This is a genomic window from Mesorhizobium sp. L-8-3, assembly GCF_016756615.1.
Lineage (GTDB): Bacteria > Pseudomonadota > Alphaproteobacteria > Rhizobiales > Rhizobiaceae.
Map to the genome: position 1 here is coordinate 4,105,324 of NZ_AP023262.1, position 56,997 is coordinate 4,162,320.

Genomic DNA, 56,997 nt, shown 5'->3' on the forward strand with positions numbered 1-56,997 from the left:
GCAAGCCCGTGGTTGACCTGGATCGCCGCGCGCGGTGGTTCCTCGGCGTAGCGGGCGTATAGGTTGAGCGACGCGCCGGTCGGCGACGCGAGCAGGCGCTTTCCGCTGAAGCCCATGAATGTCTCCCCCCGCGGGCGGCCTGTTCCGCCCCGGACGGACTGTTCCGCGTCCGGCCGTCGGCGTCAAGATGCGCTCAAAGCATGTCTCCCGAAAGCAGGAACCGGTTTCGGGACAAGGACATGCATAAGATCGCGACGCGCTTTAGCGTCCTGTCTTCGCCGGTCGCGAACCCATCCGCTCGACGACATGAAGGGCTCCATCGCCGACCATGCGGTCGCGGCCGCCTGATTTCGCCGCATAGAGCCGCCGGTCTGCGAGTTCGAAGAGATCGGACAGGCTACGCGTCGAACCGTCGACCGTGGCGACGCCGCCGCTGACGGAAAGCAGGACACCGTCGGCGGTGGGAAGATCCTTCATCGCCTGTCGGATGTTCTCGCCAAGCAGCCGCGCGAGACTGTGCGGGCCGCGGCACAATATGGCGAATTCCTCGCCGCCGATCCGGAAGACCCGGTCGCCTGCGTCTGCCAGCCCGACCAGCAGCATGGCCATCGACCGCAGCACCCGGTCGCCCTCGGCATGGCCGAACCGGTCGTTGATCGACTTGAAGTGGTCGACGTCGATGAGCACCAGGCTCAGGGGCCTGCCGGTCCGCAGGCTGGCGGCCACCGCCTGCTCGCCGTCGCTCTCGAACCGGCCGCGATGCAGGAGCCCGGTCAGGCCGTCGCGGCCGACATGCTCGACCAGCGCCTCGTAGCGTTCGCGATAGGTGAGCGCCTGGAAAATGTCGGCGAGGCCGCGCGGCGCCGACGCTTCGTCTTTCTCGAACCATCTGAGATAGGCGAAAAGCATGACGCTGAAGATCAGGCTGGCGGCCATCTTGGCGATCCATCCGCCGACCAGGACCTCGAGCGGAGCGCCCGTCACGAAATGCAGCGCGGTGAAGAAACCGAGCTGGTCGAAGGTCAGCACGCAGCAGAGCGCGATCGCGACGCGCGCCAGGGGCGATCCGCGCAGCTTGCGGCCGAGCCTCTCGTAGAGCAGGATCATCAAAATGGCGTCGACGAAGAGCAGCGTCGTGCCCCAGACCATCAGCCAGCCCATCTGGTCGACGAAGCCTATGTCGGGAACCCGCCCGTCCGGCAGCGGCGCCAGTTCGTGCAGGCGCAGCAGCAGCACCAGCCCGATCATCAGCGCATTGCCCAGCAGCAGGCCGTAGATCGGCTGGCGTACCGTGGTCGCGTCTTCCTTGATGTAGAGCAGGAGCAGCATCGCCAGCTTGCCGGAGAACATCACCGTCGACCCCGGTGACAGCATGCCGAAGGGCAGCGCGACGTAGAATACGCTGGCCAGATAGGTCTCCAGGAAGTGCATCACGCCGAGCGCGCACATGAAGACGCCGATGCCGATCCGGCCCCTGAGGCGGAACAGCATGACCATCAGGCTGAAATAGAGGATCGCTTCCGCAATCAGCAGGAGACTGTTCGTCAAGCCCCGTGTCCCCCGACATGTTTCCGATCCATCAGGTTTGACGTGAAAGGGTTAATCGTCGGTTTCGCCTGCACCCGGCCTCGGCGATCGGGTCGGGGTCGCCCGTTGTCGACCTATGCTGATAGGATCGGCAAGCGCCAAAGAAGGAAACACGCTCATGGGCGGCGACCGTTTTTCAGCATTTCCGGCGGAGACGCTGAGATTTCTTGCCGGCATCGACCGCAACAACGACAAGCAATGGTTCGAGACGAACCGCGATCTCTATGAAGCCTCCTATGTCGCGGCAGGGCGCGACTTCGTCGAGGCGGTGGGGCCGAGGCTGAGGGCGATCTCGCCGGGCGTGCAGTATGAAGCCAGGGTCAACGGCTCGCTTTCGCGCATCAACCGCGACATACGTTTTTCCAGGGACAAGCGGCCCTACAAGAACCACCTCGACATCTGGTTCTGGCATGGCGGGAAGAAGGGCTGGGATTGTCCAGGCTTCTATCTCAGGCTGACGCCGCAAACGGTCTTTCTCGGCAGCGGCATGCATATGTTCGAGGGGGCGATGCTGGAGCGCTTCCGCCAGGCGGTGCTTGCCGAGTCGTCAGGGCGAGCGCTCGTGGCGGCGATCGGGAAAGTCACGGCGGCCGGGCCTTACGACATCGGCGAGGCGAGCAGGAAGAGCGTGCCGCGCGGTTACGACGCCACGCATGAACGGGCGCGGTTCTTTCTCCATGAGGGCCTGCACGCCGGACTGGAATTGCCCGCCGCAGAAGCGACGACGGCGGGGTTTACGGAGCTTGCTTTGAAGCATTTTTCCGCGACCTGGCCGATCGGGCAATGGCTGCTGGACGAGGTGGTGGAGTGAGCTTGCGAACATTGAGGGCAACCGATGCTGCCGGCCCCGTTCAACAATCCGGATTGCCGTTCGCGGCCGCATCGCCTACATAGCGGCCAACTTCCGACAGCAACCGACAGGAAAAGCGCGCGTGGCACGCCAGTTCATTTATCACATGTCGGGCCTCAGCAAGGCCTATGGCACCAAGAAGGTGCTGGAGAATGTCCATCTTTCCTTTTATCCCGACGCCAAGATCGGCATCCTCGGCCCGAACGGCGCCGGCAAGTCGACCGTGCTCAAGATCATGGCCGGGCTCGACAGGGAATTCACGGGCGAAGCCTGGCTCGCCGAAGGGGCGACCGTTGGCTATCTGCCCCAGGAGCCGATCCTCGATCAGACGCTCGACGTGTTCGGCAACGTCATGCAGGGCGTGGCAAGGAAGACGGCCATCATCGAGCGCTACAACGAGCTGATGATGAACTATTCCGACGAGACGGCGGAAGAGGCGGCCCATCTCCAGGACGACATGGACCGGCTGAACCTTTGGGATCTCGAGCAGCAGGTCGAGATGGCGATGGAAGCGCTCGGCTGCCCGCCCAGGGATGCCGGCGTCGCCAACCTCTCGGGCGGCGAGCGGCGGCGCGTTGCGCTTTGCCGGCTGCTGCTCGAGGAGCCGAACCTCCTGCTCCTCGACGAGCCCACCAACCATCTCGACGCCGAGACGACGGCCTGGCTGGAAAAGCACCTGCGCCAGTATCCCGGCGCCGTGCTGATCATCACCCACGACCGCTACTTCCTCGACAACGTCACCGGCTGGATCCTGGAGCTCGACCGCGGCCGCGGCATTCCCTATGAGGGCAATTACACCGCCTATCTCGACGCCAAGGCCAAGCGCCTGCGCCAGGAAGGCCGCGAGGACGATGCGCGCCAGAAGGCGATTTCCCGCGAGCGCGAGTGGATCGCGTCCAGCCCCAAGGCGCGCCAGTCCAAGTCCAAGGCCCGCATCAAGGCGTTCGAGGATCTGCTGGAGGCGGCCGATCGTCGCCGGCCGACGGATACCCAGATCGTCATCCCGCATGGCGAGCGGCTGGGCAATGTCGTCATCGAGGTCGAGGGCCTCACCAAGGGCTTCGGCGACCGCCTGCTGATCGAGGATCTGAGCTTCAAGCTGCCGCCCGGCGGCATCGTCGGCGTGATCGGCCCGAACGGCGCCGGCAAGACGACGCTGTTCAAGATGATCACCGGGCAGGAGAAGCCGGAGAACGGCTCCATCCGGGTAGGCGAGACCGTGAAGCTCGGTTATGTCGACCAGAGCCGCGACGCGCTCGACCCCAACAAGACCGTCTGGGAGGAAATCTCGGGCGGCGCGGAAGTCGTCAAGCTCGGCAAGCACGACGCCAACACCCGCGCCTATTGCTCGTCCTTCAACTTCCGCGGCGGCGACCAGCAGCAGAAGGTCGGCAACCTCTCGGGCGGCCAGCGCAACCGCGTGCACCTCGCCAAGATGCTGCGCACGGGCGGCAACGTCCTCCTGCTCGACGAGCCGACCAACGATCTCGACACCGAGACGCTGAGCGCGCTGGAGGATGCGCTGGAGAATTTCGCCGGCTGCGCGGTCATCATCTCGCACGACCGCATGTTCCTCGATCGCCTGGCGACCCACATCCTCGCCTTCGAGGGCGACAGCCATGTCGAGTGGTTCGAGGGCAATTTCGAGGACTACGAGCAGGACAAGATCCGGCGCCTCGGGCCCGAAAGCGTCAACCCGCACCGGATGACGTACAAGAGACTGACGCGCTGATGTCGCCGAGGGCCGGGAAGGTAGTGAGATGACGGACCCGGCCCCGAATCGACCCGACTGGTCGGCCGCGCTCTACCTGAAGTTCGAGGACGAGCGCACGCGCCCGGCGCGGGACCTGCTCGCGCAGGTGCCGCTCGAGAATCCGGTCCGCGTCGTCGACATAGGCTGCGGCCCCGGCAATTCGACCGAACTCCTCGCCGCGCGCTGGCCCTATGCCGAACTGTCGGGGATCGACACCTCGCCCGACATGATCGGGAAGGCGCGCCAGCGGCTGCCCGGCGTGTCGTTCGAACTGGCGGATGCGGCCTCATGGCGGCCGGCCGGGCCGCTCGACGTCATCTTCGCCAATGCGGTGTTCCAGTGGCTGCCGGAGCATCCGGCGCTGCTCGCCCGGTTGACGGATTTCCTGGCGCCTGGTGGCGCGCTGGCGGTGCAGATGCCGGACAATCTGACCGAACCCACGCATCGGCTGATGCGCGAGACGGCCGCTTCGATGCCCTTCGCCGCCAAGATGGCAGGCGCGGCACGCGATCCGCTGCCGCCGGTCGGCCGCTACTACGACCTTCTTTCAGGATTGTCGGGGCGGCTCGATATCTGGCACACGATCTACAACCATCCGCTGGCCGACGCCGCGGCCATCGTCGAATGGGTGAAGTCGACGGGCCTGAAGCCGTTCCTCGACCCGCTCGATCCAGACGAGCAGGCAACCTTTCTCGCCGCCTATCAGGCCCGCATCGCGGAAGCCTATCCGCCGGCGGCGGACGGAAAAGTGCTCCTGCGCTTCCCCCGCCTGTTCATCGTCGCGACGAAAGCGTAGACAGGAACGCCCGGTGCGGGCGAGGGGAAGGGCTGGCATATGTATCCTTGGACCGGGGCGTGCCGGGCAGCGGCGATGGCTGTGGCGGTGATTCTGATGGGAGCCTCGGCGGCGTCGGCCAAGCCCGCCCGCTGCTTCACCACCGACGACGGCTATTTCAATTGCGATTTCCGCAGCCTGGATCGCGTCGGAAGCTTCCGCATCCGTGCGCCGGGCCATCCCACCTATACGCTCGAGATGGATCAGCCCGGATTCGCCTTCGGCTATGCGGATTTCGGCGGCGGCAGCGTCGCATTGCCGGGCAAATATGTGCGCAGCCGCGACGACGGCGCCTGCTGGAACAATCCCGGGACTGGCACAAGAATCTGCGCATGGTGACCTCGCGCCTTGACTTGGGGCGTCTTTGCAGCGGCGAAAAATTGGCATAAACCCGCTGCAGTGCAAAAAGCCCGACAGGGCATGATGTTGCGCTTCGCCGTCAGCGATGCGCGGACTGGACGGATGTATGAAGCGTGTCATCATCAGCGGCATCGGCGTGGTCATTCCCGAGGCCTCGATCACCAACGAGCAATTGGTTGAGAGCTTCAACGCCTGGGTGGACAAGGAGAATCCCGGGCGAGAGGCCGCGGGCGAGCCTTTGCTGCAAAAGTCCGACACGGCCTTCATCGAGTATGCGTCCGGCGTGAAGAAACGCCACGTCCTGGTGGCCGACGGCATTCTCGATCCCGACCGGATGGCGCCGCGCATCCCGTCGCGGGACGACGACCAGCTCTCGGTCATGGCGGAGTTCGGCGTCGCCTCGGCGCGCCGCGCGCTCGATGATGCCGGGCTGGAACCCGGCGACATCGACATGGTGATCTGCGCGGCCTCGCACCATCAGCGGCCCTATCCGGCGATATCAATCGAGATCCAGAACGCGCTCGGCATTCCCGGAGCCGCTTTCGACATGGGGCTCGGCTGCTCGTCCGCGGCGGCCGGCCTGCATGTCGCCTACAACCTGGTGCGCACCGGCGCGCAGAAGCGGGTGATGGTGGTGACGCCCGAGATCATCACCGGCCATCTCAACTTCCGCGACCGCCAGACCCATTTCATCTTCGGCGACGCTTCGACTGCCGTCATCCTGGAGCCGATCGGCGACGACGAGACCAGGCCCGGGCGCTTCGAGGTGCTCGACACGCGCGGCTGGACGCAGTTCTCCAACAACATCCGCACCAATTTCGGCTTTCTGCTGCGCGATGGCCAGGACGACACGTCCGCCGTCCAGATGGAAGGCAATATGATCAAGCAGGTCGGCAACAAGGTGTTCAAGGAAGTCACCGTGGCTGGCCACCGCTTTATCGTGGGCTTCCTGGCCGATCATGGCCTCACGCCGCACGACGTGCGCCGCTTCTGGCTGCATCAGGCCAATGCCCGCATGAACGCCATGATCCTCAAGCTGGCTTTCGGCCACGAGGTCGGCCACGACCGCGCGCCAATGGTGCTGGAGCGCCTGGGCAACACCGCCGCGGCCGGGGCGGTGATTGCGCTCGAGGAAAACCACAGGGATATGAAGCCGGGCGACTACGGGCTGCTCTGCGCCTTTGGCGCGGGCTATTCGATCGGCAGCGCGCTGCTCAGGATGATGTGACGCAGGCGAAGGCGCTCTTATCCATCAGCGGTGCGCATGGGTGGTTCAGGCGTTTTGGATGGACCGGCTCGCCGTTCCTCGCCATCTTGCGGCGAGTTGAAAGGAACCATCATGCTCGATCTGCCCATCCGCCAGGACGACCCGGAAATACTGCCGGCCCGCAAGCTCTCCGCCAGGGTCGCCGGCGTCTTCATCGCGCCCGAAGATCATTTCGAGACGCGCGCGGTCGATCAGCTTGACCTCGGCTTCGAAGGCATCGAGGGCGATTTCCATGCCGGCCATACCAGGCGCTCGGGCGGGCGCGAACCCTGGTATCCGCGCGGCACGGAGATGCGCAACGAAAGGCAGCTCTCGATCGTGGCCGCCGACGAACTGGCGCTTGTCGCCGAACGCATGGGTATCGCCGGCATTCGTCCCGAATGGATCGGCGCCAATCTCGTCGTCGATGGGATCCCCCGCCTGTCGATGCTGCCTTCGGGCACGATGATGTTCTTCAAGGGCGGCGTGACGCTGAAGGTCGATGCGCAGAACGGGCCGTGCCGCGTCGCCGGACGTTCGGTCGCCGAGCACGCCGGCATGGCCGACATCGAAGCCGGCGCGCTGCTTTTCCCGAAAGTGGCGAAACGCCTGCGCGGCCTCGTCGCCTGGGTCGAGAAGCCCGGCCGCATCGCCGACGGCGAGGAAATGTCGGTGCGTATTCCGGAGCAGTGGACCTATCGGGGGTAGCCCTTCGAGGCTCGCTGCATCAGCGCCTCGAGATGAGACACCGCCCAGCGCGAGCGCCATCGGGATTGAAAGTGTGCGTCTGATCGCAGCGAACGGATTTCGTCGACCTCTGTGAAACGCCCCTGCCATGAAAGTAGGGCGGAAAGCTTTTTGATTTCAGTCGGATACGGCTTGGCCAGATACCCCTCTCTGTCCTGCCGGACATCTCCCCCACAAGGGGGAGACTGGCTGTCATCGATGATGGCACTCGTCTTGCGACGTTGACGATTGGCGAAATCCAAGCGGCCGGCCGGTCTCCCCCCCCCTTGTGGGCTACGAGATTCACACATCTCGGAGGGTCCAGCCATGCTTGATTGCGTGGAATTTGGTGAGGCCTCTGAGCATGACGATGGGGCCGGGCTTTCCGTAATATCCGGTCCATCCACCGAGCCGTGCGAAGACCCAGGCAGCGAAGGCCAATGTGCCTTTGGGATGGGGGTTTTTCTGCTTCTGGGTCTTTCCCTCAAGGCTGTGGCTGACGCGTTCGAGCACCGGTTGGTCGTCGGGATCGAAGGCGTCGCTGAGCGGCCGCTCGAGCTTGCCGTCGCGCTCGGCAACGAGTTGCATCACCGTGACGGCGGCGATGAGGGTTGCTGTTACGAGCTTTTCCAGCGGCCCGCCCTCCTGCTGGCGAAGCGCCTCGATGTCAAAGCCCTTTGTCTTGGTGGTCCGAAACAGCTGCTCGATGGTCCAGCGCAGACGATAAAAGCCGATGATGCGCCGTGCATCGGCCAGATCGGTGACCTGATGTGTTGTGAGCAGCCGCCAATGCGCCGGCTCCTGGCCGTGCGGCGGATCGATTTCGCGGGCATCGACCATGCTGAGCGTGACGGTCTTCGGCAGCACCCGGGTTCCCGCCTGGGCTTTGCGGTTCCTGGGCCTTGCGATCTCGACACGGCCGAAGCGCACGCCGAGAGTGGCCGTGCGGGCCTTGCGGCCCGGAATGGCCGGCAACGCGACCGTCATCTGCCCGGCTTCGGGCCAGCTCTCTGCGGCGGCAAACAGATGGGTCTCGTCGGCCAGAAGCCGGTCCTGCGCGGCCCGTACCAGCTTCTCGACATGGTCCGGCTTGAAGGCGAAGCACTCGTAAATGTCCCCCTCGCGGTCCTCGACGACCGTCACGCAGGTCGCGCCGGCGTCCCACAGCCGGCGCGCGCTTTCGGCGCCGTCGAGCCAGCGCCGGCTGTCCTTGTCCGCGAAGTCCCGTTTGGTGCGCGTCGCCTTCACACCACCGCGGCGATCCAGAAAGAACGCATCGACAAGGCCCAACACAAAGCCGCTGGTCGCATCTGCGGCAATCAGCGGGTGCACGGACAGGCCGATGCCTTTTTCGTCCACCCGAACAGACGTCGTGTCCTGGATCGCCAGCACATGACGGCCACCAACTTGCAAGCACGTGCGGGCCGAGGCCGTCTCCAGCATCGCGCCGACCGTCACCTTCGGGTTGTGCAGAAAGCGCGTGATCCGCATCTCGCCGGAGCGGCCGCCGCCCAGCGCGCGCACGCTGCTCCCCCAGCCACCCGCCGACACCAGCCGCTCATGCAAAAAACCCCGCATCTTTCAGGCGAGCGTCTCCGAACTCCCCAAAACCAAGGTCCATCTGCCTCTCCATCAGCCGAATCACAGCAACAGGGAGTCAGACTTTCGCCGACACCGCAACTCGCCCCCCACGATGTGTGAATGTCGTAGCCTTGTGGGGGAGATGTCCGGCAGGACAGAGAGGGGTACGAAGACACGCGGTACTTTCATCCAGAATGGCGTCCGGCGGCAGCCGGATGAGGGGCCTTTCGCGGCGTCGCCGAATCCCTTACCCGACTGAAGCAAAACGGCTTTCGGCGCTACTTTCGCAATAGGGACGCAGTGCCCAACCTTCCTATCCCCAAGAGTGCGGCCGAAGCGAGCCTCGCGACAAGCATCGTCTTCCCTCGAACGAGCCTGAGTCCGGTTGGTAGCGCCGACCTCCCTCATCCTGAGGTTCGAGCAAGCGGGCCTCGAAGGACCCTCAGATATCCTCGTCGTCGGGATCGAGCAGCCGTGTCGCGCGCCATCGGGTCAGCCAGTCGTTGATCTGGTCGACGACGAAAAAACGCGCGGAATCGCGATCGTAGCCTTCGGCCAGCAGCTTCTCGTAGTCGGTATGGGCGTGGCGGATATGGGCGACGGTCGCCAGCCAGACCGCGATCGACGCCGGCAGCGTCTTCATGTGCTTGGCGCCCGCCTCGCCGCGGATCTTCTCGGTATCGGCATAGGGCGCCATCGGAAGCAGCGCTGTCAGCGCCTTGTCGATGGCGCGGCGGCGGTTGGTCGGAGCGGTCATTCGCCGGCGCTTCTCCGTGTCGCCTCGGCGCGAGTCGCCCCGGGAAAAGCGTCGATCGAGGGCAGATAGGGCTTCAGGTCGATCACCGGCGTTGCGTCGAGCACGTCGATCGCGTCGATCTCGATAACGCCGGTGGCCACGTCGATCGACAGCAGGCGGGCGATGTGCAGGCCGACCGGGTTCGGTCGCGCCGGCGAGCGCAGCGCGAAGACGCCGCTGGCCGCAGCGGCGTGGCGCGGCTTCTGCACGATCAGGTTTCGCGGGCCGTGGTGCAGCCAGGAGAGGATGACCACATGGCTGGCCCGGTCGAGACCTTCCAGCCCGGGCCGGAAGGGGGCGTCGATCTCGACCCTGGCCGCCTGTCCGGTGCTGCGCGCCGCGGCCATGTTCTTGGGACATTCCTCCCGCGTCCGCCAGGGCGAGCGGATCTTCCCGATGAAGACGACATGGCCGTCCCCCGCCATCGCCGCCGGATCCTCGGCCAGCGGCACCTCGCCCTCGCGGGGGCCGAAGGTCTGCTCGTGATAAGGTAGCGCCATTTTCTTGTCCGCCAGCGACATCTTCATATTGCCAAACGCCCGGATTGCACATAAAGATATGTTTATATCTTTCTTGGAGCTTAGCATGGCCCCAGTCCAGCAAGTCGCGCTCGACACCATGGTTGATATATTGAAGGCGGCGGCCGAATCCAGCCGCCTGCGGATTCTCGTGCTCCTGTCGCGCGGCGACCTCACCGTGTCGGACCTCACCGACATCCTCAGCCAGTCGCAGCCGCGTGTGTCGCGCCACCTGAAGCTCCTGCTCGAAGCCGGCCTGATCGGCCGCTACCAGGAGGGCTCGTGGGCGTTCTTCCGCCTCTCCGATACGGAACTGGCACGTGACTTCGTAAACGGCGTCGTGTCGCGCGTCGATAACGGCGACCCGCAGGTCGCGCGCGATCTGGAGCGCCTGTCGGCGGTGAAGCGCCGGCGCCAGGAGCGCGCCGCGGAATATTTCAGCGCCAATGCGGCGAGCTGGGACGAGATACGCTCGCTCCATGCGCCCGATGGCGCGGTGGAGGCGGCGCTGAAGAAGCTCGTCGGCAAGCAGCCCTTCCAGGCGATGCTCGATCTCGGCACCGGCACTGGGCGCCTGCTGGAGCTGTTCGCGCCGCTCTACCGGCGCGGCGTCGGCATCGACCTGTCGCGCGAGATGCTGGCCGTCGCCCGCGCCAATCTCGACAAGGGCGGCGTCGCCAATGCCCAGGTGCGCCATGGCGACATCTACGCGCCCCCGGTGGAGCGTGACGCCTATGACCTCGTCACCATGCATCAGGTGCTGCATTATCTGGACGACCCCCAACAGGCCATCCGCGAGGCGGCGAAGCTGCTCAGGCCCGCCGGCCGTCTCGTCATCGTCGATTTCGCGCCGCATGCGCTGGAATTCCTGCGCGACGAGCACGCCCATCAGCGGCTGGGCTTCTCCGACAGGCAGATCGCGGAATGGTTCGCCGAAGCCGGGCTCGAGCTCGAGGAGACCCAGGACTTCGTGCCGCATGACGGCACCGACGCCAAGCTGACCGTCAAGCTGTGGCTCGGTCGCGACCGCCGCATGCTGATCGCCGATCCCGCCGCCAAAACCCAGCCGGAAAAGGAAACCGCCTGATGAACCAGTTCCGTTTCTCCCGCCGTCCTGATATCGGCGGCAAGATCCGGGTGTCGTTCGAGTTCTTCCCGCCGAAGAGCGACGAGATGGAGGCCCGGCTCTGGGATACCGTGACCAGGCTGGCGCCGCTGAACCCGCATTTCGTGTCGGTGACCTATGGCGCAGGCGGCTCGACGCGCGAGCGTACGATCCGGACGGTCCGGCGCATCCTCAACGAAACCGGCCTGCTGCCGGCCGCGCATCTGACCTGTGTCGATGCCGACCAGGATGCGGTCGACGGAGTCATCGGCGAGTTCGCGGCGATGGGGGTGAAGCGTTTCGTCGCCCTGCGCGGCGACCCGTCCGAAGGCGTGGGTGCGGCCTACCGGCCCTATCCGGGCGGTTATGCCAATGGCGCGGAACTGGTCGCTGCGCTGAAGCGAGTCGATGATTTCGACATTTCGGTCTCGGCCTATCCGGAGAAGCATCCGGAAAGCCCCGACTTCGCCACCGACATCGAGATGCTGAAGCGCAAGGTGGACAATGGCGCGACGCGTGCCATCACCCAGTTCTTCTTCGACAATGATCTTTATGAGCGTTACGTCGAGCGGGCGCGCCGCGCCGGCATCTACATCCCGATCGTGCCCGGCATCCTGCCGGTGCACAATTTCGGCCAGGTCGCCAACTTCTCCTCACGCTGCGGCGCGCATGTTCCGGATTGGCTGGCCGAGCGCTTCGATGGGCTGGACAAGGACCCGCAGACACATGCCCTTGTCGCCGCTGCCGTCGCCGCCGAGCAGGTGCTCGACCTGGTCGAACGCGGCGTCACCGATTTCCATTTCTACACGATGAACCGTGCCGATCTCGCCTTCGCGATCTGCCACATGATCGGTATCCGCGGGGATCTGGCCGTGAAGCGGGCCGCGCCGGCCGCCGCCTGACTTGAGTACCAATGGTCGATAAGATCGACCATTGGAGCGCGCGACTGCGCGCCGCGCCCGTTGGCGCGAAAGCCAAGCGGCCCGGATGGGCCGCGCCGGCGACTGAGGCTCATTGGTAAGTGAAAGGGCCGGACTTTCGTCCGGCCCTTTGATTGGGTTTCCTGCGAGAGGTTGTCAGGCTTTACGGTAATACGCCCATTATCAGGGCCCCGATAAAAGCGAACGCAGCACAAATCATCAGTGCATTGATTGGCCGTGTCAGTCCCATGCCATAGCCTCCTCAACAGAAGTACGAGGCGGAATCTAGGGGACTTTGTGCAACAGGCAAGCGAAAAATGTGCTGCAATGCGGCAGGAATGTGGAAATTCCGACCTCGCTGCGGCTATTAATCGTTGTTATCGCTCGCGAAAATGGTGATTTCAGGGCATTTGGGGAAAATTTTTCCACGAGGCTCCGTCGGGCCGATCCGCCGTCCGGAGATAGGCCTACCGCTTCGGCAGTAGCCTCCCATCGATGGTCACGAGGCCGAGGCCGATCAGAGCGATGCCGGCCAGTTCGAAGGCTTCGAGACGCTCGCCGAGGAACACGGCGCCGAGCAGGATGGCACTGGCCGGAACGATCAGCGTGACCAGCGATGCATTGGTCGCGCCGGCCGAAGCGACCAGGTTGAAATAGAGGATATAGGCGAAAGCCGTGGAAAGCAGGGCGAGCGCGAAGACCGCGGCCCAGACATGGGCGCTGGCCGCGAACAGGCCGTGGGGCCCGTTCACGAGCAAAACGACCGGGATCATGATGGCGGTCGAGGCCGTCAGCTGGGCGGTGGCGACGACCGCAGGCGGCACGCCCTTGAACCGCCTGGCGACCATCAACGCAAGCGCATAGGAGAGCGAGGCGCCGACCAGCGCGAATTTCGCCCAGACCGGCCCGCCGAGGCCTGCAAGAAGGCCCGGACCGATCATCACGGCCGTGCCCGCGATACCGAGCATGATGCCGGCGATCTTGTTCCAGGTGAGCTTTTCGTCGACCGTGAGCATATGGGCGATGAGCGCGGTCCAGAAGGGTGTAGTCGCGTTGAGCACCGAGGCGAGCCCGGCTCCGAGCTCCGTCTGGCCGGCGAAGATCAGCGAGAAGGGGATCACATTGTTGAGCGTGGCGAGCAGCACGAAGCCACCGGCAAGCGGAAGGGCCGATCGGAAGGAGATACCGCGCGCGGCGAGATAGACGTGGAGCGCGGCGGCCGCGATCGCCACCCTGAACAGCACCAGCGTCAGCGGGTTGATCTCGGCGACCGCGATGCGGGCGAAGAAGAAGGAGCCGCCCCAGATCGCGCCGAGGAGCAGCAGCATCGTCCAGTCCCTGGACGACATCGTCCTGGAAACCGGCCGGCTGGTCTGGACTGCGGACATCGACGCTCTCCCGATAGGGCATTGAACACCAGCCCTATGATGCGTGCCAGCAAGCGGCCACCCGATTTCCGCCATCTGTCACAATGCCTTGCTTCAACACATGCAAAACCGGCAAAGGGCTGCCCTACGGGAATTCGTTTCCTTGGCGACCGGGTTGCTCTATTTATCAGCGGCCATGCGAGGAGTGCCGATGCAGCAATTCGAGAATGCGCGGAATGCCGCGCTCGCCCTGCGCCCGGACGATCCGGTCTACTGCTTCCGGCCCGAGGTGCTGAAGGCCGATGCACGCAACTTCATGGACATGTTCCCGGGGAAGACCGCCTATGCCGTGAAGACCAATGGCGAGCAGATCGTCCTGAAGGCGCTGGTCGAGGCCGGCGTGACCGCTTTCGACGTCGCGTCGCCGGGCGAGTTCGCGGCCGTGCGCGCGGTCTCGTCCGATGCGGAGATGCTCTACATGCATCCGGTCAAGGCGCAGTCCGACATCCGTCTGGCGCTCGAGAAATACGGAATTCGTGTCATTTCGATCGACCACGAGGACGAGATCACCAAGCTCACGAGGGTCGTGCGTGCGCTCGATATCGATCCCGGGGCGCTGACCGTGTTCGTCCGCATCCAGACCAAGGGGTCGGCGGCCTACGAGCTTTCCAAGAAATTCGGGGCAGGGCCGGCCTATGCGGTCGAGCTCGCCCAGAGGCTGGAGAAGACCGGCTACAAGGTCGGACTGTGCTTCCATGTCGGCAGCCAGATCGAGGACCCTGATACCTATGAGCGCGCGCTGGCCTCGGCCGACTGGGTTCGCAACCGTGTCGGCTTTCCGCTGGCCGGCCTCGACGTCGGCGGCGGCTTTCCCGCCGAATACGGCCGTGATCCCAACAGCCGCAAGCCGGATATGCCTTCGCTCGGCCAGATCATGTCGCGGCTGCGCGGCGACCTCAGGGAATACCAGTTCGATGACATCCCGCTGGTCGCCGAGCCCGGCCGTGTGATCGTGGCGCGGGCCTTCTCGCTCATCGTGCGAGTGCTGCTGAGGAAGGGGCGCCGGCTCTACATCAATGACGGCATCTGGGCGTCGCTGTCCGACAGTTGGACCGGCAAGCTGACGCTTCCGGCGCGCTTCATCCCCGACCCGGCCATCCGCTCCCGCAACGGGAACGAGAAGTCCATCGTCCCGTTCAAGGTCTGCGGTGCCACCTGCGATTCCGTCGACATCTTGTCACGGCCGTTCTGGCTGCCGGAGACGGTCGACACCGGAGACTGGATCGAGATCGGCCACATCGGAGCCTATTCGCTGTCGCTCAGGACGCGTTTCAACGGCTTCTACCCCGACACTTTCGTCGAGGTCACCACGCCGTTCGAGGAGGGCGAGGCGCCGCAGGGGTTTGCCAGTTTGGAGACGATGGCGGCGGAATGAGAGGATGAGCGAATAGCGAGTAGCCAATAGCGAATAGGGGAAAAGGAAAAAGAGTTGCGGCGCAAAACGCTCCGCGTATCCTACTCGCTACTCGCTACTCGCTACTCGCTACTCGCTACTCGCTACTCGCTACTCGCTCAAATATTCGCCAACAGCGCCGGCGTCGGCCAGCCGTCGACCGGGAAGCCGAGGCGCATCTGTTCCTGCCTTACGGCCTCGCGGGTGTTGATGCCCAGGATGCCGTCGACCTTGCCGACATCGTAGCCCTTGTCCTCGAGTTTGCGCTGCAGCACCTTCATGGCCTCGGGCGGCAGGCCCTCCTCGGGATTGCGGCGGTCGAAGGCCGGGGCGCCGGCGAGCCGCGAGGCGAGGTGAGCCGCGGTCAGGGTGTAGGTGAAGGACTGGTTCCACTCGAGATAGATGTCGTAGTTGTCGTAGGTGAGGAAGGCGGGGCCCTTGCGACCCATGGGCAGGACGAGGCCGGCCTTGAGGCCCTTGTCCTCGAGCGCGCTTCCGTCGGGATTGGTGACGCCCCAGCCCGCCCATTGCGACAGCGGCAGCTTGTTGGTGCGGCCGGTTTCTTCCCAGGGCATCTCGTCGGGCACGCGGACCTCCTGGAGCCACGGCTCGCCGCGCTTCCACCCGCGATGCAGGAGCTTGTTGGCGGTCGTCATGATCACGTCGGGCGCGCTGCCGCGCAAATCCACCTTGCCGTCCCCGTCACCATCGACGCCGCGCGCCAGATAGTCGGAAGGCAGGATCTGCGTCTGGCCGATCTCGCCGGCCCAGGCCCCCTTGGTGTCGGCAGGGAGGATGCCGCGATCGATCAGGGTGAGGAGCGGCACCACCTGCGGCTGGAAGAGCTGCGGGCGGCGGCAGTCGTGGGCCAGCGTGACCAGCGCGTTCAGCGTGCCGAAATCGCCCTGCACCGCGCCGAAATCCGTCTCCAGCGCCCAGAAGGCGGTCGTCACTGCGCCGGGCACGCCGTATTCCTGCTCGGCCCGGGCGAATATGTCGGCATATTTCTTCAGATTGGCGGCGCCGTTCTTCAGCCGGTAGCTGTTGATCATGCGCCCGGAGAATTCGGCGAAAGTCTGCGAGAAGACACCCTGGGCGCGGTCGCGCTTCAGCACTTCGGGATCGATCCTGGCATTGGCGAGGGCCGAAAGGCCGAGTTCGCCGACGCCGGCCTGGCGCGCCTGCTCGGCCACCGCCGATTTCCAGGCTTCGAAATCGCCACCGCATTCCTGCGCCAACGCAGGCGCAGACACACAAAAGGCGGCAAGGGCCGCAAACAACGTTCTCGGCAGGACCATCTGCTCTCTCCGATTTGACTGCGCCGCTCCTGCCGCAATGACATGGCCAAAAGCAGGCAAAACATCCAAATTGGGGCGGGCCGTAGCACAATCCCCTGACGTTGCAAAAAGCCGTAACGCCGTAAGGCGCCGAATGCCGATCACGAAAAGCTGATCGGCGACGTGCCCCTCACGACGCGTGGGCCTTCAGCCATTTCCTCCAGGCGGCGACATTGCCGTTGAAGACATTGATGTCGGCATTGCCCTTGATGCCGGGGATGACGCCTGTTCCGGTATATTGCCAGAACGAGAAGGGATGGCTTCCGTATCGTTCGGTGGGATGGCCCGCGACGGAACGGAGCCAGTAAGGGTAGTCGCGGAACGCGGCGAGGCCGTTGTCGTCGAAGAAGTCGATCGAGGTATAGATGATCGGCTTCTTGCCGTAGTGCTTCTCCACCGCAGTGAGGAACACCCGCATCTCGCGGCGCACCGTCGCCGCATCGGGACGCAGCTTGCAGGTCGGCGAGTCGGGATTCCACTCCATGTCGAGGACAGGCGGCATCGCGGAGCGGTCGCGCGGCACATTGCGGATGAACCAGGCGGCTTGCTCCGCGGCGGGCCGGCAGAAATAGAAGAAATGATATGCGGCACGAGGGACGCCCGCGAGCCTGGCGCCGTTCCAGTGGTCGGCGAACTTGTCGTCGAGACGGTCGCCGCCCTCGGTCGCCTTGATGAAGGCGAAGGAGACGCCGCTCTTCCGGGCCAGCCCCCAGTCGACGGATCGCTGGTATTTGGAGACGTCGGTGCCATGCACCTCGTAGTGCCAGGGCGTGCGGCCATTCCAGTCGTGCGGATCGTTGTCGTCGAAGCGCGGGGCGCGCACCGCGACCATGCCGGCCGACGACGTTCGCGATAGGCTTTCGGTGGTCGTCTTGACGCTGGCCGAGGGCGCCAGATCGTAGTCGATCGCGGTGCAGGCGGCGAGCGGCGCCATCAAGGCCAGCGCACTCGAGATCAAGACGGCGAGACGACGCATCGCTGCTCCTTAATGCATGTCTCCCGAAAGTGTGCGGCGGCTTCGGGATAAGACATGCGCAAAATCAGGAACTACATCATGTCGCGTGAAGCCTTTTTCGCGCGACATGCTGTAGGGCCGGACTCGGTCGTCATGCGGGACGCGCGGCACTCGCATTCCACCGGCGATGGCGCCGGCCGAGCTCGGGTCAGTTCTGAACTGGAACGGCCCGCAGCCCCACGCTGCGAACCGGCAGTCCCCCTTCATCAACCATCAAGGTTGATTTTCGGTTGATCACCCTCGAAAGGTGATAAACCTTGCCCGACAAATCGCGGCAAATCCATGGCCGAAATGCGAAGCACGAGGAGGGGAAGGTGCGGATCGCGTTGAAAATCGTCAAATGGCTGGTCGTGCTCGTGGTCGTCGTCCTGGCCGTCCTGGCCGGTTGGCTCTATTTCGCGCCGCCCGCCCTGATCCGCGTCGCGTCCGGATACTCGGCCAAGATCGTCTGTTCCAACGTCTTCATCGTCGGCCGCGATGCGGGGCAGGTCCTGGCGCTCGACGTGCAGGCGCCCGGCCATCCCATCCTCAGGTTCATGCGCGTCTCGGTGGATGCCGATGCCAGGACGGTGACCGCCGGCCTGTTCGGCGTCTTCGGCAGGGCCGTGGCGGTGGCACGCGACGGTTTTGGCTGCACCGACGTGCCGGATGGCGACCTCGCCGCCGTGCCGGTTCCGCCTTCGCTCGGCGACGCCCTGCCGGAGAGCGCGGGCATCTGGCCGGAGGGCGATGCCGTCGAGCCGTCACAGGACCCTGACATCGCCACGGTGCTTGACGATCCGGACCTGACCGGTGCCGGCATGCGCGCCGTGGTCGTGGTCCATAACGGACGCATCGTCGGCGAGCGTTACGGCGAGGGTTTTTCAACGAAGACGCCGCTGCTCGGCTGGTCGATGACCAAATCGGTGACGGCCGCGGTCGTCGGCACGCTGGTCAAAGCCGGGATGATCTCCGTCGAACAGAAGGACCTCTTTCCGGACTGGAAGGCGGATGGCCGCGCCGCGATCAGCCTCGCCGACCTGATGGCGATGTCGAGCGGGCTTGCCTTCAACGAGGACTATGGCGACGTCGCCGACGTCACCCGGATGCTCTATTTGGAGCCCGACATGGCCGGTTTCGCTTCCGCCAAACCGCTCGACGGCGATATCGGCAAGGTCTGGAGCTATTCGAGCGGCACCACGGTGATGCTCTCCAGGATCTGGCAGAACGCGCTGGGCGAGCCGGACAAGGCGCTGGCCTGGCCGAAGCAGGCGCTGTTCGATCCGATCGGCATGTCCAGCGCCGTGCTGGAGACTGATGCGCGCGGCACCTTCGTCGGCTCGTCGTATCTTTATGCTACCGCGCGCGATTGGGCGCGTTTCGGCCAGTTCATGCTGCAGGACGGCGTCTGGAACGGCACGGAGATCCTTCCGCCGGGCTTCGTCTCCTGGATGCGCGAGGCTGTGCCAGCCTCGAAGGGCGAATATGGGCGTGGCCAGGTCTGGCTTCACGGATCGGATGCCGGCACCCCTGCCGGCGAGAACCCCGACAAGGGCTTCGACCTTCCGCCCGATGCCTACTGGTTCCTCGGCCATGACGGTCAGTCGGTCGCCGTCATTCCGTCGCGGAAGCTGGTCGTGGTGCGGCTCGGGCTGACGCCTTCGAAGCTCGGATACAAGGCGCAGGCGCTTGTCGCGGCCTTGGTGAAGGCCGTCCAATAGGCGGCGCCATGGCGCAAGGACCGCAATGCCGCGAGATTCAGGTCGGTCGCGTCACGACGGCATGGACTGCGTAGCCCCGGTATAGCGAGCGAAATGAAAGGCTTGCGTGCGCTTTCCGAGTTTCCGATTCCAGGACTTCGGCCATCGCGTCACGCGGTGTGACGTGGAATTTGGCGAGCCAGGCGCGCAGCAGGCGCTTGAACCAGGAAGGCAGGCGCTCCTGCCGGCCGAAATCGACGATATGGAGCGATCCGCCGGGCTTCAGCACGCCCAGCGCTGCGGCGATCGTTTTTTCCCAGCCGGGGATCATGGACAGCGAATAGGAGACGAAGACGCGGTCGAAGCCGGCTTCACCGAACAGGGCCTGAGCATTGAAGGCGGTGGCGTCGCCCTGGGCGAGCTTCACACGCGGGCCGGCGCCGTCCTGCGCGACGGCGCGGGCTGCCGTTTCGAGCATGGCTGTGGAGATGTCCAGCCCGAAGAAGCGCGCTTTGGGGTAACGGCGTGCGGCGAGAACGAGGTTGCGACCAGTGCCGCAGCCGAGTTCCAGTACGGTGCCGCCGTCGGGCGCCCTTAGCCCGGCGATCATGCTGTCACGACCCAGAAGGTAGTATTTGCGGGTGGCGTCGTAGATATGGCGCTGGCGGCGATAGACGCCGTCCATGAGCGCGGCGTGGCTTCCGGCAGCGGTCATTGGTCTTTCAGCACATAGAGATGGAAGCCGCCATAGATGGCCGAGCGGTCGCGCGCTGCCAGTTCCCGTGACTGCTCTTCCTCGTAGCGCCAACGGCCGAGGATGCTTTCCGAGACCCGCCCGGGCAGCAGCGACGGCTCCGCGGCGGTCCGGAAGATGACGCGCGCGCCGGGGGCGGCGGTGCGGGTGATCTCGGTCCACAGTGCGTTGAGCTGCGCATCGTTCATCCAGTCCTGGGCGTCGAGCAGCACGTAGCGGTTGACGGAACCGGCAGGCTTGCGGCTCAGGAGTTCGGTGAAGTTTACATTGTGAATGGCGACACGGTCGGCGTTGCGCTTGATGACGGCGTGGTTGCCCTGCTCGAGATAGGCGGGCAGGGCGGCTTCTCCCGGCTTCGGGTAACGGCGCGCGAAAGCCTGCCAGGCGAAGTAGTTCTCGCGCAGCGGAAAATGGCAGGCGAGCTTTTCCAGGCGGGCCGAAAGCACGCTGGCCATGGTGCCGTCGCCCGATGTGATGAGGGAATCGTATTGTGCCGGCGGAATGCCGAGGCCGAACAGCGATGCCTTCAGCGATGTCGCGCGACGCAGCAGCGGCTTGCGGAAGATCGGCTTCAGTTCCTCTTCGAAGAAGCGCCGCTGGTCGTGCAGCGACCGCGCCTCCATGATGGCCGCGGGATCGACGCCATGCAGCTTCGCCACCCTGTGGCCGAGGGCGATGAACAGGCCGAGCAGGCCGGTCCGGTAGAAATTCTTGCGGAACACGGTGATGCGCCGCTTGCCGAGCCAGTTGCGGCGCTCCCAATAGGCCCGCGAACGCGCATCGAGATGCGGCGCGACGAAACGGTCATAGGCGGCCGTGTTGGCCGGGTGTCCCGCCTCGCCGAAGAAGCGAAAGAGGTCGGCATGGGCGGGCAGGTGGCGTACCGCCGTCAGCTTCATCCGGTTCAGCGCCACATGGGCCGTGTTCAGGTCCACCGCGTCGATCTGCGCCGGCGACCGGGTAAGATAGGCGAGCACGTTGCAGCCGCCCGACGCGATGGTGACGATACGGTGGCCTTCCGCCAGTTGCATCGCTTCCATGTCGACGTCGGGGTCTTCCCAGATCTGGGGGTAGACGAGGCCGGAGAACAGCAAGGCGAAGAGGCGTTCCGACAGGCCATCCTTGGACAGGGCCCGATTCTGGTAGATCGCCTTGCCGAGCCGGCGGTTCTTGCGCAGTCGCCCTTGCTCTAGGCCGATATCCCCGGAGAGGTCGGTCATTGGAAGCGATTCCCCTGTTGCGTTGGCGCAAGCGGGTATCGCGGGGCCATGACAGGCGCGTGACAGGCCCTGTCGGCCACCGGGCCGCGACCGATAGTGGTGTTCTTCGGAGCTTGTCGGCCATCCAGAGCAGGGCACCGTAGATGATCGCGCGGTCGTCGCCGGTTAGGTCCACGACCTCTGCCTTGACGACGAGGCCGCCGAGTTCGATCAGATGCCGCGTGCGCCTGCGGCGCTCGACCTGCCACGCTCTCCCGCTTCACCATCTACCGCAAGATCGCGGAGGGCACGTTCCCGGCCCAGCTCAAAATCAGCACCAACGGCACGGGATGGAAAGAACCCGACATCAACCCATGGGTAGCCCACCCTGTCGGATGGCGTCCGAAGACCGAGTTCGACTTCGATGACGTCTGATCGCGCTGACGACGACGGAGCGGGCGCAGCGCCTCGCTCCCGCCGCATCAGGCCGCCGACCGCATCGGAGCAACTTGAAGAACTGTTGGGATACCATGTCCCGATTGGCCGCTCGCCCAAGCACGACCTCTCCACATGGACCGTCACCGATGACTGGCCCCATCCCGTTCCGGTCACGGAAGCCGAGGTGTTCGAGCAATAGTTTGGCGACCTGTTCGATGAATTGTTGGGACCAAACTCCTCGGTGGCTCCGCGTCGAGGCTAGAATTCGCCCTTGGAAATGGTACTATATGATGATACTGGAATTCGATGAAAAAGCGTCACAGGGCCACGCTCGAATCCATCTTCGCTCGGCCCGTCAGCGGAGCTATTCGCTGGACCGATATCGAGGCGCTGTTTGTCGCCCTCGGAGCAGAAGTCAGCGAGCGGGAGGGATCGCGCATAGGTGTCTTCCTGTTTGGCGAAGTGCGCGTCTTCCACCGCCCCCATCCTTCGCCGGATACGGATAAAGGCGCGGTCGCCAGCATTCGGAAGTGGCTGGACGAACACGGAGTAAGGCCATGAACAACGTAATCGAAATCAATGGCGAAAAGGCGGTTATCGCCTTTGACCCCGAGATTCAGATGCTGCGCGGCGAGTTTGTCGGCCTGAATGGCGGTGCCGACTTTTATGCTGAAAGCGTCCACGCTCTGATCGAGGAAGGCAGTAAGTCATTGACCGTCTATCTCGAAATGTGCCGGGAAAAGGGAATCGAACCGCGCCGGAAATTCTCCGGAAGGTTCAATGTCCGCCTCGATCCTGACGATCATGCCGCGGCAGTCATTGCGGCGGCGGCGGCGGGCAAGAGCCTGAATGAATGGATCGTGACGGCGATCAGGGAAGCCGCTGAATAACGAGAGCACCGCGCCTGGGGCGCACCATGAGGACTGGCGATTTCTCCCGCGATATCCTTCTCGATATCATCGGTCGATTTCTCCACCTCGACAGCACGAACGGCAAGGAAGCGCTGATCTTCCCGCGTTCCATCAGATCGACGCCGTTCTGAAGATGCTTGCCCATGCCCGCGACGGCGCATCGGTTGGTGACTCTGCACGATCCGTCCGACCAACCGATTTTCGACACTGCGGTCGTGGTGACGGATCGCGTCGTTCTCGACCGCCAGCTTCAGGAAACCATCGCCCAGTTCGAGGTGGCGAACGGCGGCGTAAACTCGGTGCCCACCCAGGGACTGAAGTGGCGGGCTACTTCTTGCCGAAACCTCCGGCCGTCGGTGTCGTCACGATGACGGTCTCGCCCGCCTCCAGCACGGTCTGGTCGCAGGCCCTCAGCCTTTCGACCGAACCGTCCTTGCGGCGCACCTCGGTCGAGCCTGTTTCGCCGTCGCCGCCGCCGTCCAGCCCGCGCGGCGGGTGCGAACGGTGCGACGACAGGATCGCGCATTCCATCCTTTCCAGGAAGCGGATCGTGCGGTGGGTGCCGTCGCCCGCGTCCCACCGACCCTTGCCGCCGGAGCCGGCGCGGATATGGAAATCCTCGAGCAGCACGGGGAAACGCAGTTCCAGGATTTCCGGATCGGTCAGCCGTGAATTGGTCATGTGGGTGTGGACACCGGATGTGCCGGCGAAGCCGCGCCCGTCATTCATGCGGCCGGCGGGCGAGCCGGAGCAGATGGTCTCGTAATACTGGTATCTGTCGTTGCCGAAGGTCAGGTTGTTCATCGTGCCCTGCGCATTGGCCAGCGCCCCCATCGCGCCGAACAGCGCATTGGTCACGTGCTGCGAGGTCTCGACATTGCCCGCCACCACCGCGGCCGGATAGGCCGGCTTCAGCATGCAGCCTTCGGGGATCACGATCCGGATAGGCCGCAGGCAGCCGGCATTCATGGGTATCTGGCCCTCGACCATGACCCGGAAGGCATAAAGCACGGCTGCGCGGGCGACCGGTTCGGGCGCATTGAAGTTGTTCTTCTCGACCTGCGAGGTGCCCGTGAAGTCGACCGTCGCCTCGCGCCTGTCCCGGTCGACCGTGATCTCGACCTTGATCACCTGGCCGGTATCGGTCGGATATTCGTAGCGGGACCTGTCGGGCAGGCGTTCGAGAACGCGCCGGACGCTTTCGGCCGCATTGTCCTGGACATGGCCCATATAGGCCTCGACCGTGTCGAGGCCGAAATGCGCCACCATCTTCCTCAACTCGGCCGCGCCTTTCTCGTTGGCTGCGATCTGCGCCTTGAGGTCGGCGACGTTCTGGCGGGGATTGCGGGCGGGATAGCGATGATCGGTGAGCAGTGCTTCGAGTTCGGCTTCGCGGAAGCGACCGCGCTCGACCAGCCGGAAATTGTCGAACAGCACGCCTTCCTCGTCGACCGTGGTCGCGAGCGGCGTCATCGAGCCCGGTGCGGTGCCGCCGATATCGGCATGATGTCCGCGCGAGGCCGTGTAGAACAGCACATTCGTGCCGGCATCGTCGAAGACCGGCGTCACCACCGTGATGTCGGGCAGATGAGTTCCGCCATTGTAGGGCGCATTGAGGGCAAAGACGTCGCCGGGGCTGATGCCGCCCGCGTTCAATCGGATGATCGTCTCGACGGAACGGTCCATCGAGCCCAGATGCACCGGCATATGCGGGGCATTGGCGACAAGAGCGCCGTTGCGGTCGAACACGGCGCAGGAGAAATCCAGGCGCTCCTTGATGTTGACCGAATAGGCCGTGTTCTGCAGCGTCACGCCCATCTGCTCGGCGATCGACATGAAGAGGTTGTTGAAAACCTCCAGCATCACGGGGTCGGCGTCGGTGCCGAGGGCCGCCCGGTTGCGCCTGGCTTCGATCCGCCGCATCAGCACATGGTCCTTGGCGGTGATCTCTGCCTGCCAGCCCGGCTCGACGACGATCGTCTGATGCGCCTCGATCACCAGCCCCGGTCCGGCGAGCTTCTGTCCGGGTCTCAAGGCGGCGCGGTGGAAGATGCCGGCCTCGTGCCAGCCGCCGTCGCAGAACAGCTTCCGGGTTTCGGCCGGCTCGGGCCGCTCTTCGCTCGTCGGCAAGTCGCGCTCGTCGCGTCCGGTCTCGCGCCGGTCCACCCCCTCGACGCCGATCGCCTCGACCACCATCGGCTTGCCGTCGTAGACGAAGCCGAACTGGGCGCGGTGGGCGGCCTCGAAGGCGAGGCGGGCATCGGCGATCGTGGCGTCCTTGAAATCGACCGGCAGTGCGGTGTCCGTCCCGTCGTAGCGGATGTGCAGCACCGGCCGCCAGGCGATATCGGCAGCATCGATGCCCTGGCTTGCCAGCTCGTCGAAGACCCCCTGCCGCAACGTCCCGACGAGCTCGTCGATGGCCTCGAGCGAGCTTTCGTCGAGCGGCTTCAGCAGGGCCTGCTGGCGCGAGGCGAAGACGGCGGCGAGCCCGATGCCGTAAGCCGAAAGCAGGCCGGAGAAGGGATGGATGAGCACGGCCTCCATGCCGAGCGCGTCGGCGACGAGACAGGCATGCTGGCCGCCGGCGCCGCCGAAGCAGTTGAGCAGGTATTCGGTCACGTCGTAGCCGCGCAGCACGGAGATCTTCTTGACGGCATTGGCCATGTTCTCGACCGCGATCGTCACGAACCCTTCCGCGACGGCTTCAGGACTGCGGCCGTCGCCGATCTCGTGGGCAAGCTCCTCGAATGTCTGGCGCACCACGGCGTCGTCGAGCGGCTGGTCCTGCGCGGGGCCGAAGATCGAGGGGAAAAAATCCGGCTGCAGCTTGCCCAGCATGACATTGGCGTCCGTGACGGCGAGCGGGCCGCCGCGCCGGTAGCAGGCAGGACCGGGATTGGCGCCGGCAGAATCCGGGCCGACGCGGAAGCGGCCGGCCTCGAAATGCAGTATCGAGCCGCCGCCGGCCGCCACGGTGTGGATGCGCATCATCGGCGCCCTCACGCGCACGCCCGCGACCTCGGTGTCGAAGGCGCGCTCATAGTCGCCGTCGTAATGGGCGACGTCGGTCGAGGTGCCGCCCATGTCGAAGCCGATCACCTTGCCGAAGCCGGCGAGCCTTGCGGTCTCGACCATGCCGACCACGCCCCCGGCCGGCCCGGACAGAAGCGCGTCCTTGCCCTGGAACATGTCGGCCGCGGTCAGGCCGCCTGAAGACATCATGAACATCAGGCGAGGCGCCTCCCTCCCCCTCGAGGGGAGGGTGGCGGCGAAGCCGCCGTGTGGGGTCAGCCCGGCAGTGCTCGACATGCTCTTGCGCCCGACGCCGTCTCCGCCTTCGCCCTCCAGCTGCCTCGCAGCGATCTCCCCTTCAGGGGGTGGGACAACTCCCAACTCCCCCGCCACCTCGCGCACATAGCGCGACAGGATCGGGGACAGGTAGGCGTCCACGACGGTGGTGTCGCCGCGGCCGACCAGCTTGACGAGGGGCGAGACCTCGTGGCTGACCGAGACCTGGGCGAAGCCCAGCTTGCGGCAGGCCTTCGCCACGGCCTGTTCATGTTCGGGATATTTCCAGGAATGCATGAAGACAATGGCGACGGCTTCGATGCCGCCGGTCTTCGCCGCCTCCAGTGCCGGCTGCAATGCCGCGATGTCGAGCAGCCGCTCCACGCAGCCGTCGGCGCGCACCCGCTCGTCGACCTCGACCACACGCTCGTAGAGTTGCTCGGGCAGCACGATCTCCTTGGCGAAGATGTCGGGTCGGGCCTGATAGGCGATGCGCAGGGCATCGCGGAAACCTCTGCTGACGAGCAGCAGCACCCGGTCGCCCTTGCGTTCCAAAAGCGCATTGGTGGCGACTGTGGTGCCCATCTTGACGTCGCCGACGCGCTGCGGCGGGACCGGCTCGCCGGGTGCCAGGCCGAGCAGATCGCGAATGCCCTGGATCGCGGCATCGCGATAGGCTTCGGGATTCTCCGACAGCAGCTTTCGCGGATGGAGCCGGCCCTCGGGATCTCGCCCGATGACATCGGTGAAGGTCCCGCCACGGTCGATCCAGAAGTCCCATTTCTCGGATTTCACCGTCGGTCCTCCTTCCCGAGAGACATGCCGGCTCAAGCCTATAGGATAAGTCTGGCGGGGAGCCAAACCCTTATGACAGAATGTTAATTCCGGTTAGCGTAAGTGACGCAACCGAAAAGCGGGGACATGCATTTCACACCCGAACCGCCCGGTCGACCGGGTGTCGTTCCCAAAGGAGAGAAGCATGAGAAAACTTGTCCTCGGTTCGATTTGCGCGGCCGGCCTGCTTGCGGTGGCGGCATGCAGCGACAATACCGACACCACCACCACCCAGAGCACCACGCCGCCGGCCGAAGAGCAGGCCACACCTCCCGCCGCTGCCCCGACGGAGCCCGCACCTGCGGAGAATCCGGCGCCGGCCGAGCCTGCCCCGGCGAACTGACCCGGGCATCGGCCCGACAAACAAGGCGGCCGCGCCGATTTCGTCGGCGCGCCTGCCGATCTAAATCCCAAGACGTTTCCGCTGGCGGGGCGGTCGGTAGAGATGCCGGCCGCTCCTCTTCCTGCTTCGACAACCATGGGGTATGTCGCCTTGCCGACGCAACTTTGCCGTAATTGGCCTATGTAGCGGCGAACGGCGGGGGTTTTTGGAGGCAAGACGAGGGACCCATGAAAAAGTTGCTTCTTATCCCGCTGGCTGGCTTGTCCATGCTGGCGCTGGCCGCCTGCGGCGAGAGCGAGCAGAAGAGCGAAAGCGCTCCGGTCAAGAGCGAGCAGCCCGCTGCGACGGCTCCGGCCGAATCGGCGCCGTCGACGACCACGACGACCGACCAGGCGACCAAGCCGGCGCCGGGTGCCGACCAGGTCTTGCAGGACGCGCAGAAGGCGCTGCAGGAGCAGGCGGCCACGATGACGGACGAGCAGAAACAGCAGGCGATCGCTGCGTCCCGCGCCAATGCCGAAGCCGCCGCCAAGGCCGCCGGCCAGAGCGAGGACTTGATCAAGCAGATCGGCGATCAGGCCGAGGCAGCCGCCAGGCAGGCGCTCGGCGTCCAGTAGCCGGCTGCGCCGCCGGAGCGGCCCCCGGCATTTCTCGGGGGCTTCGGCCGGGAAATTGCGCCCGGCCGACCGCCGGGCGGCCCGGTCTCGGCTCGCCGTCCTGACCGTTCGCCGGCACGGATCGGCGGATGCCGCGGGACAAAGCCGGAAAACCCTTCGCCGCGGCGATGAACCGCCTCGCCATTTCCGGCTTAAGGCCTTATGAAGCCGCCATGTCGATCTGGTTCCGCCTCGGCGAGTTCGTGACACGCATTTCGTCCTCGACCCGGTCGGGCGCGGCGGATGTGGTCGACGCCTTGCGCACCATTTTCGTCGGCGACCCCGAACTGCGCCGCAAGGTGGCCTTTTCGGTGGCCATGATCGCGCTGTCGGCCAAGATGGCCAAGGCCGACGGCATCGTCACCCAGGACGAAGTGCGCGCGTTCCGCAAGATATTCACCATGCCGGCAGAGGAGGCCCGCAATGTGGCCCGCCTCTTCGACCTGGCCAAGCAGGATGTCGCCGGCTTCGAGTCCTATGCCGAGCGCATTGCCGGCCTTTGCGGCTCCGGCCGGCCGAACTGCGGCATGCTGACCGACATCCTCGACGGACTGTTCTTCATCGCCAAGGCCGACGGGGTGCTGCACGAGCGGGAAGGGCGCTTCCTGCATCGCATCGCGCAGATCTTCCAGATCGACGAAGCGCGATACCAGGCCATCCTCGCCCGCCATGTCGAACTCGGCGACGCCGATCCCTATGTGGTGCTGGGGGTCGAGCGCGGGCAGCCTTTCGACGAGGTGCGCAAGCGCTACCGCAAGCTGGTCGCGGAGAACCATCCCGACCGGCTGATCGCCCGCGGCCTGCCGCAGGAATTCGTCGCCATCGCCACGACGCGCATCGCCGCCATCAACGCCGCCTACGAACTGATCGAGAAGGGGCTGAGGCACGTATGACCGGATTCCTTCCGGACCACGATCGAGCCGAAGTCAGGGTATCGCCGAATTTCGGCCCGCGTCGCGACTGCGTCCGGCCCGACATCATCCTTCTCCACTATACCGGCATGCAGACAGGCGATTCCGCCGTCGCCTGGCTGTGCGATCCTGTCAGCGACGTCTCCGCCCATTACCTCGTCGAGGAGGACGGTCACATCGTGCAGATGGTGCGCGAGAGCGACCGTGCGTGGCATGCGGGCAAGGGGTCGTGGCGTGGCCGCGCCGACATCAATTCCAGTTCGATCGGCATCGAGATCGTCAATCCGGGCCATGCCTTCGGGTATCCCGATTTCCCCGACTGCCAGATCGCCAGCGTCATCGACCTTTGCCGCGGCATCATCGATCGCCACGACATCAGGCCTGAACGGGTGCTTGCCCATTCCGACGTGTCACCCGGCCGCAAGATCGATCCCGGCGAGAAGTTCCCCTGGCCGACCCTGTTCGCAGCCGGTGTCGGCCATCTGGTCGAGCCCGCGCCGATCGGCGGCGGCCGGTTCCTGACGTCAGGCGATCATGGCGAGCCGGTCGAGGCGCTGCAGTCCATGCTGGCGCTCTACGGCTATGGCATCGGGATTTCGGGCGAGTTCGATACGTTGACGAAGACGGTGGTGGAGGCGTTCCAGCGTCATTTTCGTCCCGCGCGGATCGACGGCGTAGCCGATCGCTCGACGGTCGAGACCTTGCACAGGCTGCTCGCCTCCCTGCCGGGATCGCTGACATAGGGCGCCGTGCGTCCTTTGGACGCGTCATGGAGCCGGCTGCTTCGAAGCCAACCATGCCTTCCGACGACAATGTCGATCTATCCGACAGTAGAAGGCCGCGCACCCAAAGCTACGCATCGCGTTTCCCAGGATTGATTTAGATCATTGGGCCGATGTCATAGATCTAACGATCGGTGGCTATTGCCGAGGCCCGCTATCCCCTATTCGGATTACCTAACGTAAGCTTTTTGTCGAGGTTCTCCCTTGGAAAGGCGCGAATCCGACCAAGGTTACAACCTGTCACCCAAAGTGACTTTTCCTGCCATTGTTGACCCTATTTCGATTGCGACAGGCAGTCTGTGCCGGATCGAATTTGTGTGTCGTCCGGGGGAAAAGAAAGGCCGGTCCTGACGGGCGGGCCTCAAGATCAACCATCCGCCGGACGATCGGCGGAGCCAGACAGAGACCGAAACTTTTATGAGAAACCTGACTGTTGCCGCGGCAGCCTTCGCTGCCGGCATGATGACCTTTGCTGCCGATGCGCAGGAGGCGCCGACCCTTGCCCGGCCGGAAGCCGCCAAGCCGAAGCCGAAGGACAGCTCGAAGAAGACCATAACAGTCAGTATCGGTCGGGAGTTCCACACCTATCCCGTCGCGCCGGTTGCAGGCCTCGACGAGGAGGTCGACAAGATGAAAACGGGCTCGATCGCGGGACGGGTCAAGCCGGACCCGAAGGCGACGGCCCGCAAGCAGGCCAGCAAGCAGGAAAGCGCCCGCAAGCCGACAAAGAAGGTCGCGGCCGCCGCGCCCGCCCGCAAGGAGACCAGGCGGGCGAGCGTGACCGCTTCCGCCGCGCGGCCGAAAAAGGATGCCGGCCTGAACGCTCCGGCAGACAATCAGGACAGGCAGAAGATCGCGGCCGCCCTTGCCGCAAGCTCAAAAAAGGACGCCGGCAAGCCGGCCGCCGCCGATGGGCCGTTTCACGCCATCATCAGCCGCTATGCTTCCTCCTACGGGGTGCCGGTGTCGCTTGCCCATGCGGTGATCACCGTCGAAAGCAACTACCGCGTCGACGCCCGCGGCAGCGCTGGCGAGGTCGGGCTGATGCAGATCAAGCCGGCGACGGCGCGCATGATGGGCTATAGCGGTTCGGTCAAGGATCTGTTCAATCCCGAGACCAACATCAAATACGGCATGAAATATCTGGGGATGGCGCATGAACTCGGCGGCGGCGCGACCTGCCAGACCATTCTGAAATACAATGCCGGCCACGCCGCCAAGCGGATGAACCCGGTATCGGCCGCCTATTGCTCGAAAGTGAAGCGCCAACTCGGCGGAAGCTGATCGCGCAGGGTCGAGCCGGAATATCCGCGAAGCGGGAATTTCGCGGCGTCCTCCCGGCTTTTCATTTGCATTTTTCCCGGCGAACCCCTTTATACGGGGCGCCAGCTGGCCGGGCGGCCGCACCTGCAATCGCCGAAAGGTATCAGGTGAGGAAAGTCCGGGCTCCATGGAAACACGGTGCCGGATAACATCCGGCGGGGGCGACCCCAGGGAAAGTGCCACAGAAAGCAAACCGCCCCGCCCATCTTCCGGCTCAGCGCTGTCTTGCCAGCGACGACCGAGCCGGAGCATCGGCGGGGCAAGGGTGAAAGGGTGGGGTAAGAGCCCACCGCGCGACTGGCAACAGGAGCGGCACGGCAAACCCCACCGGGAGCAAGACCGAATAGGGATGGCGCGAGGGGCGACCCTCGGGGCGGTTTCCTGCCTGCCATCCGGGTGGGTTGCGTGAGGCGCATGGCGACATGCGCACAAGATGAATGGCCGCCACGTTCCGGTGCCGCGAGGCGCCGGGGCCATACAGAACCCGGCTTACAGGCCGGCTGGCACTTTTTTCTTCTGTTCAGCAAGTTGGGTGCGTCTGTTCGCGCAGCACTTGATCCTGGGGAGGCTGCAGCTACGCACGCTCCTGGCCGTTGCGTCTGGTGCGAATAAATCGTACCATTTGCCGCAAAGGAGATCGCCATGACCGCCAACGTCGACAAGCGCAGCATCACCCTTTCGCCCGAACTCGCCACGGCGGTCGATGCGGCCGTGGCCGCCGGCGAATATGCCTCGGCCAGCGAGGTCATCCGCGAGGCCTTGCGTGACTGGAAGGAACGGCGCGACCTGTTCGGCTATACGCTGGAGGAGTTGCGGGCGCTCATCCAGGAAGGGATCGACAGCGGGCCGGGGCGCTACGGTTCCATGGAGACGATCAAGGCCGAGGCGCGCCGGCGCGCGGGGAAGGCGAAGCGCGCCGTATGACCCGCATCGTCACCCGGACCGCGCAGGCGGAAGAAGACCTCATCGAGATCTGGGGCTACGTCGCACTGTATAACGAAAACGCGGCCGACCGGCTTCTCGATCGCTTCGATGCGCGATGGCGCCTGATGGCTACGCAGCCTTACTCCGGGGTCGCTCGCGATGATCTCGCCTCCGGGGTGCGTTGCCTGGTTGAGGGGGAGTATCTCACCTTCTACCGCGTTGCCGATGACGCGGTCGTCATTCTGCGAGTTATGCACGGCCGGCGCGACATTGCCGCCGAAGACTTTGACCTGTCGGGCGAGGATGCCCTGACCTGAGCCGATCGAGCCTCAGCCCAGCCCGTCGAGCGACGCCTCGATTGCTTTCCACAGTTCCTCGACCGGCTCGCATCCCACCGAAAGCCTGACGAATCCCGGCGCGACGGCGTCGCCCCAGCGCGCGCGGCGCTCGGCCGACGTATGCACGCCGCCGAAGGAGGTTGCCGGCTGGATCAGCGCGCAGCCATCGATGAAGGCCTCGGCCTTCGCCTCCGTTCCCAGCGTCAGGCCGATCAGGAACCCGAAGCGCTCCATCTGGGCCCGCGCCAGATTGTGCGACGGGTCCGTCTCCAGCCCGGGAAAACGCACCGACCGCACCACCTTGTGGCCGGCCAGACGGCGCGCCAAAATCTCGGCCGAGCCGCACATTCTGTCGAAACGCAGCTCCAGCGTTTCGAGGCCGCGATGGACCAGCCAGGCCTCGAACGGGCCGGGAATGCCGCCCGCCAGCTTGCGCCAGTCCGCCACCGCCGCCACGATCTTGTCGTCGCGGCTGGCGACGTGGCCGAACAGCGCGTCGGAATGTCCATTCGGCGCCTTGGTGTCCGCCGCCACGACGATGTCGGCGCCGAGGTCGAGCGGCCGCTGGCCGTAGGGCGTCATCGTCGTGTTGTCGGCCACCACGATCGCACCTTCGGCATGGGCGGCCGCGGCGACCGCCGCCATGTCGCAGATGTCGAGGCTCGGATTGGCCGGCGTCTCGACGAAGACCAGCCGGTAGCCGGCGAAGCTGCCCTCGAGGAAGGACGAGGTCGGCCGCGTGTCGGTGCCGATGCCGAGCGGCTTCAGGAAACGCTCGGCCAGCATGCGTGTCGTGTAATAGCCGTCGCTCGGCAGCAGGATCCTGTCGCCGCTCTTCAGAAGTGCGAAGAACACCGCCGAAGTCGCGGCCATCCCTGAGGGAAAGCCGAGCGCGGTCGCGCCTTCGAGATGGCCGAGCATCTTCTCCACCGCATCCCAGGTCGGGTTGTTGAAGCGGCCGTACTGGCTGAACCCTGCGGGGTCGCCGGGCAGATGGAACATCGAGGCCATGGTCAGCGGCAGCGCCACGGGCTCGCCCTTGGCCAGGGTCTCGCCCCTCAGATGGGCGAGGCTGGCCGCGCGGGACTGGTTGGTATCGGACATGGGCAGGGCTTTCGATGGGCAGGGGGATGTCGGGGCCGGTCTAGCGCATCGGCCCGAAATCCGAAATCGATTTCGGCAAGCACGCTCCCCGCCTGATCATGGCGGAGCGCCACCCGCCAGCCGTAGCCGAAAAAAGCCCTCATAAACCATCTGTTAGGCTTAATGGCCGATAAATGCCGATTACCCGGGAAGCGGCCCGCAATAGCTGCCTCCGGCCAGTCCGTGTAGCTTGTTCCCGTTGACGCCCATATCACCCCATGATATCCCATGAACCCATTCAAGACTTCGTTTCGGTAAGGGGTGAAGCGTTCGCCAGACCGGCAGCCGCGGCGGCTGTCCGGCATATGGCTGCTTATCCCCGGCACGGAGGATTTTGCTGGCTGAAGGGACCGCGCCGGGGCGGCGCGGCCGGACATGTGACGAGGGGCGCGGCGGCGAGAGCGGCTGCATCGGGTGATGGACCGATTTCTGTCCAATGCTGTGAACAGGATCGACGCCAAGGGGCGGGTCTCCGTGCCGGCGCATTTCCGTTCCGTGCTGCAGAAGCGCGGCTACCAGGAGCTCTATGCATTGCGCGCGCTGGAGGTGCCGGCGCTCGATGTCGGCGGCCTCGACCTGCTCGACCGCTACGAGGCGCGCATCGCGCTGGAGGATCCCTTCCTGCAGACGGCCGACGACATGTCCTTCTTCTGCCATGGGGACGGGACCTTCCTGAAACTCGACCAGGACGGCCGGATCGGCGTGAGCGAATTCCTGCGCGACCACACCGGCATCACGACGGAGGTGGCCTTCGTCGGCCGCGGCCATTTCTTCCAGATCTGGGAGCCGGAGCGGCTGAGGGCGCATTCGAAGGAGGTGCGCGCCAGGCTGCTGTCGTTGCGCCAGTCGGCCGCAGCCCGGTCGCGTCAGGCGGGGGCGGCGGAATGATGGCGGGTCACGGCTCGGATCCCGATGCCGCCGGCGGACCGGCTCGCCACATTCCGGTCCTGCTCGACGAAGTGGTCGCCGCGCTCGAACCGCTCGACGGCGCCGTCATCGTCGACGGCACTTTCGGCGCCGGCGGCTACACCAGGGCGCTCATCGCCCGCGGCGCCGGCGTCGTCGCGATCGACCGCGACCCCGATGCCATCGATGCCGGCCGCGCTCTGGAGGCCGAGGCCGGCGGTAAGCTGCGGCTCGTCGAGGCGCCGTTCTCGGAGCTCGACCAGCACGTCGAGGCCGTCGACGGCGTCGTGCTCGACATCGGCGTCTCCTCCATGCAGCTCGACCAGGCCGAGCGCGGCTTTTCCTTTCGCGCCGATGGCCCGCTCGACATGCGCATGGCCCAATCGGGCCCGAGCGCTGCCGACGTGGTCAACCGCTTCAAGGCGGGAGACCTCGCCCGCATCTTCGGTTTCCTCGGCGAGGAACGGCATGCCGGGCGCATCGCCCGCATGATCGAGAAAAGGCGCGAGACGAAGCCCTTCGCCCGCACGCTGGAGCTCGCCGACGCGATCGAGACCTTCATCGGCCGCAATCCCAAGGACAAGATCCATCCCGCGACCCGCGTCTTCCAGGCGCTGCGCATCTTCGTCAATGACGAGCTCGGCGAGCTGGCGCGGGCGCTGCTCGCGGCCGAGCGCGCGCTGAAGCCCGGCGGGCGGCTCGCCGTCGTCACCTTCCATTCGCTGGAAGACCGCATCGTCAAGCGCTTCCTCGCCGATCGTTCGAGCAGCCCCGCCGGCTCGCGTTACCTGCCGGAGACGCAAGCCGTGGTGCCGACCTTCGAGAAAGCCCGCAAGCCGGTCGTTCCCTCCGAGGCGGAAGTGGCCGCCAATCCGCGCGCCCGCTCGGCGCGGCTGCGCTCGGCCGTTCGCAGCGCCGCACCGGCCCGCGCCGCCGATCTTTCCGATTTCGGCCTGCCCAATCTGCCCGAGATCCGCATGCCAGGGGAAAGGTGAAATGTTCCGCACCAGCGACATCGTGCTCATCGCCGTCATGGTCTCGGCCGCGGCCTTCACCTACAACACCAAGCACCAGGCCGAGAGCTGGCTCTCGGAGGTGAAGCGCCTCGAGCGGCAGATCCGCTACGAGGAGGACACGATCGACCTGCTCAAGGCCGACTGGAGCCTGCTCACCCAGCCCGCTCGCCTGCAGCGGCTGTCCGAGCTCTACCAGGGCGAACTCGCCTTGCAGCCGGTCGAAGCGCATCAGATCGTCGGGCTGGAAGACCTGCCGGCCAAGCCGGTGGAGATCGAGGACCTGTCCAGCCAGCGTCTCGGCGGCATGGCCGACAGCGGCCAGGACCGCACCGTCACCGGAGGCATCGTCCAATGAAACTGATGCCGTGGAAACGGGGGTCTGCGGTTAGCGAGGACAAGTCCGCCTCGATCGTGGTCGAAGGCGCCCGCAAGGCGACCGGCGGGCGCACGCGCAACCGCGTGCTGATGACCATGGCCGTGTTCTTCTCGCTCTACGGCGCCATCGGCGGCAGGCTGGTCTATCTCGGTCTGCAGGATCCCGAGAGCGGCGGCGGCCCTGGCTCGCGCGTCACCGCCTCGCGGCCCGACATCGTCGACCGCAACGGCGAGGTGCTGGCCACCGACATCAAGACAGCCTCGCTCTTCGCCGAGCCGCGCCGCATCGTCGATGCCGACGAGGTGATCGAGAAACTGTCGACCGTGCTGCCCGACATCGAGGTCGAGCAGACCTATCACAAGCTGAAGAGCGGCACCGGCTTCGTCTGGCTGAAGCGCCAGCTCACGCCGAAGCAGCAGAACGATATCATGCAGCTCGGCATTCCCGGCATCGGCTTCCGCACAGAGAAGCGCCGCTTCTATCCGGGCGGGGCGACCGCCTCGCACATCCTCGGCCTCACCAATATCGACAACCAGGGCATTTCCGGGCTGGAGAAATATATCGACGACCAGGGCCTGGCCGACCTCCAGGCTTCCGGCCTCGCGGTTGCGTCGGACCTGCAGCCGGTGAAGCTGTCGGTCGACATCCGCGTGCAGCATATCGTCCATGACGAGGTCAGCCGCGCCATGGAGAAATACCATTCGATCGCGGCCGGTGCGGTGGTCCTTAACGTCAAGACCGGTGAAGTCGTGGCCATGGCCTCGGTGCCGGACTACGACCCCAACAACCCCTACAACGCCCATGAGAAGGATCGCCTGAACCGCATGTCGGCCGGCCTCTACGAGATGGGCTCGACCATCAAGAGCTTCACCACCGCCATGGCGCTCGATTCCGGCAAGGTCACGCTCGAAAGCCGCTTCGACGCGACGCGGCCCATCACCATCGGCCGCCAGACGATCCGCGACTTCCACGGCAAGGGCAGGGTGCTCACCGTGCCCGAGGTGTTCATCTATTCCTCCAACATCGGATCGGCGCGCGAGGCCGACGTCGTCGGCATCGAGGGGCATCGGGAATTCCTGCACCGCATGGGTTTGCTTGACCGCATGAAGACCGAACTGCCGGAGGTTGCGAAGCCGACGGAGCCGAAGGTCTGGAAGAAGGTGCATTCGATCACGGCGGCGTTCGGACATGGTTTCTCGACCACGCCTATGCAGACCGCCGTCGGTGCGGCCGCACTGATGAACGGCGGCTACCTGATGAATCCGACTTTCCTGCCAAGGACGGCCGAAGAGGCAATAGCCGGCGCGACCAAGGTGGTGGATGACAAGACGTCGGCGGACATGCGGTATCTCTATCTGCTGAACGCGACGGCTCCTGGTGGCTCCGGCAAGCGGGCAACCGTGCCGGGCTATCGCGTCGGGGGCAAGACGGGTACCGCGGAAAAGGTTGTCAATGGCCGCTATTCGTCGACGGTCCGCTTCAACGCCTTTGTCGCCGCGTTCCCGATGGACGATCCGCAATATATCGTGCTCAGCGTCATCGACGAACCGAAGCCGGAGAAGCCCGGAATGCCGGCCACGGCAGGCATGAATGCCGCGCCGATCGTTGCCAATATTATTCGCCGCTCTGCGCCGATGCTTGGCGTGAAGCCTGAATTTGGCCAAGAAAGTAAGCCGTTGCTCGTTTCGTACTGAGTGATTCCCGCAAGGCGCGCGGCGGGGCTGCCCCTGGTTAGACGACTGGAACTCGATGGAACTACACCAATTTGCCGGTATACTGCCTGCTGACGGAGGCGCCGCCGGCGGCATAGAGATCACTGGCGTTTCGTCGGATTCCCGCGAGGTCGGCAAGGGCACGCTGTTCGTCGCCGTTCCCGGCACCAGGGCCGACGGCGCGGCCTTCGCCGAAGATGCCGAAAGGCGCGGTGCTGCCGCGATCGTCGCGGCGAAAGGTGCGCTGGCCTATAAACCCTCCGTTCCGCTCATCGAAGTCGACGATCCGCGCCTGGCGCTGGCGCTCGCCGCGGCGCGCTTCTTCGGCCGGCAGCCCGAGACCATGGTCGCCGTCACCGGCACCAGCGGCAAGACCTCGGTCGCCTCCTTCGTCAGGCAGATCTGGGAGCAGGCGGGGCACGCCGCCGCCAGCATCGGTACGACGGGCGTGATCGCGCCCGGCCGCAACGATTACGGCGCCCTCACCACGCCCGATCCGGTCGGCCTCCACAGGCTGCTCAAGGAACTCGCCGATGCCGGCGTCACCCATGCGGCGATGGAAGCCTCCAGCCACGGCCTCGACCAGCACCGCCTCGACGGCGTCAGGCTCGCCGCAGGCGCCTTCACCAATCTCGGCCGCGACCATATGGACTATCATCCGACGGTCGAGCACTACCACAAGGCCAAGCTGCGGCTGTTCGAGGCGCTGCTGCCGAAGGGCGCGCCGGCCGTTATCTTCGCCGACGATCCCTGGTCGGCGCCGACCATCGCCTCGGCTCGCGCCGCCGGCCTCGACGTGCTCACCGTCGGCCGCCATGGCGACTTCCTGCAGCTGAAGCGGGTCGAGCATGAGCGCTTCCGCCAGCGCGCCGAGGTCGAGGCCGGCGGCGTCATCCACGAGGTCGACCTGCCGCTCGCCGGCGATTTCCAGATCGCCAATGCGCTGGTCGCGGCCGGCCTCGCCATCGCGACCGGCACGGAGACGGGCAAGGCGCTGGCGGCATTGGAGAAGCTGAAGGGCGCCTCGGGCCGGCTGGAACTGGTCGGCACCAGTGAAGAGGGCGCCCCGGTCTATGTCGACTATGCGCACAAGCCCGACGCGCTGGAGAATGTGCTTGCCGCCGTGCGGCCCTTCACCACCGGCCGCGTCGTCGTCGTCTTCGGCTGCGGCGGCGACCGCGACCGCGGCAAGCGCCCGATCATGGGCGAGATCGCCACTCGGCTCGCCGACGTGACGATCGTCACCGACGACAATCCGCGCTCGGAGGTTCCCGCCGAGATCCGCGCCGCGATCCTTGCCGCCGCCCCCGGCGCCGTTGAGATCGCCGACCGCCGCGAGGCGATCCGCAAGGCGGTCGTCATGCTGCATGCGGGCGACACGCTCGTCGTCGCCGGCAAGGGCCACGAGAAAGGCCAGACGATCGGCGCCGAGACCTTCCCCTTCTCCGATCATGAGGAGGTGCGGGCAGCACTTCGGGAGCGCGCATCGTGACCCATCTGTGGACCGGAGAAGCCTTCGTCGCCGCCACCGGCGGCCGGCCAGTCGGCCAGATGCCGGCAGGCATCGGCGGCATTTCCATCGATACGCGCACCTTGCAGCCGGGCGACGCTTTCTTCGCCATCAAGGGCGAGGCGCTCGACGGCCACGACTACGCCACCGCCGCCGTCAAGGCGGGCGCGGGCGTGCTGGTCGTCGCCGAAGCAAAGCTGCCGGCGCTCGGCCGGCTGACCGCGCCGATGATCGTGGTGCCCGACGTTCTCACCGCGCTCGAAAAGACGGGTGCCGCAGCGCGCGAGCGCTCCCGGGCAAAGATCATCGCCGTCACCGGATCGGCCGGCAAGACCAGCACCAAGGAGGCGCTGCGCCACGCGCTTTCGGCCGTCAGCAAGGTCCATGCGTCGGACAAGTCCTTCAACAACCACTGGGGCGTCCCGCTTACGCTGGCAAGATTGCCGCAGGATTGCGATTACGCGGTCTTCGAGATCGGCATGAACCATCCCGGCGAGATCCGGCCCCTGGCGAAGCTCGTCCGGCCCGATATCGCCGTCGTCACGCTGATCGCGGCCGCCCATCTCGGCCATTTCTCCGGGCTCGACGAGATCGCCGAGGCCAAGGCCGAGATCTTCGAAGGGCTGGAACCGGGCGGCGTCGCGCTGCTCAACCGCGACGACAGCCGCTTCAAGCTGCTGGCGAAGCTCGCCCGCGCCCGGGGTGTCGAGAAGATCGTGAGCTTCGGCGAGAACGCCAGGGCCGATATCCGGCTGCTCGCCTGCAAGCTGCATACGGAGAGCTCGACCATATCAGTGCGCATCGGCGCCGAGGAACTGGCCGCAACCGTCGGCGTGCCCGGCCGCCATATGGTGCAGAATGTCCTGTCAGTTCTCGGCGCTTCGTATCTGGCAGGCGCCGACCTTGCGGCGGTCGCCGCCGCGCTCGCCGACCTGAAGGCCGAGAGCGGCCGCGGCCGGCGACATCTGCTCCACCACCCCGAGGGCGACATCGTCCTCATCGACGAGAGCTACAACGCCAATCCGGCCTCGATGCGCGCCGCGATCGCGCTGCTCGACGCCACCCCGGTGCAGGGCGAGGGCCGCCGCATCGCCGTCCTCGGCGACATGCTGGAACTCGGCGCCCATTCGGCGAAGCTGCACACCGCGCTGGCCGACGTGCTTGGCGAAACCAGCACCGACCTGGTCTTCCTCGCCGGACCCGAGATGAAGGCGCTCGCCGGAGCCCTGCCGGAGAAATACCGGGCCGAATACCGGGCAGGGGCCGAGGAATTGAAGCCGGTGCTGATCGAGGCGCTGAAGCCCGGCGACACGGTCATGGTCAAATCGTCGAAGGGCATCGGCTTCTCGAAGCTGGTCGATGCGCTCATCACCAAATTCCCGGCCGCGTCCGGGCAGTCGACGCCGGCATGACCGCGCGCGAGGGGACAAACACCATATGCTGACGCTGCTCGTCGCCTTCGCGGACCATGTCTCCGCCTTCAACGTCTTCCGCTACATCACCTTCCGTACCGGCGGCGCGCTGATCACCTCGGCGCTCATCGTCTTCATCTTCGGCCCGGCCATCATCAATTCGCTGCGCATCCGCCAGGGCAAGGGCCAGCCGATCCGCGCCGACGGCCCGCAGACCCATTTCAAGAAGGCCGGCACGCCCACCATGGGCGGGCTGATGATCCTGTCCGGCATTATCGGCTCCTCGCTCCTGTGGACCAATCTTTCCAGCGTCTATGTCTGGGTGGTGCTGCTGGTCACCCTCGGCTTCGGCGCGATCGGTCTCTACGACGACTATCTCAAGGTCACCAAGCAGTCGCATCTGGGGCTATCCGGCAAGGCGCGTCTCGGCATCGAGTTCGTCATCGCCGGCATCGCCGCCTGGGCCATCATGCAGGCTGGCCAGGAGCCCTTCTCCTCCTCGCTCACCTTTCCCTTCTTCAAGGATTTCCTGATCAATCTCGGCTGGTTCTTCGTGCCCTTCGCCGCCTTCGTGGTGGTCGGCGCCGGCAATGCGGTCAACCTCACCGACGGGCTCGACGGCCTCGCCATCGTGCCGATCATGATCGCGGCGGCCTCCTTCGGCGTCATCGCCTATCTCTCGGGCAACGCCGTCTTCGCCGAATATCTGCAGATCCACTTCGTTCCCGGCACCGGCGAGCTTGCCGTGGTGCTCGGCGCCGTCATCGGCGCCGGCCTCGGCTTCCTATGGTTCAACGCCCCGCCGGCCGCTATATTCATGGGCGACACGGGTTCGCTGGCGCTCGGCGGGTTGATCGGCACCGTCGCGGTTGCCGCCAAGCACGAGATCGTCATGGCGATCGTCGGCGGCCTGTTCGTGATGGAGGCGCTGTCGGTGATCATCCAGGTGGCCGTCTTCAAGATGACCGGCAAGCGCGTGTTCCTCATGGCGCCGATCCATCACCATTTCGAAAAACTCGGCTGGACGGAGAGCCAGGTCGTGATCCGCTTCTGGATCGTGGCCGTCATCCTCGCCCTGGTCGGGCTGTCCACGCTCAAGCTGCGCTGAGGGACGGATGATCCCGGCTACCACCCTGAAAGGAAGACGGGTCGCGCTGTTCGGGCTCGGCGGCTCGGGCATCGCCACCGCGCTCGCGCTGAAGGAGGGCGGCGCCGACGTGCTCGCCTGGGACGACAATCCCGAAAGCGTGGCCAGGGCCGCCGATGCCGGCATCGGCGTCGCCGATCTGCGCGGCGCCGACTGGTCCCGTTTCGCCTCCTTCGTTCTGTCGCCGGGCGTGCCGCTCACCCATCCCAAGCCGCACTGGACGGTCGAGCTCGCGCGCGGTGCCGGCGTCGAGATCATCGGCGATGTCGAGCTTTTCGCCCGCGAGCGCATGGCGTGCGCGCCGGCCGCTCCCTTCATCGCCGTCACCGGCACCAACGGCAAGTCCACCACCACCGCACTTGCCGCCCATATACTGCGGTCGGCCGGCCGCGACACCCAGATGGGCGGCAATATCGGCCGCGCCGTGATGACGCTCGATCCGCCCGAGGCGGACCGCTTCTATGTGGTGGAGTGCTCCTCCTACCAGATCGAACTTTCGCCCTCGGTCAACCCGACCGCCGGCATCCTGCTCAACCTCACGCCGGACCATCTCGACCGCCACGGCACCATGCAGCACTACGCTTCCATCAAGGAGCGGCTGGTGGCCGGCAGCGACGCGGCAATCGTCGGCGTCGACGACATCTATTGCGCGCAGATCGCCGACCGGCTCGAACGCGCCGGCAAGGAGGTTGTTCGCATCTCCAAGCGCCTGCCGCTGACCGACGGCTATTTCGCCGACGGCACCAATCTGATGGAGGCCGTGCACGGCCGCTACGAGCGCATCGGCTTCCTCGAAGGCATCGGCTCGCTGCGCGGCCAGCACAATGCGCAGAACGCGCTCGCCGCGGTCGCCGCCTGCCTCAAGGCCGGGCTGGAGCTCGGCGAGATCCAGTCCGGGCTCGAAAGCTTCCCGGGCCTCGAGCACCGCATGGAGCAGGTCGGCCGCAAGGGCAACGTGCTCTTCGTCAACGATTCCAAGGCCACCAACGCCGATGCTGCGGCACCGGCCCTGTCCAGCTTCCCGCGCATCTACTGGATCGCCGGCGGCCTGCCCAAGGAAGGCGGCATCGAGCCCCTGCGCTCCTTCTTCCCGCGCATCGCCAAAGCCTATCTGATCGGCGAAGCCGCCCCCGCCTTCTCCGCCACGCTGGGCGAGGCCGTTCCCTACGAGATCTCAGGCACGCTCGCCGCCGCGGTCGACCACGCCGCCCGCGAGGCAGCCCTCGACGAGAGCGGCGAAGCCGTGGTGCTGCTCTCCCCCGCCTGCGCCAGCTTCGACCAGTTCAAGAATTTCGAGATCCGCGGCGAAGCCTTCAGGCAAGCCGTGTTTGCTATCGAAGGGGTCAAACCCATCGGAGGAGCCGGCTAGTGCCGCAACGCCGATCCCCCTCATCCGAAGCTTGGCTTGGCCGGCGTTGCCAATCGCCACGGTCGGTGATTGCGGAGGCGCACCCCTCATCCGACCGCGCTTCGCGCGGCCACCTTCTCCCACAAGGGGAGAAGGCAGGCGCCTGGCTTTGGCGGCCCTGCCAATCGTCAAGGCCGGCGACTGGCCGAAGCGCTGTTGCAGGGCCTTCCCTTCTCCCCTTGTGGGAGAAGGTGGCCTCGCCTGCTAGGGCGAGGTCGGATGAGGGGTACGCCTCCGCAAGTCTCTCGCGTCGCCGTCTTGCCGCAGCTACCGTGCAGCCCTTCTTTCCTGGCTCTGCCAATCACCCGACGTCAACGATTGGCCGCAACGCCGCTGCCGGCTCTCCCTTCTCCCCTTGTGGGAGAAGGTGGCCTCGCGAAGCGAGGTCGGATGAGGGGTACCCTTCCGCAGCCTCATCCACCACCCCAACCCCATGGAGCATGGCACATGCAGGCTAGCCGTCTCGACCGCAGCCCGGTCGCCACCTGGTGGTGGACGATCGACCGCTGGTTCCTCGCCGCCTTCCTGTCGCTGATGGGGCTGGGCATCGTGCTCTCCTTCGCGGCGAGCCCGGCGGTGGCCGAGCGCATCGGCCTCGGCAGCTTCCATTTCGCCACGCGCCAGATCGTCTTCATGGTCCCGGCACTCTTCGCGCTGCTGTCGGTCTCCTTCCTCGACGCCCGCCAGATCCGACGGCTGGCCATCGTCATGCTCGGCATATCGCTCCTCCTCATGGTCGCCGTGCTCTATATCGGCGTCGAGGTGAAGGGCGCCCGCCGCTGGGTGTCGATCGCCGGCCTCTCCGTCCAGCCCTCGGAGTTCCTGAAACCCGCTTTCGTCATCATCTGCGCCTGGCTCTTCGCCGAGCATCAGCGCCAGCCCGACATCCCCGGCAACCTCTTCGCCATGATCCTGCTCGGCCTGGTGCTGGCCCTTCTCGTCGCCCAGCCCGATTTCGGCCAGACGCTGCTGGTGCTCGGCACCTGGGGCGTCATGTTCTTCATGGCCGGCCTGCCCTGGCTCTGGATCATCGTGCTCGGCAGCCTGGGTGTGGCCGGCGGCTTCGCCGCCTATACGATGTTCCCGCACGTCGCCGGCCGCATCGACCGCTTCATCACCGGCGAGGGCGACACTTTCCAGGTCGACATGGGCCGCGAGGCGGTCATCAATGGCGGCTGGTTCGGCGTCGGCCCGGGCGAGGGCACCGTCAAGCGCATCATCCCCGACAGCCACGCCGATTTCGTCTTCGCCGTCGCCGGCGAGGAGTTCGGCATCGTGCTCTGCTTCCTCATCCTGGGCCTTTTCGCCTTCGTCGTGCTGCGCGGACTGAATACCGCGCTGAAGGAACATGACGATTTCACCCGCTACGCGGTCGCCGGCCTGGTGGTCAATTTCGGCTTCCAGTCCGTCATCAACATGGGGGTGAACCTGCAGCTCATGCCGGCCAAGGGCATGACGCTGCCCTTCATCTCCTATGGCGGCTCCTCCCTCATCGCCATCGCCATCGCCATGGGCATGGTGCTCGCGCTCACCCGCAAGCGCCCCGAAAAACGCACCCAGCTAGCCTTCGCCCGCCGCGCCGCCCGCGCCGTGGCGGCGGAGTAGGTGTTCGCGGTTGCAGGCGTTGATCCAGGTTACCCCTCATCCGACCGCGCTTCGCGCGGCCACCTTCTCCCACAAGGGGAGAAGGGGGAGATTTGCATTGCCGTCCCGGCAGATCACCAACGTCTGCGATTTGCAAGGCCGCCGAAACTTGGCTCCCCCTTCTCCCCTTGTGGGGGCCGAAGGACGGGTGGGGACCCGTGGTGGCTGCGCTCCGCGCGGACGGATAACGGGCAGGGCCGAGGCTGAAAGTACCCCTCATCCGACCTCGCTTCGCGAGGCCACCTTCTCCCACAAGGGGAGAAGGGGGGAGCTTGGCATGTGCGGCTATGCAAGTCGCCGACGTCGACGATTGGCGGAAGCGCTGCTGCAGGCTCCCCCTTCTCCCCTTGTGGGGTCCGAAGGACGGGTGGAGACCCGTGGCTCCACCCCGGGTGGTGGCCTCGCGAAGCGAGGTCGGATGAGGGGTAACCTCGCGAAGCGAGGCTCGAGGGGTAACCGACGTTCCCACCCCACTGCGCTCCCGTCCACTCGCACCCCCAAGGCCCCCTGATGACCAAGGGCACCATCCCGCTCGCCGCCGGCGACACCGGCGGCCATGTCTTTCCGGCCGAGCGCGCAGGAATTACCCCTCATCCGTCCGCGCGGAGCCTGTCCTCGGGCTTGCCGAAGGCAAGACCCGTGGGCGCGGCCACCTTCTCCCACAAGGGGAGAAGGGGACGCCCGCAACAAGGTCTCGGACAATCGTCAACGCTGGTGATTTGCAGAGCCGCCGAAGCCAGGCTCCGGCCTTCTCCCCTTGTGGGGTCCGAAGGACGGGTGGAGACCCGTGGCTCCACCCCGGGTGGTGGCCTCGCGAAGCGAGGTCGGATGAGGGGTAACCTCGCGAAGCGAGGCTCGAGGGGTAACCCACGCTCCCACCCCACCACCCTCCCAGCCACCAGCACCCCCAAGGCACCCTGATGACCAAGGGCACCATCCTCCTCGCCGCCGGCGGTACCGGCGGCCATGTCTTTCCGGCCGAGGCGCTGGCGCATGAGCTTTCCGCCCGCGGCTGGTCGGTGCATCTCGCCACCGACGACCGCGCCGGCCGCTACGCCGGCACCTTCCCGGCCGAGGCCGTCCACCCGATCCCGTCCTCCACCATCGGCGCGAAGAACCCCATCGCCGTCATCAAGGCCTTCTGGACGATCTGGCGCGGCGTGCGCCAGGCGTCCGCCCTCATCGCCCGCATAAAACCCGCCGCCGTCATCGGCTTCGGCGGCTATCCGACCCTGCCGCCGCTCTACGCCGCCACGCGCCGCGGGGTGCCCTCCATGCTGCATGAACAGAACGCCGTCATGGGCCGCGCCAACAAGGCGCTTGCATCAAGGGTGAAAGCCATCGCCGGCGGTTTTCTGTCCGACACCTCCGGCCCCTACGCCGCCAAGACCGTGGTCACCGGCAACCCGGTCCGCCCCGCCGTCATCGAAGCGGCCAAAACCCCCTACACCGCCCCCGCAACAACCGACCCCTTCCGCCTGCTCGTCTTCGGCGGCAGCCAGGGCGCCCAGTTCTTCTCCGACGCCATCCCGCCGGCAATCGCCGCACTGCCCGAATCCGACCGCCGCCGGCTGGTCGTCACCCAGCAGGCCCGCGCCGAGGACGAGGCCAAGGTACGCAACGCCTATGCCGAACTCGGCATCAGGGCCGAAATCTCCCCCTTCTTCCGCGACATGGCCGAACGCATCGCCGCCGCCCATCTCGTGATCTCGCGCTCCGGCGCCTCGACCGTCTCCGAGATCGCCGTCATCGGCCGGCCCGCGCTGCTCGTGCCCTATCCTCACGCGCTCGACCACGACCAGGCCGCCAATGCCGCCACCCTTGCTGCGGCTGGCGGTGCGGAGGTGCACCAGCAGCCGACCCTCGACACCGAGCGCCTCGCCGCCCTCATCGGCGGCCTGATGGCCGCGCCCGAGCGCCTCTCCGCCATGGCCGCCGCCGCCCGCTCGGCCGGCAAGCCGGACGCAACGCGGTTGCTCGCCGACCTCGCAGAGGCTATTGCCTCTGGTCAGACCATGGAAGAATTCAAGAAGGGGGTGCGGTCATGAAGATGCCGCAGACCATCGGCCTCGTCCACTTCATCGGCATCGGCGGCATCGGCATGAGCGGTATCGCCGAGGTGCTGCACAATCTGGGCTATAGGGTCCAGGGCTCCGACCAGGCCGAGAGCGCCAATGTCCAGCGCCTGCGCGACAAGGGCATCGAATGTTTCGTCGGCCACAGGCCCGAGAATCTCGGCGATGCCGAGGTGGTGGTGGTGTCGACCGCCATCAGGAAGACCAACCCCGAGCTCGCCGCCGCGCGCGAAAAGCTGCTGCCGATCGTGCGCCGCGCCGAGATGCTGGCCGAGCTGATGCGCTTCCGCAACGCCGTCGCCATCGGCGGCACCCACGGCAAGACCACCACCACCTCCATGGTGGCGACCCTGCTCGATGCCGGCGGCCTCGACCCGACCGTCGTCAATGGCGGCATCATCAACGCCTATGGCACCAATGCGCGCATGGGCGACGGCGAATGGATGGTGGTGGAGGCCGACGAGAGCGACGGCACCTTCCTCAAGCTGCCGGCCGATATCGCCGTCGTCACCAACATCGACCCCGAGCATCTCGACCATTACGGCACCTTCGATCGCGTCCGCGAGGCCTTCCGCGATTTCGTTGAGAACGTGCCCTTCTACGGCTTCGGCGTAATGTGTACCGACCATCCCGAAGTCCAGGCGCTGGTGTCGCGCATCGAGGACCGCCGCGTCATCACCTATGGCGAGAACGCCCAGGCCGATGTGCGTTTCGAGAACCACCGCTTCGACGGCGCCGCCTCCTTGTTCGACGTCGTCTTCCGCGACCGCAAGACCGGCGCGAATGCCGCGATCCGTGATCTGAGGCTCCCCATGCCCGGCCGCCACAACGTCTCCAACGCCACCGCGGCGATCGCGGTCGCCCATGAGCTCGGCATTTCCGATGAGGCCATCAAGCGCGGCTTAAGCGCCTTCGGCGGCGTCAAGCGGCGCTTCACCCACACCGGTTCCTGGAACGGCGTCGAAGTGTTCGACGACTACGGCCACCATCCCGTCGAGATCAAGGCGGTGCTGAAGGCGGCGCGCGATTCCGCCAGGGGCCGCGTCATCGCCATTGCCCAGCCGCACCGCTACTCGCGCCTCAACGATCTCTTCGCCGATTTCGCCGCCTGCTTCAATGATGCCGATACCGTCATGGTCGCGCCGGTCTATGCGGCGGGCGAGGATCCGATCGAGGGCGTCACCTCCGAAGCGCTGGTCGCGCGCATCCGCGCCGGCGGCCATCGCGACGCGCGTTATCTCGAAGGCCCCGCGGCGATCGCTCCGATCGTCCGCAACCTCGCCAAATCAGGGGATTTCGTCGTCTTCCTCGGCGCCGGCAACATCACCCAATGGGCCTATGCGCTCCCCAGGGAACTTGAGTCATGACGCGCGGCGAAGACCTTCTTGCAAGGCTGGGCGACAGGCTCTCCGGCATCCGCGGCCGCATCACGCCCAATGCCGAGATGGAGAAGATCACCTGGTTCCGCGCCGGCGGCCTGGCCGAGGCCCTGTTCCAGCCGGCCGACGAGGAGGATCTCGCCGCCTTCCTGCGCTCCGTGCCGGAAGAGATCCCGCTCACCACGGTCGGCATCGGCTCCAACCTCCTGGTGCGCGAGGGCGGCATTCCCGGCTTTGTCATCCGCCTCTCGGCGAAAGGTTTCGGCGAGGCCGGGGCAATCTCCGAGACCCGCATCAGGGCAGGGGCGGCAACGCCCGACAAGCGCGTGGCAGCACTCGCCCACGAAGCCGGCATCGGCGGCTTCCATTTCTACCACGGCATTCCCGGCGGCATCGGCGGCGCGCTGCGCATGAATGCCGGCGCCAACGGCGTCGAGACGCGCGAGCGCGTGGTCGCGGTGCGCGCGCTCGACCGCACGGGCAATCTCCACACGCTCTCCAATGCCGACATGGGCTACGCCTACCGCCATACGGCCGCGCCCGCCGGGCTCATCTTCACTTCCGTCCTCTTCGAGGGCTACCCAGAAGACAAGGACGCCATCAAGGCCGCCATGGATGCCGTGCAGCACCACCGCGAGACGGTGCAGCCCATCCGCGAAAAGACCGGCGGCTCCACCTTCAAGAACCCCGAAGGCAGCTCGGCCTGGAAGGAGATCGACAAGGCCGGCTGCCGCGGCCTGATGATCGGCGGCGCGCAGATGTCGCCCATGCACTGCAACTTCATGATCAACACCGGCAACGCCACCGGCTACGATCTCGAATATCTGGGCGAAACCGTGCGGGCGCGGGTGCTGGAGAATTCCGGCATCCGCCTGCACTGGGAGATCAAGCGCATCGGCCAGTTCAAGCCGGGGCACGAGGTGCAGGAGTTCTTGGGGCAGTTGTTGTAGGGGGCGCAAATGTTGAAGGGGCCCGATGAAGCAGCTTTTCAGCTTTTGCAGGAGGCCAGCGAGGAAGCTCACGCGGTTATCCGTGGTGAGGTTGCCTCGCTATTTGAAAGATACGAAAAGAGCAACCCTGAAGTCTCCTCGGCTCTGTATGTGCTTTTCCATTAATTATCAACGCGCAGTGATGCGATGTTTATTCTTGTGAATGAAAAGCACCAATTCGACGCTGATATTATCCTGAAAACTTTATTTGATACTGCGGCAAATATACTTTTCATCTGCTATGTTGAAGAGAAAGATAAGCCGCTCCTCGTAAGCGAATTTTGGAACCTGCCTGCTTTGATCGATGAAACACGCGTTTTCGGTCTCAATCCCGAGATGGATGAGGCCGAAAGAAAACGCCTGCAGCAAAAATGGTCGTTCGCTGGAATAATGGAATCACTTGAAGGCCGCATAGTGGATGGCGAACCGTTCCGCGGCATGACGGCCTATCTCTACGTCAGTTGCAGCCACTTCGCCGATGCAAACAATGTAGCTCTTTATCTGTTGGCCGACTGGGGATCGCGCCCGCCCGATGAGTTGGAGCTCCTTGATGTCAGTCACTCGTCCAGGATTCTATGCGATCATGTCACCCTGGCGTGGATTTGCGCATACGCTCTGTGCGGACATTTCAAAGGCGAATTTTCCGACACCCCGAGATTCTATGCCGTTTACGAAAGGGTGTCGACGCTAAGTGAGCCACTGCAAGCCGCCTTCGACCACGACCTGCGCGAGCTCTATAGGAAGATGTTTCGTGGGCCGCCGAATTGGAGCAATTCCAGCAAAAGTGTACTGGGGTCTTGCGTCCGGATTGCGTAAAAACTAATTGCTAGAGCATTTTCGCGATGCGGAGAAAAGCGGAAACGCTCTAGTCCAGCGCACCGCCTGTCCGGAAGCGTCCATCCCGGCTTGAGCACCTGACATTGAGCCATGGCATGACTATATTCTCGAAGTGTTCGACTGACGGTGATTGATGGCAAGGCAAGGAAATAATCCCAAGCGCCGGTTGGAGGTTCTGGAAAAGCTCTCCGACGATGACATTGAGTCCTTGGCAGCTCAAGCAAAGTACGTCGGAAGCGGTCATCATAAACGATATCCGCTTGATTACGGATTCGAGCGTACGAACCCGGTCCCCACAAAGTCGTTGTGTGATATGTTACGGCCAATTCAGCTCGAAGAAGCCAAAGATCTGCTAGAGAGAGGGATACGTGCAAAGATGGTCAGCCGATTGGAGAACGGCTTTCCGAAATACATTTGGACGGTCGGTGCTGACGGCGTTGTATATGAATCAAAAAGCGACCCGAGGTCGCCGAGCTTGTATCATGGCTACCCGCTGGAGCACGAGAGGGCCGTGCGGGAGTACATACTGAGTGAGTGGAAACGGCGATGCCGGTGAATTGGCGAGTTGAGGTCGAATGGGAAGCATTACAGGGGGCATCTGCGGAGGAGCAGGCTTGCTTTGGTGCGATTGGTATCCGCGTCAATGACCTCTGGCTGACGGAGGGGCATGATTATCTGGCCAATCGACTTCGGACGCGTCCCTATCTTTCAGGATATCACCTAGCCGAGTGGTTTGCTTGGAACTGGTGGAGGCTCCGCTGGGAGCCTCGTTCCACGTCGCGGGAGTGGGAGCAAACACATTGTATGGCGTCCATCGGCCAAGGCTACATTTGGCCCAACATAACCATCTTCTCGGACGGTGAGCGCACGGCGCTTGTAGCTCATCCAACCGCTGAGCGGGCCGACACGCCCTTCCGTTACATCTCCGATCGCGCTGTCGTTCTGCCATCCGGCCAGTTCGAAGCCGGCCTTGATGAGTTCTTCTCGCAAATCTTCCACCGTCTAGACGCGGAGCGGGTTTCGAACACCAATCTGCATGCCATTTTTGAAAGCCTGACGGAGGAAAGGAATGATCCAGGGCTTGCGGCTCGCCGCAAATTCGAGGCCTTGCTTGGCGAGGATCCGGACGAGGCCAATCCCGCAATCGTCGAACAACTGATCGCAGATGCTGTTGAGGCCGGGACCGATGGCGTCCAAGAAATCGCTGCGATCCATGCAGGTTCTAACACCCCCACGCTCAATGACCTGAAAACACTGGCTCGTGAAAGTGGCTACGAGGCCTCCGCTCGCGATGCGGTGCGCCTGCGTACTCATGAAGGGCTCACGCCCTCGGGGAATACTCCGGCTTGGCTGATTGGCGCCCGGGCAGCGCGAGCGTTGCGCGAGCAGGAGCGCCTCAATGGCAATCCGATCTCCGACAAGCAGCTTGCTACGCTCGCCGGCACATCGCCATCAGCCCTCGAGTCCCGCAAGGACCGAGCGGCTGATTTTTCATTCGTCGTCGACGATCAGAAAGATACCAGCCATTTGGTACTACGCTCGAAGTGGCATGAAGGCAGGCGGTTCGAATTAGCACGGTTGCTCGGCGACCGCCTCCTTGCGCCACGTGCAAATCGACTGTTCCCCGCTACTCGCGCTTACACCTATCGGCAAAAGATGCAGCGAGCATTTGCCGCCGAGTTTCTGAGCCCGTTTGAGGAGGTAGAAGGGATCCTTGCAGGGGATTACTCCTCGGAGGGGCAGCGCGATGCTGCCGAGCACTTTGGCGTCTCCCCTCTCATGATCCGCACGCTGCTAGTAAACCATCATCGAATTCCTTCCGAAGAGCTCGGCGAGGATTTTGATGTTGTCGCTGCATAACGATTTCGTCGACTGAAGAGGTACTGTTAGTCCGCACCGACTAGGACCCCGGTTGGGCTATCGCGTTGACGTCACCAAAGTTCGCGTCATCTGGCCTGCTGCCGGTTTCGCAGGCTTGACCCCGCTGCCGGGGTGCACGCGATCGTGCCAAGCCGTCATAATGTCTTCCAGTCGCGCGAATCGCTCATTGTTACCGTGCAGCACCACCGCGAGACGGTGCAGCCCATCCGCGAAAAGACCGGCGGCTCGACCTTCAAGAACCCCGAAGGCAGCTCGGCCTGGAAGGAGATCGACAAGGCCGGCTGCCGCGGCCTGATGATCGGCGGCGCGCAGATGTCGCCCATGCACTGCAACTTCATGATCAACACCGGCAACGCCACCGGCTACGACCTCGAATATCTCGGCGAAACCGTGCGGGCGCGGGTGCTGGAGAATTCAGGCATCCGCCTGCACTGGGAGATCAAGCGCATCGGCCAGTTCAAGCCGGGGCACGAGGTGCAGGAGTTTCTGGGGCTGTTGTTGTGAGGGGGCAACGGACATTGGGGATCATCGGACCGATGCGATAGCGCTCGCTGTTTGGAACGTCCTGATTGGCTGCCATCTCAGCGCTTGTCGGTCAGGTTGCCTGAAGCTAGCTTACAGATGTGGCAAGCAACCAATATGATCTTCTGATTGTTGGCGGCGGTATTGCTGGGTCGACTCTGGCCCGCGCCATGGCGCTGTCTGGTGCACATGTCCTTGTCGTGGAAAAGGAGCGCAGCTTCACCGATCGGATTCGCGGCGAAATCATCATGCCCTGGGGCAGCGTCGAGGCCGCCTCTCTCGGCATCTACGATATTCTGCTTGCCGGCTGCGCCAACGAAGTTGCAGGCGAACGGTTTTGGGCAAACGGAGCGGAGGCACCATACCGCGAATTCCGCACGTCGACGCCTCACAACACCTGTGGGCTGTCCTTCTACCATCCCGAAATGCAGGAACTGTTGCTCGCGCAAGCGATGGCCGCCGGCGCTGAAGTGTGGCGAGGGGCCTCGGTGGGTGCCGTCTATCCGGGATCTCGACCGTCGGCCGAGATCGCCATCGCGGCCCGCCTGAAGCGCGTGGACGCGAGACTTATCGTCGGAGCGGACGGTCGCGGGTCCCATTTGGCTTCGTTGCTCGGTTTCGGAAGAAGCAAGGATGAAACGGAGCTTTTCATCGGCGGCTTCCAGCTTGCCAACTGCAATGCGATTCCGAATGCTCTCAATTTCTTTCTTCGCGGAGAGCATGGCCTTGGCGCCATCATCATACGCACCAGGGCAGAGAACTGCCGCGCGTATCTTCTGCACCACAAGGATGCACTGCCGAGGCGCCTTTCTGGTGCGCGGGATTACGCGGCCGCGCTCGACCGTTTTCGGGCAATCGGCATCCCTGAACAATGGTTGAAGGATGCTGCCCCGCACGGAATTCTGGCGAGCTTCGAGGGAGCGCATCGGTGGATCGATCAGCCGCCACGCGATGGCTGCGTCTTGATAGGCGACGCGGCAGGCACCAGCGACCCCGTCTGGGGTAACGGTCTGTCTCGTACGCTGCGTGATGTGCGCCTGTTGCGCGACCGGCTGCTTGCCGACCGCGATTGGCATCGGGGCGCGGCAGCCTATGCCGCCGACCACGACGACCATTTCCAGCGATTGCGCCGTGCCGAGAGGCTGAGCACCGCATTGTTCTTCTCGATGGGTGCAGCCGCCGAGCGGCGGCGCGAGCGCGCCTTCGCTCTGTTTGAGAGGTATCCTGGTCTCTATCCGGATACCATGGGTGTCGGCCCGGATGCGCCGCTGAGCGACGAGACGATCAGATTGTTCCTTGATGACTGACGCTCAGCCACGCAGCGACTTCGACGTCTTCTTGGCAGCGGCGCGAGGCGCAACCTGGTGGTGGCGAGGCCGAGGCGATCTCCGAGACCCGCATCAGGGAAGGGGCGGCGACCCCCGAAAAGCGCGTGGCCGCGCTCGCCCACGAGGCCGGCATCGGCGGCTTCCATTTCTACCACGGCATTCCCGGCGGCGTCGGCGGCGCGCTGCGCATGAATGCCGGCGCCAACGGCGTCGAGACGCGCGAGCGCGTGGTCGCGGTGCGCGCGCTCGACCGCACGGGCAATCTCCACACGCTCTCCAATGCCGACATGGGCTACGCCTACCGCCATACGGCCGCGCCCGCCGGGCTCATCTTCACCTCGGCGGTCTTCGAGGGCTACCCGGAAGACAAGGATGCCATCAAGGCGGCCATGGATGCCGTGCAGCACCACCGCGAGACGGTGCAGCCCATCCGCGAAAAGACCGGCGGCTCCACCTTCAAGAACCCCGAGGGCAGCTCGGCCTGGAAGGAGATCGACAAGGCCGGCTGCCGCGGCCTGATGATCGGCGGCGCGCAGATGTCGCCCATGCACTGCAACTTCATGATCAACACCGGCAACGCCACCGGCTACGACCTCGAATATCTCGGCGAAACCGTGCGGGCGCGTGTGCTGGAGAATTCAGGCATCCGCCTGCACTGAGAGATCAAGCGCATCGGCCAGTTCAAGCCGGGGCACGAGGTGCAGGAGTTTCTGGGGCAGTTGTTGTGAGGGTGGGGCGGCCACCACGTGTCGAATTGCGGTCTATCCACGCCCGAGCCATACGATCCCGTTCGGCCCCGACCGTCACAGGCAACCTCCACACACTAACGCGCTCCCGAGGCTGTTCTCGGGCACCGGCCAGGCAGACGTATGCTTATCGGACCTGATTGAGGGAAAAAGGTGCTGGCCGCTCTAAGCTGGGTTTGAGCTTCTGCGAGCGGGATGGATGAGATGCAACCCCTCAAAGTATTTTAGGAAATCGCGCTCGTTTGTTGACACCAATGGTCGTCCCAAGGTCTCAGCCGCTGCGCCGATCAGAAAGTCTGGTAGGAGAGACAACTTTGGCCCTTTGTTGTTTGTTTTATAGTGGATGTAGGCACGACTTGCACGGAAGAGGGCGGCTTCGTCTTCTGTCAATGATTCTATGCCAAGAGATTGCAGCGATTGCCGTACATGCTCTAGCGAATCCATGCCGACGCAATATTCTGAAAATACAACTGGGCTAATGACAATTGGGCCGCGCGACTTTCCAGCTTCGAACTGCTCGCGAGACCATTGGTGATGTTCTTCCGTATCCTTGGTCAGCGCGATTAGGGCACTAGTGTCGAAGAAGGTCGTCATGCTTCCCTCGTCAACTTGAGTACTTCCTCTGTGGTCATCGTTGGTTGAATTCCCTCTCGCTTCAGACGGTCTAAGGCCGCCCGTGTATGATCGCGAATGAATTCGTCGGCGTCGAACTCGTCCATCAGCATGCTGCCAATCACGTCGAACCCAGCATAGATGGCAAGCATCGCGCAGGCAGCGGGAATGCTCTTGAGAATTCGAACATTGGTTGGGTGGATGGCGCCTTTTGGGTCGGGGTCATTCGGCGCTACCCAGCTCTCGACATCGCGCACCAAGACGTTCGTCCTCGCCTCGACTGCTTCATCAGAGAACCGATCCCGCCCCCCACAGGCAGTATACAACCTGACCAAATGTTTAGTCGCCAAGTCCTTTTCCAGGCTGCGCTTGCCGGACACCGCAGCAAAGTCCGATTGCTGAAGCAAGGTGGCGTATTCAGTCTCTGCAACATATACACCGGCTATGCGCTTGTCCTCAATCAAGCGATCGAGCGCGAGGAAAAGAGCATCAACCCACCAGCGGTCCACTCGATCGGTCTTGAGATCACTGATTCGCCCAATCTTGTATAGATGTGCCAGGTTGGTCGCGACTTTGCGTGCGGTCTGTGCTACATAACGCGGTTCAGATATTAGGAATGCTTCGATATCATCAGCGCTAACACGTCGCGTATCCCATTCTAACTGTTTCGCCAATCGCTCCTTAACGTAGCCATTTGCCCAGAGCGCTGGTCGACGTTGAAAAGACTGCGCGCCTTTGAAAACACCCACATAAGAGAAGTTGAACGCGAACAGCGCCAGCTTGTCGAAACGCGGGGAGTGGTTGCCGGAGATAGCTTGGAACACCAACTCGTCTGCAATAAGGTAGTCGATGCCATCCCGTTGACGATTGAAAAGGAAGAAGTTGATCGGAATGTAGACAGGGCGGCCCAATCCTTCGAGGCGTTGGCGAAACTCCTCGCGCGGGATGTCCTCCATCTTCAGATCGAAGCCAATGCGAATGCTCTCGTAGAGCTGCGCGAAGCCTCGTTCGGAGCCCCAAGAAAAGTTTTTGGTGAAGCTCCCCGGTCGCCACTCTTCCACTTTTCCCGTCATCGCTCTCGATTGTCATAGGGCCCGCCGAGCGGGCGGCGACATTGTTCCCGCTGTCCCTTAAGATTTCAAGAACGTTTGATGGATCCGGGTGCGATGCTCGGATACCGTTGTTGTTATGCTTGATTCCTTACGCAGCCGCGGCTTCCAAGTCGAATTCCACAGCCATGCAAGGTCGATCCTTGAAGGTGAGTTTCCCGAGGCCGTTGCCGAGTTGGAAGAGGTGCTCCTCGGCGCCACTATCCCGATTGAGGAAATCATTGGATCGGGCGGCGGGGAGACAAAAGGCACTCAACGCTTGCGTCGAGGTTTGAAGGCCAAAGGTTGGGACACGGTCACGTTCACGGTCGAGAAAATCATTAATGGAGTCGCCCGGGAGTCGGTCAGCCACAAGATGGACCACGTCCGATCGTTCATTGGCGATGATCGGACCTATACGATTGCGATGGAGATCGAATGGAACAACAAGGACCCATTTTACGACCGCGATCTGGAGAATTTCAAGCGCTTGCATGCCGACGGTGCGATCTCGATCGGCGTCATTGTTACTCGAGGGCGATCGTTGCATGAGAACATGCGGGCCATTGTGCATCGGTTTTGCGAAGAATACGGGATCAATGACATAGCTGACCTTGAGCGGTGGGGTTATGTGCCGACGCCCAAGCAGAAGAAAGCCATCGAGGTTAGAGTCTCACGCGAGAGAAATCCGCTGACCTTTCGTGAGGCCTGGGTTGATAAGTTCGTCTCCGACAAGTTCGGAGAAGCAACCACTCATTGGCGAAAGCTGGAGGACCGTGTCCATCGGGGCGTAGGAAATCCATGCCCGCTGGTGTTAATCGGCATCCCAGACACCGTTGTGACGTTCGGCGAGAGCCAGCAGGTTGTGCAAGTGCTGATCGAAGAAGGAGACGAGGACGAGCCTGGTACGGAGCGTTAATTATTCGGCTGCTATGCGAACTGCGCGAGAATGGTTGGAATATGTGTCCCACGTCGGTTCGTAGCTTTCGTCGGCCTGGTTTCCCCACGTTGACCAACCCTTCCGCACGCCCCGGCCGAACATTTCCAAATATGGTCCGGACGAACAGCTTTCAATCAGGGGATATTGTTCGTCCGGCTTGCGAGAGTGCTCACGCTTCCGGGTGCCGAGATAATTGACCTGTGTCCTACCTGGGGCGAGCGTGCGAGCGTTCTTACCACGCACGCCGAACAGGATTAGTTCAGTGACGTTACGGAAGTAGAAGCCGACGCCACGACCATCTGAGCCGCCATCCTTGCGGATTTTATGCCAGACAATATTGGACTTGTAAGAAAAACCCCACGCCCGCATCACCTCTAGCCCCTCCGGAAGGAGGGCGTTCGGCACCCACAAATAAAGGTGCGCTGTAGGGGCGGCCGCGTCGGCGACTGGTAGCGACATGATCTCCGGGAGAGTCATCGTACCATAGCGAGTGA

Annotated in this window: 50 protein-coding genes, 1 other RNA gene and 4 pseudogenes (2 of these 55 cut by a window edge); 39 read left to right on the forward strand and 16 right to left on the reverse strand. The window is 64.6% G+C overall.

All coding sequences use genetic code 11. The features are described from left to right. Positions 1-116 carry the 5' end (the start) of an alpha/beta fold hydrolase gene (locus JN302_RS19000; protein WP_202334066.1) on the reverse strand. 817 nt of this gene lie to the left of the window's left edge, so only the first 116 of its 933 coding nucleotides appear in the window; the start codon lies at positions 114-116; the stop codon falls past the left edge of the window. 145 nt (positions 117-261) lie between these two features. After that, positions 262-1,548, reverse strand: coding sequence for a GGDEF domain-containing protein (locus tag JN302_RS19005; RefSeq protein WP_244846512.1), 1,287 nt, complete (start codon positions 1,546-1,548; stop codon positions 262-264). A 157-nt stretch (positions 1,549-1,705) separates the two neighbouring features. On the opposite strand from JN302_RS19005, the gene JN302_RS19010 reads away from it, so the two are divergent. The 6 genes from JN302_RS19010 (at position 1,706) to JN302_RS19035 (ending at position 7,339) form a co-directional block, all read left to right on the forward strand. Next, positions 1,706-2,398, forward strand: coding sequence for a DUF2461 domain-containing protein (locus JN302_RS19010; RefSeq protein WP_202334067.1), 693 nt, complete (start codon positions 1,706-1,708; stop codon positions 2,396-2,398). A 121-nt stretch (positions 2,399-2,519) separates the two neighbouring features. Next, positions 2,520-4,169: an energy-dependent translational throttle protein EttA gene (gene ettA, locus JN302_RS19015; RefSeq protein ID WP_202334068.1), complete on the forward strand. Its 1,650-nt coding sequence runs from the start codon at positions 2,520-2,522 to the stop codon at positions 4,167-4,169. 28 nt (positions 4,170-4,197) lie between these two features. Next, entirely contained in the window at positions 4,198-4,986 is a 789-nt protein-coding gene (gene tam / locus JN302_RS19020) for a trans-aconitate 2-methyltransferase (RefSeq protein WP_202334069.1), read from the forward strand. 75 nt (positions 4,987-5,061) lie between these two features. Beyond that, positions 5,062-5,364, forward strand: coding sequence for a hypothetical protein (locus tag JN302_RS19025; RefSeq protein WP_244846514.1), 303 nt, complete (start codon positions 5,062-5,064; stop codon positions 5,362-5,364). Positions 5,365-5,491: 127 nt separating this feature from the next. Further along, on the forward strand, positions 5,492-6,613 hold the full coding sequence (locus JN302_RS19030) for a beta-ketoacyl-ACP synthase III (RefSeq protein ID WP_202334071.1): 1,122 nt from the start codon (positions 5,492-5,494) through the stop codon (positions 6,611-6,613). A 111-nt stretch (positions 6,614-6,724) separates the two neighbouring features. Then, positions 6,725-7,339, forward strand: coding sequence for an MOSC domain-containing protein (locus tag JN302_RS19035; protein WP_202334072.1), 615 nt, complete (start codon positions 6,725-6,727; stop codon positions 7,337-7,339). 321 nt (positions 7,340-7,660) lie between these two features. On the opposite strand, the gene JN302_RS19040 is transcribed toward JN302_RS19035, so the two are convergent. The 3 genes from JN302_RS19040 to tsaA all read right to left on the reverse strand — a co-directional run bounded on the left by JN302_RS19040 (position 7,661) and on the right by tsaA (position 10,234). Beyond that, a complete protein-coding gene (locus JN302_RS19040; RefSeq protein WP_244741793.1) occupies positions 7,661-8,881 on the reverse strand; it encodes an IS4 family transposase in 1,221 nt (406 codons plus the stop codon). Between the two features lie 499 nt (positions 8,882-9,380). Continuing rightward, positions 9,381-9,695 carry a DUF2293 domain-containing protein gene (locus JN302_RS19045; RefSeq protein ID WP_202314186.1) on the reverse strand — a complete coding sequence of 105 codons (315 nt, stop codon included), beginning with the start codon at positions 9,693-9,695 and terminating at the stop codon, positions 9,381-9,383. Beyond that, entirely contained in the window at positions 9,692-10,234 is a 543-nt protein-coding gene (gene tsaA, locus JN302_RS19050) for a tRNA (N6-threonylcarbamoyladenosine(37)-N6)-methyltransferase TrmO (protein ID WP_244743405.1), read from the reverse strand. Before tsaA ends, JN302_RS19045 begins: the two co-directional genes overlap by 4 nt. Before the next feature lie 85 nt (positions 10,235-10,319). On the opposite strand from tsaA, the gene JN302_RS19055 reads away from it, so the two are divergent. Both JN302_RS19055 and metF read left to right on the forward strand, forming a co-directional pair. Beyond that, positions 10,320-11,339, forward strand: coding sequence for an ArsR/SmtB family transcription factor (locus JN302_RS19055; RefSeq protein ID WP_202314188.1), 1,020 nt, complete (start codon positions 10,320-10,322; stop codon positions 11,337-11,339). Further along, entirely contained in the window at positions 11,339-12,259 is a 921-nt protein-coding gene (gene metF, locus JN302_RS19060) for a methylenetetrahydrofolate reductase [NAD(P)H] (protein ID WP_202314190.1), read from the forward strand. Before JN302_RS19055 ends, metF begins: the two co-directional genes overlap by 1 nt. 485 nt (positions 12,260-12,744) lie before the next feature. On the opposite strand, the gene JN302_RS19065 is transcribed toward metF, so the two are convergent. Continuing rightward, positions 12,745-13,665 carry a DMT family transporter gene (locus JN302_RS19065; RefSeq protein ID WP_244846518.1) on the reverse strand — a complete coding sequence of 307 codons (921 nt, stop codon included), beginning with the start codon at positions 13,663-13,665 and terminating at the stop codon, positions 12,745-12,747. Positions 13,666-13,855: 190 nt separating this feature from the next. On the opposite strand from JN302_RS19065, the gene JN302_RS19070 reads away from it, so the two are divergent. After that, on the forward strand, positions 13,856-15,079 hold the full coding sequence (locus JN302_RS19070) for an alanine racemase (RefSeq protein WP_202334073.1): 1,224 nt from the start codon (positions 13,856-13,858) through the stop codon (positions 15,077-15,079). Positions 15,080-15,216: 137 nt separating this feature from the next. Here JN302_RS19070 and JN302_RS19075 read toward each other — a convergent pair whose 3' ends face one another. Continuing rightward, positions 15,217-16,395 (reverse strand): lytic murein transglycosylase, encoded by a 1,179-nt coding sequence (locus JN302_RS19075; protein WP_202334074.1) that lies wholly within the window; start codon positions 16,393-16,395, stop codon positions 15,217-15,219. 169 nt (positions 16,396-16,564) lie between these two features. Beyond that, on the reverse strand, positions 16,565-17,410 hold the full coding sequence (locus JN302_RS19080; RefSeq protein WP_202334075.1) for a glycoside hydrolase family 25 protein: 846 nt from the start codon (positions 17,408-17,410) through the stop codon (positions 16,565-16,567). Positions 17,411-17,763: 353 nt separating this feature from the next. Between JN302_RS19080 and JN302_RS19085 the strand changes: the two genes are divergently transcribed. After that, positions 17,764-19,149: a serine hydrolase domain-containing protein gene (locus JN302_RS19085; RefSeq protein WP_202334076.1), complete on the forward strand. Its 1,386-nt coding sequence runs from the start codon at positions 17,764-17,766 to the stop codon at positions 19,147-19,149. Positions 19,150-19,186: 37 nt separating this feature from the next. On the opposite strand, the gene JN302_RS19090 is transcribed toward JN302_RS19085, so the two are convergent. The 3 genes and pseudogenes from JN302_RS19090 to JN302_RS19100 all read right to left on the reverse strand — a co-directional run. Then, positions 19,187-19,843 carry a class I SAM-dependent methyltransferase gene (locus JN302_RS19090; protein ID WP_202334077.1) on the reverse strand — a complete coding sequence of 219 codons (657 nt, stop codon included), beginning with the start codon at positions 19,841-19,843 and terminating at the stop codon, positions 19,187-19,189. Further along, a complete protein-coding gene (locus tag JN302_RS19095; RefSeq protein WP_202314202.1) occupies positions 19,840-21,102 on the reverse strand; it encodes a DUF3419 family protein in 1,263 nt (420 codons plus the stop codon). Before JN302_RS19095 ends, JN302_RS19090 begins: the two co-directional genes overlap by 4 nt. A 106-nt stretch (positions 21,103-21,208) precedes the next feature. Further along, positions 21,209-21,316: pseudogene (locus tag JN302_RS19100) on the reverse strand (conjugal transfer protein TraD); the annotation flags it as partial. Between the two features lie 35 nt (positions 21,317-21,351). On the opposite strand from JN302_RS19100, the pseudogene JN302_RS19105 reads away from it, so the two are divergent. From JN302_RS19105 to JN302_RS39190, 3 genes and pseudogenes are all read left to right on the forward strand, one after another. After that, a pseudogene (locus JN302_RS19105) lies at positions 21,352-21,516 on the forward strand (helix-turn-helix transcriptional regulator); the annotation flags it as partial. A gap of 309 nt (positions 21,517-21,825) precedes the next feature. Beyond that, positions 21,826-22,080, forward strand: coding sequence for a type II toxin-antitoxin system HicA family toxin (locus JN302_RS19110; RefSeq protein WP_202314206.1), 255 nt, complete (start codon positions 21,826-21,828; stop codon positions 22,078-22,080). Continuing rightward, positions 22,077-22,409 carry a type II toxin-antitoxin system HicB family antitoxin gene (locus JN302_RS39190; RefSeq protein ID WP_244846520.1) on the forward strand — a complete coding sequence of 111 codons (333 nt, stop codon included), beginning with the start codon at positions 22,077-22,079 and terminating at the stop codon, positions 22,407-22,409. The genes JN302_RS19110 and JN302_RS39190 overlap by 4 nt, the downstream gene beginning before the upstream one ends. Positions 22,410-22,757: 348 nt before the next feature. Here JN302_RS39190 and JN302_RS19120 read toward each other — a convergent pair whose 3' ends face one another. Continuing rightward, complete coding sequence (locus JN302_RS19120; protein ID WP_202334078.1) at positions 22,758-26,516, reverse strand: hydantoinase B/oxoprolinase family protein; 3,759 nt, start codon at positions 26,514-26,516, stop codon at positions 22,758-22,760. A gap of 184 nt (positions 26,517-26,700) precedes the next feature. On the opposite strand from JN302_RS19120, the gene JN302_RS19125 reads away from it, so the two are divergent. From JN302_RS19125 to JN302_RS19160, 8 genes are all read left to right on the forward strand, one after another. Then, the gene (locus tag JN302_RS19125; protein WP_202314210.1) at positions 26,701-26,898 is read left to right on the forward strand and encodes a hypothetical protein; all 198 of its coding nucleotides are present in this window, start codon (positions 26,701-26,703) and stop codon (positions 26,896-26,898) included. Between the two features lie 227 nt (positions 26,899-27,125). Further along, positions 27,126-27,515, forward strand: coding sequence for a hypothetical protein (locus JN302_RS19130; protein WP_202314212.1), 390 nt, complete (start codon positions 27,126-27,128; stop codon positions 27,513-27,515). Between the two features lie 212 nt (positions 27,516-27,727). Beyond that, the gene (locus tag JN302_RS19135) at positions 27,728-28,447 is read left to right on the forward strand and encodes a J domain-containing protein (protein ID WP_202334348.1); all 720 of its coding nucleotides are present in this window, start codon (positions 27,728-27,730) and stop codon (positions 28,445-28,447) included. Next, positions 28,444-29,208, forward strand: coding sequence for an N-acetylmuramoyl-L-alanine amidase (locus tag JN302_RS19140; RefSeq protein ID WP_202334079.1), 765 nt, complete (start codon positions 28,444-28,446; stop codon positions 29,206-29,208). The genes JN302_RS19135 and JN302_RS19140 overlap by 4 nt, the downstream gene beginning before the upstream one ends. 456 nt (positions 29,209-29,664) lie before the next feature. Further along, positions 29,665-30,531, forward strand: a complete 867-nt coding sequence (locus JN302_RS19145; RefSeq protein ID WP_202334080.1) for a lytic transglycosylase domain-containing protein — start codon at positions 29,665-29,667, stop codon at positions 30,529-30,531. 101 nt (positions 30,532-30,632) lie between these two features. Beyond that, an RNA gene (rnpB, locus tag JN302_RS19150) (RNase P RNA component class A) lies at positions 30,633-31,078 on the forward strand. Between the two features lie 134 nt (positions 31,079-31,212). Next, the gene (locus JN302_RS19155; RefSeq protein ID WP_202334081.1) at positions 31,213-31,494 is read left to right on the forward strand and encodes a type II toxin-antitoxin system ParD family antitoxin; all 282 of its coding nucleotides are present in this window, start codon (positions 31,213-31,215) and stop codon (positions 31,492-31,494) included. Continuing rightward, complete coding sequence (locus JN302_RS19160) at positions 31,491-31,811, forward strand: type II toxin-antitoxin system RelE/ParE family toxin (RefSeq protein WP_202334082.1); 321 nt, start codon at positions 31,491-31,493, stop codon at positions 31,809-31,811. Before JN302_RS19155 ends, JN302_RS19160 begins: the two co-directional genes overlap by 4 nt. Positions 31,812-31,823: 12 nt before the next feature. Here the strand turns inward: JN302_RS19160 and JN302_RS19165 are convergent, their stop codons facing one another. After that, complete coding sequence (locus JN302_RS19165; RefSeq protein WP_202334083.1) at positions 31,824-32,936, reverse strand: cystathionine gamma-lyase; 1,113 nt, start codon at positions 32,934-32,936, stop codon at positions 31,824-31,826. A 456-nt stretch (positions 32,937-33,392) separates the two neighbouring features. On the opposite strand from JN302_RS19165, the gene mraZ reads away from it, so the two are divergent. The 17 genes and pseudogenes from mraZ to murB (JN302_RS19250) all read left to right on the forward strand — a co-directional run. Next, positions 33,393-33,863, forward strand: a complete 471-nt coding sequence (mraZ, locus tag JN302_RS19170; protein ID WP_202334084.1) for a division/cell wall cluster transcriptional repressor MraZ — start codon at positions 33,393-33,395, stop codon at positions 33,861-33,863. After that, positions 33,860-34,876, forward strand: a complete 1,017-nt coding sequence (rsmH, locus tag JN302_RS19175) for a 16S rRNA (cytosine(1402)-N(4))-methyltransferase RsmH (protein WP_202334085.1) — start codon at positions 33,860-33,862, stop codon at positions 34,874-34,876. The genes mraZ and rsmH overlap by 4 nt, the downstream gene beginning before the upstream one ends. Position 34,877: 1 nt before the next feature. Beyond that, positions 34,878-35,252, forward strand: coding sequence for a cell division protein FtsL (gene ftsL, locus JN302_RS19180; RefSeq protein ID WP_202314226.1), 375 nt, complete (start codon positions 34,878-34,880; stop codon positions 35,250-35,252). Beyond that, on the forward strand, positions 35,249-36,967 hold the full coding sequence (locus tag JN302_RS19185) for a peptidoglycan D,D-transpeptidase FtsI family protein (RefSeq protein WP_244846522.1): 1,719 nt from the start codon (positions 35,249-35,251) through the stop codon (positions 36,965-36,967). Before ftsL ends, JN302_RS19185 begins: the two co-directional genes overlap by 4 nt. A gap of 55 nt (positions 36,968-37,022) precedes the next feature. Continuing rightward, entirely contained in the window at positions 37,023-38,477 is a 1,455-nt protein-coding gene (locus tag JN302_RS19190; protein WP_202334086.1) for a UDP-N-acetylmuramoyl-L-alanyl-D-glutamate--2,6-diaminopimelate ligase, read from the forward strand. Beyond that, positions 38,474-39,907 (forward strand): UDP-N-acetylmuramoylalanyl-D-glutamyl-2,6-diaminopimelate--D-alanyl-D-alanine ligase, encoded by a 1,434-nt coding sequence (locus tag JN302_RS19195; protein WP_202334087.1) that lies wholly within the window; start codon positions 38,474-38,476, stop codon positions 39,905-39,907. Before JN302_RS19190 ends, JN302_RS19195 begins: the two co-directional genes overlap by 4 nt. A gap of 25 nt (positions 39,908-39,932) precedes the next feature. After that, complete coding sequence (gene mraY, locus JN302_RS19200; protein WP_202334088.1) at positions 39,933-41,015, forward strand: phospho-N-acetylmuramoyl-pentapeptide-transferase; 1,083 nt, start codon at positions 39,933-39,935, stop codon at positions 41,013-41,015. A gap of 7 nt (positions 41,016-41,022) precedes the next feature. Further along, a complete protein-coding gene (gene murD / locus JN302_RS19205; protein ID WP_202334089.1) occupies positions 41,023-42,423 on the forward strand; it encodes a UDP-N-acetylmuramoyl-L-alanine--D-glutamate ligase in 1,401 nt (466 codons plus the stop codon). Between the two features lie 486 nt (positions 42,424-42,909). Beyond that, complete coding sequence (ftsW, locus tag JN302_RS19210; RefSeq protein WP_202334090.1) at positions 42,910-44,067, forward strand: putative lipid II flippase FtsW; 1,158 nt, start codon at positions 42,910-42,912, stop codon at positions 44,065-44,067. A 959-nt stretch (positions 44,068-45,026) separates the two neighbouring features. Continuing rightward, positions 45,027-46,154 (forward strand): undecaprenyldiphospho-muramoylpentapeptide beta-N-acetylglucosaminyltransferase, encoded by a 1,128-nt coding sequence (gene murG / locus JN302_RS19215; protein ID WP_202334091.1) that lies wholly within the window; start codon positions 45,027-45,029, stop codon positions 46,152-46,154. After that, positions 46,151-47,548 carry a UDP-N-acetylmuramate--L-alanine ligase gene (gene murC / locus JN302_RS19220; RefSeq protein ID WP_202334092.1) on the forward strand — a complete coding sequence of 466 codons (1,398 nt, stop codon included), beginning with the start codon at positions 46,151-46,153 and terminating at the stop codon, positions 47,546-47,548. The genes murG and murC overlap by 4 nt, the downstream gene beginning before the upstream one ends. After that, on the forward strand, positions 47,545-48,510 hold the full coding sequence (gene murB / locus JN302_RS19225; RefSeq protein WP_202334093.1) for a UDP-N-acetylmuramate dehydrogenase: 966 nt from the start codon (positions 47,545-47,547) through the stop codon (positions 48,508-48,510). The genes murC and murB (JN302_RS19225) overlap by 4 nt, the downstream gene beginning before the upstream one ends. Positions 48,511-48,696: 186 nt before the next feature. Then, entirely contained in the window at positions 48,697-49,365 is a 669-nt protein-coding gene (locus tag JN302_RS19230) for a hypothetical protein (RefSeq protein WP_202334094.1), read from the forward strand. Positions 49,366-49,932: 567 nt separating this feature from the next. Continuing rightward, entirely contained in the window at positions 49,933-51,246 is a 1,314-nt protein-coding gene (locus tag JN302_RS19235) for a hypothetical protein (RefSeq protein WP_202334095.1), read from the forward strand. A gap of 195 nt (positions 51,247-51,441) precedes the next feature. Further along, positions 51,442-51,771, forward strand: a pseudogene (locus JN302_RS19240) (UDP-N-acetylmuramate dehydrogenase); the annotation flags it as partial. Between the two features lie 119 nt (positions 51,772-51,890). After that, entirely contained in the window at positions 51,891-53,096 is a 1,206-nt protein-coding gene (locus JN302_RS19245; protein ID WP_202334096.1) for an FAD-dependent oxidoreductase, read from the forward strand. Between the two features lie 56 nt (positions 53,097-53,152). After that, positions 53,153-53,845, forward strand: a pseudogene (murB, locus tag JN302_RS19250) (UDP-N-acetylmuramate dehydrogenase); the annotation flags it as partial. A 183-nt stretch (positions 53,846-54,028) separates the two neighbouring features. Here murB (JN302_RS19250) and JN302_RS19255 read toward each other — a convergent pair. Continuing rightward, a complete protein-coding gene (locus JN302_RS19255; RefSeq protein WP_202334097.1) occupies positions 54,029-54,457 on the reverse strand; it encodes a type II toxin-antitoxin system VapC family toxin in 429 nt (142 codons plus the stop codon). Beyond that, positions 54,454-55,548: a hypothetical protein gene (locus JN302_RS19260; RefSeq protein ID WP_202334098.1), complete on the reverse strand. Its 1,095-nt coding sequence runs from the start codon at positions 55,546-55,548 to the stop codon at positions 54,454-54,456. The genes JN302_RS19255 and JN302_RS19260 overlap by 4 nt, the downstream gene beginning before the upstream one ends. 115 nt (positions 55,549-55,663) lie before the next feature. Here JN302_RS19260 and JN302_RS19265 point away from each other — a divergent pair, with 115 nt between their 5' ends. After that, complete coding sequence (locus JN302_RS19265; RefSeq protein ID WP_202334099.1) at positions 55,664-56,482, forward strand: BglII/BstYI family type II restriction endonuclease; 819 nt, start codon at positions 55,664-55,666, stop codon at positions 56,480-56,482. On the opposite strand, the gene JN302_RS19270 is transcribed toward JN302_RS19265, so the two are convergent. After that, positions 56,483-56,997: the 3' portion of an MT-A70 family methyltransferase gene (locus JN302_RS19270; protein ID WP_244846525.1), read on the reverse strand. 172 nt of this gene lie beyond the right edge of the window; the window shows 515 of its 687 coding nt (coding positions 173-687); the start codon falls outside the window, past its right edge; it ends in the stop codon at positions 56,483-56,485. It abuts the gene before it with no gap.

Excerpts from the sequence above, each read along its gene's own strand:
- JN302_RS19010 (WP_202334067.1), top strand. The coding sequence starts at position 1,706 with ATGGGCGGCGACCGTTTTTCAGCATTTCCGGCGGAGACGCTGAGATTT.
- tam (WP_202334069.1), top strand. The coding sequence starts at position 4,198 with ATGACGGACCCGGCCCCGAATCGACCCGACTGGTCGGCCGCGCTCTAC.
- JN302_RS19025 (WP_244846514.1), top strand. The coding sequence starts at position 5,062 with ATGGCTGTGGCGGTGATTCTGATGGGAGCCTCGGCGGCGTCGGCCAAG.
- JN302_RS19030 (WP_202334071.1), top strand. The coding sequence starts at position 5,492 with ATGAAGCGTGTCATCATCAGCGGCATCGGCGTGGTCATTCCCGAGGCC.
- JN302_RS19035 (WP_202334072.1), top strand. The coding sequence starts at position 6,725 with ATGCTCGATCTGCCCATCCGCCAGGACGACCCGGAAATACTGCCGGCC.
- JN302_RS19045 (WP_202314186.1), bottom strand. The coding sequence starts at position 9,695 with ATGACCGCTCCGACCAACCGCCGCCGCGCCATCGACAAGGCGCTGACA.
- tsaA (WP_244743405.1), bottom strand. The coding sequence starts at position 10,234 with ATGGCGCTACCTTATCACGAGCAGACCTTCGGCCCCCGCGAGGGCGAG.
- JN302_RS19055 (WP_202314188.1), top strand. The coding sequence starts at position 10,320 with ATGGCCCCAGTCCAGCAAGTCGCGCTCGACACCATGGTTGATATATTG.
- metF (WP_202314190.1), top strand. The coding sequence starts at position 11,339 with ATGAACCAGTTCCGTTTCTCCCGCCGTCCTGATATCGGCGGCAAGATC.
- JN302_RS19065 (WP_244846518.1), bottom strand. The coding sequence starts at position 13,665 with ATGTCCGCAGTCCAGACCAGCCGGCCGGTTTCCAGGACGATGTCGTCC.
- JN302_RS19070 (WP_202334073.1), top strand. The coding sequence starts at position 13,856 with ATGCAGCAATTCGAGAATGCGCGGAATGCCGCGCTCGCCCTGCGCCCG.
- JN302_RS19075 (WP_202334074.1), bottom strand. The coding sequence starts at position 16,395 with ATGGTCCTGCCGAGAACGTTGTTTGCGGCCCTTGCCGCCTTTTGTGTG.
- JN302_RS19080 (WP_202334075.1), bottom strand. The coding sequence starts at position 17,410 with ATGCGTCGTCTCGCCGTCTTGATCTCGAGTGCGCTGGCCTTGATGGCG.
- JN302_RS19090 (WP_202334077.1), bottom strand. The coding sequence starts at position 19,843 with ATGACCGCTGCCGGAAGCCACGCCGCGCTCATGGACGGCGTCTATCGC.
- JN302_RS19095 (WP_202314202.1), bottom strand. The coding sequence starts at position 21,102 with ATGACCGACCTCTCCGGGGATATCGGCCTAGAGCAAGGGCGACTGCGC.
- JN302_RS19110 (WP_202314206.1), top strand. The coding sequence starts at position 21,826 with ATGAAAAAGCGTCACAGGGCCACGCTCGAATCCATCTTCGCTCGGCCC.
- JN302_RS39190 (WP_244846520.1), top strand. The coding sequence starts at position 22,077 with ATGAACAACGTAATCGAAATCAATGGCGAAAAGGCGGTTATCGCCTTT.
- JN302_RS19125 (WP_202314210.1), top strand. The coding sequence starts at position 26,701 with ATGAGAAAACTTGTCCTCGGTTCGATTTGCGCGGCCGGCCTGCTTGCG.
- JN302_RS19130 (WP_202314212.1), top strand. The coding sequence starts at position 27,126 with ATGAAAAAGTTGCTTCTTATCCCGCTGGCTGGCTTGTCCATGCTGGCG.
- JN302_RS19135 (WP_202334348.1), top strand. The coding sequence starts at position 27,728 with ATGTCGATCTGGTTCCGCCTCGGCGAGTTCGTGACACGCATTTCGTCC.
- JN302_RS19140 (WP_202334079.1), top strand. The coding sequence starts at position 28,444 with ATGACCGGATTCCTTCCGGACCACGATCGAGCCGAAGTCAGGGTATCG.
- JN302_RS19145 (WP_202334080.1), top strand. The coding sequence starts at position 29,665 with ATGAGAAACCTGACTGTTGCCGCGGCAGCCTTCGCTGCCGGCATGATG.
- JN302_RS19155 (WP_202334081.1), top strand. The coding sequence starts at position 31,213 with ATGACCGCCAACGTCGACAAGCGCAGCATCACCCTTTCGCCCGAACTC.
- JN302_RS19160 (WP_202334082.1), top strand. The coding sequence starts at position 31,491 with ATGACCCGCATCGTCACCCGGACCGCGCAGGCGGAAGAAGACCTCATC.
- JN302_RS19165 (WP_202334083.1), bottom strand. The coding sequence starts at position 32,936 with ATGTCCGATACCAACCAGTCCCGCGCGGCCAGCCTCGCCCATCTGAGG.
- mraZ (WP_202334084.1), top strand. The coding sequence starts at position 33,393 with ATGGACCGATTTCTGTCCAATGCTGTGAACAGGATCGACGCCAAGGGG.
- rsmH (WP_202334085.1), top strand. The coding sequence starts at position 33,860 with ATGATGGCGGGTCACGGCTCGGATCCCGATGCCGCCGGCGGACCGGCT.
- ftsL (WP_202314226.1), top strand. The coding sequence starts at position 34,878 with ATGTTCCGCACCAGCGACATCGTGCTCATCGCCGTCATGGTCTCGGCC.
- JN302_RS19185 (WP_244846522.1), top strand. The coding sequence starts at position 35,249 with ATGAAACTGATGCCGTGGAAACGGGGGTCTGCGGTTAGCGAGGACAAG.
- JN302_RS19190 (WP_202334086.1), top strand. The coding sequence starts at position 37,023 with ATGGAACTACACCAATTTGCCGGTATACTGCCTGCTGACGGAGGCGCC.
- mraY (WP_202334088.1), top strand. The coding sequence starts at position 39,933 with ATGCTGACGCTGCTCGTCGCCTTCGCGGACCATGTCTCCGCCTTCAAC.
- murD (WP_202334089.1), top strand. The coding sequence starts at position 41,023 with ATGATCCCGGCTACCACCCTGAAAGGAAGACGGGTCGCGCTGTTCGGG.
- ftsW (WP_202334090.1), top strand. The coding sequence starts at position 42,910 with ATGCAGGCTAGCCGTCTCGACCGCAGCCCGGTCGCCACCTGGTGGTGG.
- murG (WP_202334091.1), top strand. The coding sequence starts at position 45,027 with ATGACCAAGGGCACCATCCTCCTCGCCGCCGGCGGTACCGGCGGCCAT.
- murC (WP_202334092.1), top strand. The coding sequence starts at position 46,151 with ATGAAGATGCCGCAGACCATCGGCCTCGTCCACTTCATCGGCATCGGC.
- murB (WP_202334093.1), top strand. The coding sequence starts at position 47,545 with ATGACGCGCGGCGAAGACCTTCTTGCAAGGCTGGGCGACAGGCTCTCC.
- JN302_RS19230 (WP_202334094.1), top strand. The coding sequence starts at position 48,697 with ATGTTTATTCTTGTGAATGAAAAGCACCAATTCGACGCTGATATTATC.
- JN302_RS19235 (WP_202334095.1), top strand. The coding sequence starts at position 49,933 with ATGCCGGTGAATTGGCGAGTTGAGGTCGAATGGGAAGCATTACAGGGG.
- JN302_RS19255 (WP_202334097.1), bottom strand. The coding sequence starts at position 54,457 with ATGACGACCTTCTTCGACACTAGTGCCCTAATCGCGCTGACCAAGGAT.
- JN302_RS19260 (WP_202334098.1), bottom strand. The coding sequence starts at position 55,548 with ATGACGGGAAAAGTGGAAGAGTGGCGACCGGGGAGCTTCACCAAAAAC.
- JN302_RS19265 (WP_202334099.1), top strand. The coding sequence starts at position 55,664 with ATGCTTGATTCCTTACGCAGCCGCGGCTTCCAAGTCGAATTCCACAGC.